We start from the raw sequence: 56204 nt of genomic DNA on the forward strand, positions 1-56204 counted from the left end.
GGCCTGGCCCCCCAGCCGGCCCTCGGTGCCCACCTCACGGGCGACGCGGGTCACCTCGTCCGCGAACGCGGACAGCTGGTCGACCATCGTGTTGACGGTCTCCTTCAGCTGGAGGATCTCACCGCGCGCGTCCACGTCGATCTTCTGCGACAGGTCGCCCTTGGCCACCGCGGTGGCGACCTGGGCGATGTCGCGGACCTGCGTGGTCAGGTTGCCCGCCATCGCGTTGACGGAGTCGGTCAGATCGGCCCACGTGCCGGAGACGCCCGGTACCTGCGCCTGCCCGCCGAGGGTGCCCTCGGTACCCACCTCACGGGCCACCCGGGTGACCTCGGAGGTGAACACGGACAGCTGGTCGACCATGCCGTTGAAGACAGTGGCGATGTCGCCCATGAGCCCGGTGGAGTCGTCGGGCAGCCGTGTGCCGAAGTCTCCGTCCCGCACCGCGGTCAGCCCCGCGAGCAGTCGTCTCAGTTCGTGGTCACCCGGGACCGCTTCGGTCGTCCCGGTCGCCTTGCCGGCCATGCGCGCCCTCGTTCCGCTCCCCTGGAGCCCCCGCGCCGAGGACTCGGAACCGCGGCCGGGAGCGTGCTGCGACCCGACCGTTGGTGTGTGCATTTCCGCAGTTCACGGATTTGCATGATGACAAAAATACGCCGCAGGCTAACCCACTCAGGCAGGCTCGGACAAAGCAATCGGCCAACCCTTCCCACACAGGAAACGCACTCGCACACCACAGGTGTGAAGGCCCCGGAGCGGGGTATGCGATCGGGTTCCGCCCGGATCGGCGGGTGCGCGCCGGCCTCTCCCACCGGAGGCGCCACGGCCCGTCGGCCGTCCGGCCACTGCGGGATCTCGCCCTCCGGCGCGCCCTTCCGCCGGGCGGACCGTCCCGGGGGCCGCCGTCACGGGCGACGCGACCCGCCGCAGTGAGCAGTGTCACCCGGCACGACAGCACCCGGCACGACGTCACCTGAGCACGATCGAACGGCTCCCGAGCGGCACCAGCTCTCCCACCACCGGCGCCCCGGGCACCTCCCCGGCGACGAGCAGCCCGCCGGAGGTCTGCGCGTCGGCCAGCAGCAGCCGGGTGTCCTCGTCGGTGTCCCCGAAGTCGGTGTGCGGCGTGACCCACTCCAGGTTGCGCCGGGTACCACCGCTGACGTACCCGTCCCGTACGGCCTCCCGGGCACCGTCCAGGTACGGGACGGCGGCGGTGTCGACCACGGCGGTGACCCCGGAGGCGCGGGCCAGCTTGTGCAGATGGCCGAGGAGACCGAAGCCGGTGACGTCGGTGGCACAGACGGCCCCGGCGGCCAGGGCGGCCTCGGAGGCCTCCCGGTTGAGCGCCGTCATCGTGGTGACGGCCTGCTCGAACCGCTCGCCGGTGGCCTTGTGCCGGTTGTTCAGCACGCCGAGGCCGAGCGGCTTGGTCAGCGACAGCGGCACCCCCGGACGGCCGGCGTCGTTGCGCAGCAGCCGCCCGGGGTCGGCGATGCCGGTGACGGCCATGCCGTACTTCGGCTCGGGGTCGTCCACGCTGTGCCCGCCGCCGACGTGACAGCCGGCCTCGGTGGCGATGTCGAGGCCGCCGCGCAGCACCTCACGGGCGAGGTCGACGGGAAGCCGGTCGCGCGGCCAGGCCAGCAGGTTGACGGCGAGCACCGGCCGGCCGCCCATCGCGTACACGTCGGACAGGGCGTTGGCCGCGGCGATGCGACCCCAGTCGTAGGCATCGTCCACGACCGGGGTGAAGAAGTCGGCCGTGCACACCAGGGCGCTCCCCCGGTGACCGACCACGGCCGCGTCGTCGCCGGTGGCGAGACCGACGAGCAACGGGGTCTCGCCGCCGGCCGGCGGTGCCGCGGTCAGTCCCGCGACCACGTCCTCCAGTTCGCCGGGCGGGATCTTGCAGGCGCAGCCGCCGCCGTGGGCGAACTGGGTGAGCCGTACGGGCGCCCGGCTGGTCGGTGTCGGTGTCATACCGGTGATCTCCTGGGACAGTAGCCTGACGAGTGGTGGAGGCGTGTGGGTGCCTGGTGGCCCTCCCGGTCCTCAAAACCGAGGTGCCCGAGGATCTCGGGCAGGCGGGTTCGATTCCCGTCCGCCTCCGTTCCCCGCCGGGACCCGGCAGCGCCGGCGCTGGTCGTCGACGCGTTCGGTCCAGCCACCGGCGTCCAGGAACTCCAGCAGCGGTACCGCCACCCGGCGGGTGGTGTCCAGTGCGCGGCGGGCCTCGCTGAGCGTGAACGGCTGGGGCAGGACGCCCAGGGCGGCGGCGGCCTCGGCGTCCGCGCCGGGCAGCAGCACGATTCCGTCGGCGATGCGCAGCAGCGCCCCGGCGGCCGCCGCGGCGGCCAGCGCCCGCCGGTCGAGCCCCAGCTCGGCCAGCCGCCCGGCCTCGGGCGCGCGGAACGGCGTACGGGCGAGGTCCCGGCGTACGGCGTCCACGGCCGCGCCGACCGGTCCGGGCAGGACGGGCCGGGGACGGTCCGCGGGGTACAGCCGGCCCTGGCGGGCCCGGATCAGGGGCTGCGCCGCGGCCAGCGCGTCGATGAGGGCCCGGTCGGGAAGGCCGAGCAGCCGGCGGGCCGCCTCGGCGGGCAGACCGGGCTCCAGCGGGTGTGCGCGGGCGTACCGGCCGGTCTCCTCGGCCAGCCGGTCCGCGAGGGCCTGCCAGTGCGCCGGGTCCGCCAGCCAGTCCCCGGCGACGGGGTCGCCGGGCGCCGGGATCCCCATCGCCCGCAGGTCGGCGCGCCGGACCAGCTTGCGGCGGCGCAGCTCGGCAGCGCCGTCGGGGCGGCCGGCCATGGTGGCCAGCTCGGCCGCGCGGGCCCGGCCGGCGCCGCGCCGGGCCAGCCGGGGCGGCCGTACGTCGAGGACGGTCACCCCGCAGGGCAGCCGGCTACCGCCCGGTTCCCGCAGCACGGCGCGGTCGCCGGCGCGCAGGGGCAACTCCCGGCCGAGCGTGAGCCGGGCGGTGTCCGGGCCGAGCGGGCGGACGGTCACCGGCACGGCCGCCGTTCCGATGTGCAGGGTGACACCACGGGGCAGGTCGGCCACCGGCTCGCCGGTGACGCGGACGTCGATCGCCTCGGCCCGCAGCCAGCGGTCCGGGGTCAGCAGCACCTGGCCGCGGCGCAGGGTGTCGTCGCCCGGACCGTGCACGTTGACGGCGACGCGGGCCACCGCGCCGACGGCCGTCCGCTCCTCGTGCAGGCTCTGGAGGCCGCGGACCCGCAGCACGGCCGACCCGTCCCCGGTGACCAGCCGGTCGCCGACGCGCAGGGTGCCGGCCGCCAGTGTGCCGGTCACCACGGTGCCGTGGCCGCGGACGGTGAACGCCCGGTCGAGCCACAGGCGGACGTCGGCGCCGGTGTCGGGGACGGGCAGCCGGCCGGCCATACCGGCCAGTTCGGCGCGCAGGTCGTCCAGCCCCGCCCCGGAGACCGCGCTGACGGCGACCGCCGGAGCCCTGCCGAGGGAGGTCGCGGCCAGGCGCTCGACCGCGTCGGCGCGCACCGGTTCCGGGTCGGCGAGGTCGCTGCGGGTCACCGCGAGGACGGCGTGCCGGACGCCGAGCGCGTCCAGGACGGCCAGGTGTTCCGCGGACTGCGGCTGCCAGCCCTGGTCGGCGGCGACCACGAACAGCACGGCGGGCACGGGCCCGGCACCGGCCAGCATGGTCGGTACGAAGCGCTCGTGCCCGGGTACGTCGACGAAGGCGAGGAGCTCCCCGTCGACGCGGGTCCACACGAAGCCCAGGTCCAGGGTGAGGCCGCGGCGGCGCTCCTCCTCGTACCGGTCGGGCTCCATCCCGGTGAGCGCCCGGACCAGCGCGGACTTGCCGTGGTCGACATGACCGGCGGTGGCGAGGACCCGCATCACGGCCGCCCTTCCACGGCGGCCCGGGCCGCCCGTACGGCCTCCGCCAGCCGGTCGTCGTCCTCCGGCGGCACCGCCCGCAGGTCCAGCAGACAGCGTCCCCCCTCCAGGCGTCCGACGACCGGGACGCGGCCGGCGCGCAGCACGGCGGCGTACGGCGCGGGCAGGGACAGTGCCGCGCTCGGCAGAGTGACGCCGGGGGCGCCTCCGCCACCGACCGTGGCGGCGCTGTCGACGGGTCCGGCGTCGACTCCGTCGGCGGACAGGCCCGCGGCGAGGCGGGCGGCACGGGCCCCTAGGAGCGCCGGGTCGGCGGTGAGGGCCAGGGCGGTCGGGGTGGGCGGGCCGGTGAGGGTGGCCTCCAGGGCGGCCAGGGTGAGTTTGTCGACGCGGAGCGCGCGGGCCAGCGGGTGCCGGGCCAGGATGCCGACGAGGTCCTCCCGGCCCAGCAGGAGCCCGCACTGGGGCCCGCCGAGCAGTTTGTCGCCGCTGGCGGTGACGAGGGCGGCACCCGCGCGCAGCTGGGTGTCGGCGTCGGGTTCCGAGGGCAGCGCGGGATGAGGGGCGAGCAGACCGGAGCCGATGTCGACGACGACCGGGACACCGAGTCCCGCGAGGTCGGCGACCTCGGCGGACCGGGTGAACCCGGTGATACGGAAGTTGGACGGGTGCACCTTGAGTACGAAGCCCGTGTCGGGGCCGACGGCGGCGGCGTAGTCGGCGGGGGCCGTGCGGTTGGTCGTACCCACCTCACGGAGCCGGGCCCCGGTCGAGACCAGCAGGTCGGGCAGGCGGAAGCCGTCGCCGATCTCCACCATCTCGCCCCGGCTGACGATGATCTCCCTGCCGGCCGCGAGGGCGGTGGCGGCCAGCAGCAGCGCGGCGGCGCCGTTGTTGACGACGTGCGCGGCACCGGCGGCCGGCACGCCCGCCCGCAGCGCTGCGATCGCGGAGCGCCCCCGGCGGGCCCGCACCCCGGTGGTCAGGTCGAGTTCGACGTCCGTGGGCCCGGCGGCCGCCGCGACCGCCTGCCGGGCCGCGGCCGACAGCGGGGCGCGCCCCAGGTTGGTGTGGAGCAGCACCCCGGTGGCGTTGATCACCGGCCGCAGGCCGCCCGCGCTCCCCGGCAGCAGGCGCAGGGCCGTCTCCGGCACCAGTTCCACCGGCACGCTTCCTTCCCGCGCCTTCTGCTGGGCCTGCCGGACAGCGGCCTTCACCAGCCCCGCACCGAGCCGCTCGACGGCCGCGGCCAGCCGGGGATCCCGCAGCAGGACATCGGTACGGGGAACACGACGCCGCACGTCTCCGGCGTCCGGGCGGGGGGCGGGAGCGCTACGCGTGGCGCCGGCGTGGGCGGGCGGGGCCGAGGGCCGGCCGGCGGGAGGCGGGGCCCCCGGTGCGGCGCGGCCGTCGGCGTGCGAGGGGCGCTTTCCGGGACCGGAAGCGCTCGGCATCTCGCTCCCGCCGGCGTGCGGAGGTGACGGCCGGTCGCCGGACGCGACGGCGCCCGGACTCGCGCCCCCGTCGACGCCGGCAGGAGGTGGCCGGTCGCCGGACATGGCGGCGCTCGGACTCACGCCCTCGTCGGCGTCCGGAAGTGGTGTCCGGTCGCCGGACATGGCGGCGCTCGGACTCACGCCTCCGCCGGCGCCCGGAGGAGCTGGCCCGTCGCCGGACGCGGCAGCGCCCGGAGGCGAGGACCGGCTCCCGGGCGTAGGGGCCTCGGCTGTGTGCGGCGGCGGGGTGCCGGGGACGGGCGAGGCCCTTGCGCCGGCCTCGTCCGGCCTTTCCGTCACCGGCCCCTGCTCCATGCCGCCCCTGTTCCTCCCGGTCCGGCCCCGTGCCCGTGCGGGCTCCGCCCATCGTCTCCCAGTGCCCACGGGCGGCCGGTCGACACGCCGGGGACTCACGTTGGCGGCGGCCGTCGCGCGGGTACTCGGCGCCGTATGAAGGACGACGACCGTAACCGACAGGACGAGAACGCGACGGCGGCCGAGCGGGCCGCGCGACGGCAGCTCGAAGCGGACCGCGAGCGCGCCTCCTCCGAGCCGTTCGACTACCCGTACCCGGAGCGCCGGGCGGGGGTCAGGGCCCGGCGCCACATCAGCGAGGCGGCGGCCGCCGCGGACACGCCGCCGGGGATCCCCGGCGGCTACGGCACGACCGGCGGCGGCCAGCCCGGCGCCACCGGTGCGGCGCACCCCCCGGCCCGCTCCCGCCAGGAACCCGGGGCGGCGACGCCGGCCGCGGAGCCGGGCAGTGACGACGAAGGGCCGGTGAACCGGTCGAAGGACTGAGGCCGGCCGGTGAGGCGCCCAGCCGTGCCGGGACACGCGCCACCGGCCCGCCCCGGAGTGCTCACGGCGCCTCGTCCGGCCGTCCCCGGTCGTCGTCGGTACCGCTCTGCGCCTTCGGTGGCGGGGCCTCCCCCGCGGTGAGGTGTTCCAGTACCTCGACCAGTTCCTGGCAGGCCCGCTCGACCGAGCGCCGGGTGTTGCGCTGCTCGATGATCACGGCGGACAGCAGCAGCGCGGTGAGGGTGATGCCACCGTTGAACGCCTGGAGCTTGACCAGGACCTCCACGCGGCTCAGCCCCGCGAACGCCCCCACCGCGTCCGTCGCGGCGACGGTGGCCACCACGGAGCTCAGCAGCGCGCACAGGACGCTGCCCGTCAGCTGGAACCGCAGGGCGGCCCAGATGATGAGCGGGTAGACGAGGAAGAGCAGACTGATCGAGCTGTAGGCCGCCAGCGGTACGACCACGCAGACGGCGATGACCAGCGCGGTCGCCTCCTTCCACCGGCCCAGCGGCAGCGGCCTGCGGACGCCGTGCCGCAACAGCAGCAGGAGCGGGGTGACGATCAGGACACCCATCGCGTCGCCCACCCACCACGCGAGCCAGACGAACCAGAAGCCTTGGCCCGGCAGACTGCCCGACAGCAGGAGGAGGCCGACGCCGATGGTCGCGCTGATCAGCATGGCGGTCAGCGCGCCGAGGAACACGAGCGCGAGCCCGTCGCGTAACCGGCTGAGGTCGGTGCGGAAGCGGGCCCTGCGCAGCAGGAGCGCCGCGCACACGGGTGCGGCGGTGTTGCCGAGGAGTACGCCGAGCACCGCGGGGCCGGGCGTGGTGAGGGACAGGACCGCTAGGAAGGCGCCGAGTGTGATGCCGGGCCAGCAGCCCAGTCCGAGGATCAGCAGGGCCGCGACGGCGACGCCGGTCGGAGGCCAGATGGGGGTGACGACGGCGCCCCCGACCGTGAGATCGCGCAGCAGGCCGAGCTGGGCCGCCGCGTAGTAGCAGGCGGCGACACCCAGGATCTGGACGGTTCGGCCGCCGGTCCGGCGCGGCTCCTCGGTACCCACCACACCAGCCATCCCACACCGGCGGCCCCGGCTCGGCGAGGCGGGAGCGGGTCCGGTCCGGCCCGATGGCCGAACACGGCAGGCTCGCCCACGCCCGTGTACCGTCCGGGCCGCGGCGCCCCCGCACGCGACGTGATGACCGGCCCGACCCTCTCGTCACGGCACGGGACGCCCGGCCGGCTCCTGTCGCGGGGCGGGGCTCGGGCTGTCCAGGCCGACGACGAGGACGGCGGCGTCGTCCTCGTGGCCGACGCTCTCGGCGCCCTTGATCACGGCCGCGGCGAGCGCGTGGGCCTCCAGACCGGCGACGGCGGCGATGCCCGTGAGTCGGATCACCTGGTCGAGGCCGTCCTCCATGTCCAGCGACGGCCCTTCCACGACACCGTCGGTGACCAGGACGAAGACCCCGCCGGTGGTGAGCCGGTGCCGGGTCACCGGGTACTCGACGCCCCGCTCGACGCCGAGCGGCGGGCCGCCTTCGTCGTCGACGGCGCCGGACTTGCCGTCTGCCGTGGCCCAGACGAAGGGGATGTGCCCGGCCCGTGCGCTCTCCAGCACTGCGGTGGCAGGGTCGAGCCGCATGAAGGTGCAGGTGGCGAACAGGTCGCCGCCCAGGGAGAGCAGCAGGTCGTTGGTGCGGGCCAGGAGTTCGCCCGGCTCGCCGGTGACGGAGGCGAGGGCCCGCAGTCCGGCCCTGACCTGCCCCATGAAGGCGGCGGCCTCGATGTTGTGTCCTTGGACGTCGCCGATCGACAGGCCGATCCGGCCGTCGGGCAGGGAGAAGGCGTCGTACCAGTCGCCGCCCACGTTGAGGCCGATGTTGGCCGGGGCGTACCGCACCGCGAGGTGGAAGCCGGGTGCGGTGGGCAGGTCCCGGGGCAACATGCCGCGCTGGAGGGCGATGGCCAGCTCGACCTGGGTGCGCTGGGCCTGCGCACGCTGACGCGCCTGGGCGGTGAGCGAACCGAGTCTGGCCAGCAGCTCGTCGCCTTCGTCCGTGGAGCGTTTGCGGGGCATCGATCACCTCCGCCGGGGCGGTGGCGCGTGGCCGGCCGCCTGGCTGTTCGACGGACCCCTAGATTTTACCTGTTCGGGGTCATCGTGCCCCGCCCACGGCCCGCACCGGCCCCGGTGCCGTTCCTGGCCCCGTCCCGCCCCGCACCCAGCCCGCCCGGCCGCGTCAGCGGACCGCGGAGTCGATACCGGTGACGACCGCCGGCCCGAGCGGCGCCTTCCCCGCGTCCAGGCCCGCGTCCCGGAGCGCGGAATCCGCGAGCCGGCGCGCCTCCTCCTCGGCGTGCGGGCCGGTGTCCGCCTCGACGGTCAGGCGCAGGGTGAAGGTGTTGTCCTCGTTGACGCTGAGCACATCGAGGTCCTCGGCGTTGCCCATCCGCGTGCCGTGCGGGTCGGCGGGCCGCAGCGCGCGGGCCAGCCGGGTACGGGCATCGGCTCCGATCCCGCTGGTGAAGGTGCCGGGCACGCTGATCACGTAGGTCGTCATGAGACGGTCCTTTCCTTCCTCGGGCGTCTCGCCTACCCCGATTCACGGCCTTCGCACCAGCCAGTCCCCCGGAAGGGGGCCGTACAGGCCGGGAAAGGCCGCCCGCACCGGCAGCGGGAACGCGGCGATCCGCGCCGTGCCGCCCGGGGGTGCGTCCCCGGCCGGTGCCACCGCGGTGCGGGCGCCGGATCCCGTCCGCCGTCACCCGGACGGTGGACGTGCCCGTGTCGGTTGCGGGCCGCGCGGGGACCGAGTGGGAGATTACGGGTGCGGCTCCGGTCCGCTCCGCCATCCCTCGTAGAAGGACACCGCCATGCGCCTGTGTCGTCCGCTCGCCGCCGTGCTCGGTGGTCTCGCCCTCGCCGTCACCGCCACCGGTCCGGCGCTCGCCGCCGACGGCATGTTCACCTGGGTCGGTCCGCACGGCAAGGCGTACTCCATCACCGACCCGCCGAGCCACCGGTGCTTCGACATGGCCCAGGAAGCGCGCGGCGCGCACAACGGGACGAAGAAGCCGCTCGTCGTCTACACGCGGAAGAAGTGCAAGGGCACGGCGCTGCGGCTCGCTCCCGGCCGGTCGGCGTCCGCCGGTGCGCGCTTCGCCAGCGTCGTCTTCGACCCGCGCTGACCGCGCCGTCCCGACCGCTCCCCCTTCCTGATCCACGCGGCCGTCCCGAACGCGCCGCGACGGTTTCCCCGGGGGCTGCTCAGATCCAGCCGTCGAGCGCCCCCATGAAGCCCTCGAAGTCGTCCCGGTACAACGTGTGACCGGCCCCTTCGACGGTGCGGACCTCGAATCCCCGCCGGATCAGCTCCGCGTCCAGGCCGGCGCGGTGCAGTTCGCCGGCGCCGGCCAGCACCACCAGTGAGGGCACGACCGGGCGGGCCGGTGTCCGGCCGACCGCGTAGATGCCGGGCAGGACGGCGGCCGTGGCGGGGTCCCAGGCGGCCAGCGTGGCCAGCTCGATGTCCACGTCCTCCTCGTCCCAGCGCGGATTGAAGTTCCTGATCATGGAACGGCCGGCGGTCTTGAACGCCCCGAAGTAGGCGGAGGCCGCGACCAGTTTCTCGCGCACTTCCCAGGCGGGGTCGCAGTAGACGGCCCGGGTGGGCGCCAGCCGTTCGACGGCGCCGGCCAGCACCATGGCCCCGAGCGAGTGGCCGATCGCCAGCTCCGCTCCCGCGGGGAGGGTGTCCACGAGATCGTCCGCCCAGTGCTCCGGGCTGTAGGCGCCCCGGCCGCTGGCGCCGTGCCCGCGCAGGTCCACGGCGATGACGCGGTATCCCTTGTCCGCCAGGACGGGCGCGACCCGGTGCCAGGTGCGGTGGTCGGACATGATCCCGTGCACCAGCACCGCGATCCGGTCGCCGGTCCCCCACTCGTGCGTGTGCAGCCTCATCGGCGGCCCCTCCCCCATCGGACCTCGTCGGACTCCGTCGGGTCTCGCCGGGACTCGCGCGGACTCCGTCCGTCCCGTCGGACCCGGTCGGATCATGTCACCGCGGGCCGTGCCGGATCCACCCCCGCAGAGACCCCGAAAAGGGTGTGGTTATCATATGAGCGCTGCCTAGCTCGAAAGATGGATCTGTGACTGTCAACGACGACTCGTTCACCAACTGGAAGATCCGCGAGGAGATCGCGGAGTCGATGATCCCGCTCATCGGGAAGCTGCACCGCGAGCGGGACGTGACCGTCCTGCTGCACAGCCGCTCCCTGGTGAACAAGTCGGTGGTCAGCATCCTCAAGACGCACCGCTTCGCCCGCCAGATCGCCGGTGCGGAGCTGTCGGTCACCGAGACCATGCCCTTTCTGGAGGCGCTGACCGCCCTCGACCTCGGGCCGTCGCAGATCGACCTCGGCATGCTGGCCACGCTGTACCAGGCCGACGAGCGCGGCCTGAGCGTCGCGGAGTTCACCGCCGAGGCCGTGGCCGGTGCCACCGGCGCCAACCGGGTCGAGCGCCGCGAACCGCGCGACGTCGTCCTGTACGGATTCGGCCGCATCGGCCGGCTCGTCGCGCGTCTGCTCATCGAGAAGTCGGGCTCCGGCAACGGGCTGCGACTGCGCGCCATCGTCGTGCGCGGCGGCGGCCGGGCCTCCGGGGACCTCGTCAAGCGCGCCTCGCTGCTGCGCCGCGACTCCATCCACGGCCAGTTCCAGGGCACCATCACGGTGGACGAGGACAACAGCACGATCGTCGCCAACGGCAACGAGATCAAGGTGATCTACGCCGACGACCCGTCGCACGTGGACTACACCGAGTACGGCATCCGCAACGCCATCCTCATCGACAACACCGGCAACTGGCGCGACCGCGAGGGCCTGTCCCAGCATCTGCGCCCCGGCATCGAGAAGGTCGTGCTGACCGCGCCGGGCAAGGGCGACGTCCCGAACATCGTGCACGGCGTCAACCACGACACCATCAAGCCCGACGAGCAGATCCTGTCCTGCGCCTCCTGCACCACCAACGCGATCGTCCCGCCGCTGAAGGCGATGGACGACGAGTACGGCGTGCTGCGGGGGCACGTGGAGACCGTCCACTCGTTCACCAACGACCAGAACCTGCTGGACAATTACCACAAGTCCGAGCGCCGTGGCCGGTCCGCGCCGCTCAACATGGTGATCACCGAGACGGGTGCCGCCTCCGCCGTCGCCAAGGCACTGCCCGACCTGAAGGCGAAGATCAGCGGCAGCTCGATCCGGGTGCCGGTGCCGGACGTCTCCATCGCGATCCTCAACCTCCAGCTGGCCCGCGAGACCAGCCGCGAGGAGGTCCACGACTACCTGCGCGAGGTGTCGCTGACCTCGCCGCTGAAGCGTCAGATCGACTTCATCACGGCGCCCGACGCGGTCTCCAGCGACTTCATCGGCTCGCGCCACGCCTCGATCGTGGACGCCGGCGCCCTGAAGGTCGACGGCGACAACGCGATCCTCTACCTCTGGTACGACAACGAGTTCGGCTACTCCTGCCAGGTCGTCCGCGTCGTCCAGCACGTGTCGGGCGTGGAGTACCCGACGTACCCGGCCACGGCGGTCTGAGCCCCCGGGCCTCCCGTACGAGCAGAGCCGCCGGCCGGGATCCCCGGCCGGCGGCGTCGTGCCGGGCGCGTGCGGTCAGGCCACGGCCGGCCTGGCGCAGGCGCCCGCGGCGCACACGGTGAGCCACTGGTCGAAGTCGGCGTCGTAGCGGACGCCGATGCCGTCGTGGTAGACGGCGTATCCGCCGGCGTAGTCGCCGACGCGGAAGCGGGCGAGCATGCGCTGGACGTCGTCGGGGTGCCTCTCGAGCATGTAGCGCACGGCGAGATAGCCCCACGGGTAGGTGCGGGTGACGTCGCTGTTGTCGTAGGTGCTGCCGAACAGGGTGCTCAGCCGGTACGTGTGCTTGCCGGCCTCGCGGGCCGCCTGGTCGTAGGGCAGACCCCGGTAGCCGTAGGAGACGTACTCGGCGAGGCCCTCGATCCACCACACGTCCGGCACCGAGATCTGCCGGCCGAAGTCGCCCAGCATGTCGTCGCGGGCGTCCAGGAAGTGCGTGTACTCGTGGTTGAGGTTCCAGATCCGGGCCGTGAAGCCGTCGTCCTGGTCCTTCTGGTACATGATCGACATCGGCTGGTTCGCCGGGTCCGACGGGTCACCGCCCAGCGTCATGCCGCCGTTGTCGGTGCTGATGCCGTACATGGGGCCCGCGTACGTCTGGTAGTCGGCGCGGCTGGCGAAGACGACGAGCTGGACCGTGGAGGCGTACTGGCCGGGTATCGCGCCGTCGGCCCGCACGATGCCGCGGAAGTAGGCGTCCTGGTGCAGCACTCCGGAGCAGGTGGCGTCGAGGTCGGCCGCGGTGAGCGCCTGGGCGTGGACGGTGACGTTCGCGTCGCAGTGGCGGGTGACGGGCAGGACGGCCCGGGCGAGCTTGTCCGGCAGACCGCACACGTCGTAGTAGCCGCAGTCGGCGCTGTCGTAGGCGTCGGCCTGGCTGGCCACCGCCACCCACAGCCCGGCCGTCGGGCCGGTGATCGCGGTCCGGTCCAGCAGGTCCTTCACCAACGGCCGCACCACGTCCCGTAGTCCGGAGTGCTCGGTGTAACGGGCCAGGTTCATCCCGGCGTTGGAGTCCAGGAAGGCGAGGGTCGTGCCGAGCCGGTCGGTGTGGGCCAGGGCGAAGTCGTGCAGGGTGCCGGTGATCCGCGGGTCGGCCTCGACCGCCCGCACGTACTCCGGGTTCCAGTTGCCGCGCCACAGGGGGGTGTAGACGTCGTTGACGGCCCTGATCATGCTGTCGACCGGGTCGTACGCGCTGTCGTAGGCGTTCAGCAGCCGCCGGTAGACGGAGAGGTAGCGGCCCTGCTGGTCGGCGCTGTCGGTGAGGATGACGGTCTCGCCGAGGATGTCGCCGTTGGCCGCGGAGACGTCACGGGAGTGGGGGCGGGCGAAGAAGGTGTCCATGCCGGCGGTGACGGTCGTGGTGAGGCGCGGGGTGTACGCGCCCACGTCCTCGGGGTGGTTGAACTGCGCGTAGTAGCCGGCGCGCAGGAAGAGGACCAGCTGGAGCAGGCTCCCCGAGTTGTCGCCGCGGTACTGCCCGGCGGTGCGCTTGAACGCGTTCGCGACGGTCAGCATCTGGGACTGGCGGAAGACGTCGTGCGCGTCCTTGCCCGTGACCGGGAAGAGGGTGTTGACGCAGTCCGCGGTCGCGGCCTTCACGTAGGCCACGAGCGAAGCGCCGGTGCGGCTGCCGAAGTCGGCCGGGGTGCAGGAGACCGCCTTCGCCGTGCTCGTCGCCGGTCGCGTGAACGCGGGTTGCAGGGGCCGGAGTCGGGCCGGGCTGAGGCGCCGGGCCTGGACCGCGGGACGCTCGGTGGGGAAGGTGGTCGCGGCGGCGGGCGGCGGCACGGGGAGGTGCGCGCGGGCCGGGGTGCCGGTGCCGGGGCGGACCGGGGGTGCCGCGAGCGCCGGGGTGGACAGCAGGCCGGCCAGGGTCACACAGACGGCGGCTGCGCCGGCCAGCCGCGTGGCCGGGCGGCCGGCTCTGCGGCCGGGCAGCGCGAATCGATAGCGCATCGGGATTCCTCCACGAAGGGATGCGCCTCGGTGGGGTGTCGAGGCGTGTCACGCACTGTCCCAGCGCGCCTTCACCCCAACAATGCCGTGTGACATAGCACATGACACTGAGCGCTCATAACATCGCGGCGCCCCTCCGGTCACGCCGGGGCGCGCACCGCGCGCACCCGCCCCGGCGTGCTCAGCGCTGTCCGGTGTCTATCCGCGCCACGGGCCGGTCACCGCGAACGTGGTGCCGGGGGTGTAGCAGTTGACGAACATCGTCCTTGCGTCCGGGGCGAAGGTGACCCCGGCGAACTCGCCCCACTCGGGCGCCTGCGCCGTCCCGATGTTCTGCCGGCCCCGGGCCATCGCGTACACCTCGCCCGTGCGGGTCACGCCGAAGACGTGCTGCGCGCCGTTGCCGTCCTCGCACACCATCAGACCGCCGCCGGGGGCGAGGCAGATGTTGTCCGGGGACTCGCCGGGCAGCTGGACGTCGGTGTCCGGGCCGAACACGACGACCAGGGTCAGCCGGCGGCGCGCCGGGTCGTAGCGCCAGATCTGGCCGTAGTGGTCGGCCGCCGAGCCGTCCGCGCTGCGGGCGAACGACGACACGAAGTACACGCGGCCACCGCCCCAGTAACAGCCCTCCAGTTTCTGCGCGTGCGTGATGCCCCCGGCGCCGTAGTCCTGGAAGCGGGTGGGGGTGGTGACGGCCAGCGGGTCGGGTACGTCCACCCACTCGATGCCGTCGAAGCGCGCGCCGGGCTCCTGGATCGTGGACAGGTCCCGGACACCGGGCACCCGCATCGCCTGGAGCCGGCCGCCCGCGCGCAGCGAGCCGACGCCGCCCAGCGGTCTGTCCGGCAGGAAGCGGTAGAAGAGGCCGAACGGCTTCTCGAAGGCGTCCTCCGTCTCGTAGACGACGCCGTGGCGCGGGTCGACGGCGATCGCCTCGTGCTGGAACCGGCCCATCGCGGTCAGCGGGACGGCGCCGGTGCGGTGCGGGTCGGTGGGGTGGACCTCGAAGATGAAGCCGTGGTCCTTGGTGTAGCCGTTGGTGCCCGCCCTGTCCTCCGTCTCCTCGCAGGTCAGCCAGGTGCCCCAGGGGGTGTGGCCCCCCGCGCAGTTGACGGCCGTGCCCGCGATGGCGACCCGTTCGGACAGCACGTTCTGGTCCCCGTCGAGCGTGAGGGCCGTACAGCCGCCCTTGCCCGCCGGGTCGTAGGTGAGGCCGCTGACGACCGGGACCGGGAACTCGGCGGTGACGCGGTTCTCGTGGTTGCGCACGAGGTGCGTGCGGCCCCCTCGGCCGGCGAAGGCGGCCATGCCGTCGTGGTGGGAGGGGACGGGGCCCTCCCCGGAGCGGAGCCGGTCGCCCTCGCGGGAGAGCACCGTGTAGCGGAATCCTTTCGGCAGGTCGAGCAGGCCGTGCGGGTCGGGGACGAGGGGGCCGTAGCCGGTGTGGCCCAGGTCGTGCGCGGCGGCGGTGCCCGCGAAGAGCTCGGACAGGGCCCCGGTGAAGGCGATGCCCGCTCCCAGAGCGCTCGCTCGGGCCAGGACCTGACGGCGTGTTGCAGACATACGGCAGCAACCTTCCTGCTGGCGGACAGGAACTGTGACCCCGCCGTGTCTACCACCTGGTGCGGGCCGCCGGAACCACGCGCGGAGCACGTGTCGCCCCCCTGCGGCGCGCGGTTCCGGCCGCCCCGTGCCGCCTCCGCCGTCGCCTACCGTGGCGTAGGACACATGGTTCCCGTGCGCCCAGGGTCCTTCGTCCGGATCGGGCCGGATCAGGGAGCGGGGTCCGGTGCCGTGCATCACGAGGCGAACGAGAGGCCCCCGGGTCCTGTCGTCGAACCCCGGTGCGCGCATGGCGTCGCGGGGCGGACGGGAGTTCGACGACAGGGCCTAGGCTCCGACGCTCCAGGTGCGGGAGGCCCAGGTGCGCAGGTGCGGGGCCTGGGCGACGAGGTCGCGGTACGCGGCCAGGGCGGACCCGACCAGCGTCTCCGCCACGGCGTCGCTGACGGCGTCCGGCCGCCACGCGAGGACGTAGCGGCACCACAGCGGGGAGCCGGCCAGCGGTTTCACCAGGATGTGAGGGACGGGCCGCAGCGTCGGCTGGACGAGGGAGACGCCGAGCCCGTCAGCGATCATGCTCTGCAGCTGGGCCTGGTCACCGAGGAACTCGTGGACGGTGAGCGGCGTGAAGCCGGCCGCCGTGCAGGCGTCGTAGAACACGCCGGGCCAGCCCGCGCCGTCGTCCGGTGTGACGAACCAGGCGTCGTCGGCCAGATCGGCGAGCTGTATCTGCGCGCACTGCCGGAGCCGGTGCCGGGCGGGCAGGGCGACGAACGTCGGTTCGGTGACGATACCGCGGTGCCGCACGCCGGCCGAGTGCCGCAGTTCCATGCCGGGGTAGTCGGCGGCGATGGCGGCGTCCACCGCGCCCTCCTCCAGCAGCTCCACGATCCTCGAGGAGGCGTAGACGCTGGTGACGGCGAGGGACAGTTCCGGCAGCCGGGTGCGGACCCGGGAGACCGTGCCGGACAGCATGGGTGAGTTGGTCGCGGCCACCCGCAGGGTCCGGTGCGCACGGCCGGCGGCCTGGCGGTGTCCGATCGCTGCGGCCCGGGTGAGCACGTCCCGGGCCTGCTCGACGACCTCGGCGCCGTACCGTGTCGGCCGGACCCCACTCGGCCCGCGCTCGAACAGTGGTTCGCCCAGATGGCGTTCGATGCGCCGCAGCTGGGTGCTCACGGCGGGCTGCGAGTACCCCAGCTGTGCGGCGGCACGGCCCACGCTGCCCGCGTCCGCGATCGCGCACAGCACCCGCAGGTGCCGCAGCTCCAGCTCCATCGGTCCACTCCCCGTTCGTTCCCGCGGCCGGTCGCACGCCCCGGCCCGCGCCCCGTGCGCGCGGGCGGCGGACCGAAGCGTTCCATGGCGCCCTCCGCGACACAAGCCGCAGGTCCGCCAGGGTGCGCGGGGCAGGCCGGCCGGAGCCGCCCGCTGCGCGGGCGGGCGGGGCGCGGGACACCGGCGCCGATGCCGGGCAGCGCCTCGGCGTCGCACCCACGTAGCCCCGGGCTCAGACCAGGTGGGCGAAGACGACCAGGTTCTCGGTGTAGTCCCGCACCGAACGGTCGTAGGCCCCGGCACAGGTGATGAGCCGGACCTCGGGGCGTGCGGTGTCCGCGTACACGCGTGAGCTGGGGAAGTCGTCCTTCGGGAAGGACTCGGCGTCGTCCACGACGAAGTCGGCCGTACGCCCGTCGGCCCGCTCCACGGAGAACCGGTCGCCGCGCGTCAACTGGTCGAGGCCGGCGAAGACCGCCGCGGAGACCACCGTGTCGACGTGCCCGGCGATGACCGCGGTGCCCTTCTCGCCGGGCGAGGCGCCCTTGGCGTACCAGCCGACGAGATTGGTGTCGGCGGCGGGCGGCGGCTCGAGCTGGCCCGAGGCGCCGATGGACAGGGAGGTGAAGGGGGCGTCGACGGAGATCTTCGGGATGAGCAGACGGGTCGGCTCGGACCGGGGCAACGCCTCGCCGACCCGGTGCGGGTCGGCCGGTGCGGCGGCCGTCACGCTCGGGGGACGGGGCTGTGGCCCCGGGGTGGCGTCCGGCCGCTGGTGACCGCCGAACATGCTGACGGCGAGGACGGCCACCGCCACGCCCCACAGCGTCAGCCGGCCGCCGTGGCCGGAACTCCGCTCGTCCGGCGCGGAGGTCGGGGAGGACGTATCTGCTGCCATCGGACACCACCTCACTCGGGCACGGCAGTACGGGGACTCGCGGCAGGGAAGGCACGCGCCTCGGGACGGCGCCCGGGGCCGGGCGCGGGCCGCCGGCACGAAGGTGCGCCGGCGGCGTCCGCAGACCCTGGGACGTGCCGTCCCTCAGGACGCCGGCTGGACGGCCTTCTTGCGGCGCAGCGCGTACGCGCCGGCGGCGCCTACGGCCAGGACGGCGATGCCGCCCGCGGTGGCCCCGGGAGCGGCGAGCGCGCCGCCACCGGTGTGCATGCCACCGCGCGGCTTCTCGTGGTCGTCGCCCCATCCGCCCTTGTCGTGACCGCCGTCGTTGCCCTTGTCACCGCCGCCCTTGTCCCCCTTGTCTCCCTTGTCTCCCTTGTCCCGGTAGGTTTCGGGGTCGAAGCGGCTGCCGTCGTGCTCCGAACCCCAGTCGTCGCCGCGCACCATGGCGAGTGCTCCGCCACCCGTGTGCATTCCGCCGCGCGGCTCGTCGTGTTCCCGGCCGCCGTCGTCCTTGTCGCCGTAATCCTTGTCGTGACCCCTTCCGGAGCCCTTGTCGTGGTCGCTGTCGGAGTCCTTGTCGTGATCCCTTCCGGAGCCCTTGTCGTGGTCACGGTCGGAGTCGCTGTCGTGCTCCTTGCTGTACGAGGAGTCGTCGTGATCGCCGGCGGGAACGGCGAACGCGGCACCGGGAGTGGCGAAGGAGAGGGCGGCGGTGGCAGCCGCGGTGGCCAGGAGCATGCGGGCAGAGCGCATAGTGATGTCCTTCCGCCATGGCCGGTCAGCGGACACCTCATCAGCTGGGTGGACCCGGCCCTGACATGAACCAACGTCAGCGAGGCCGTCGCCTCCCACCATCCGGGCCGTCCAGCCGGGTCACCACGCCACCCGTCTGCCCCAGTGCGGCTCCCCCACGGCCCCCCGTACGGGTCAGTCGGGAAGGCGGGCGTCCCATGCCGTGGAGCACTCCGGGGTGCGGGGGATCCGGGGACGGCTGCCTGCCGCGTCGGCCGCCGCCCTGGTGGCCGGGGCCGATGTCGCCCTCCGGCCCGGGCCGGAGCGGAGGAGTGACGGAGCATCCGGTCGCCACGCGTGGCGGGCGCCGTCACCGCCGGGATCCCCATCGGCCCGGACCGCGCGGTGCGTTTCGCGGAGCACGGCGCCGGGCGGACCGGGCGGCTGACGAGCTGACGAGCTGACGGCACGGTCACCGATGTCCCGGACACCGGGCCGGCCGAGATCACCCCGGGGCCTGCCGGGGCACTGCGGTTCACCGCGACCACCGCCGGACGCGTCGGCCGGCGCAGACTCCCGCTGCCCGGGGGCGCCGCCTCCCCCTCCGGCATCACCGCTGGGCCCGGCTGCCTGTGTACGCCGACCGCGCGGCCGGATCGGCGGGATCAGGCGCGACCGGCACGGCGCAACGCCCTCGGCCGGGTCGCGCGCCGGTCCGGTGACGCCCCACCCCTTGTTATGACAGTCGTCATAACGCAGGCTGGTGCCGACAGCACGGCAGGCCGACGCGGTGGGAGGAAGCAGTGGCGGACGGAATGGCGCGGGCACTGTGGGAACGGTACGAACCGGTGCACGACCTCGTGTACTTCGCACCGGAGGCGCACCGGGCGGCGGACGGGCTCGGCATGCGCGGTTACTGGATGGGCTACTTCGCCCTGCGCGCCGCCCCCCTGGGCGCGGCGGCGCCGTCGGTGGTGACGAGCTGTTTCTACGTCTTCCATCCCGCCCGGGTGGCCCGGGCGCTTCCGGACGCCTGGCGGTTCGCGGCTCCGGCGGACGTGCTGGCGGCCCGGGAAGAGGCGATGGACGCGGCGATGACCCGCCTGTTCGGGGCGGACACCGTCGGCTCGGCCGACTTCGCCGAGGCCGCGGACCTGGCGTGGGAGGCCGCGTCGGCGGCGGACACCACGGGCCGGGTGCTGGCCGCCGCGAACCAGGCGCTGGAGCGCCCGGAGCGGCCCGCCGCCCGCCTGTGGCAGGCCCTGACGACCCTGCGCGAGCACCGGGGCGACTCGCATGTCGCGGTGCTGGTGAGCCTGGGGCTCGGACCGGTCGAGGCCATGGTGCTCAAGGCCGCGGCCGGCGAGTCCGACGGATCGTTCCTGCGCATGACGCGCAAGTGGGAGGAGGCGGACTGGGACGCGGCCGTGGCTCGGCTGCGCGGGGCCGGCCGGCTGGCGGCGGACGGCTCGCTCACGCCGGCGGGGGCCGCGGTGCGCGCGGAGGCGGAGGCGCTCACCGACGCGGCGGCCGAGGGGCCGTGGTCCGCGCTGGGGACCGAGCGCACCGGGCGTCTGGCCGGACTGCTGGAGCCGCTGGCCGGAACCGTCCTCGGTTCGGGGCTGCTGCCGCCCGGCAATCCGGTGGGGCTGCCCCGGGCGTCGTACCCCGTCGCCGGCTGAATGTCCGCACGGGCGGGTCCGGCGTCGCACGGGGGCGGGACGCGGGTCACCGCGCGGGACCCCGCCGCACCTGAGTGCACCCCGGTGCGGGCCGGCACCGCCGAGCGCGGTCGGTCCGCGAGGCGCGGGGAACGGGTCCCGTCAGGTTGTGGCGTACGGCGGCACCTCCCGGAGGCGCCACCCGTCGCCCTCCGCGTCTTCCGCCGACGCCCGCCGGGCGGGAGCCGGGGCGGCGGCGACCGCACGGGTGTGCTCCGTGCCTGTCGCGCCCGAGGCCGAAGTGGCCCGCGCGCGGCCCTGGTTGGGGCGGTACGCTGGTGCCGTGGTCAACCGGGACGAGGATCCGGGACAGGTGGCGGCCCGGCTCACCGGGCGCCCGGCCGGCCGGGTACGCACGACGCCGGAGTCACCCGTCGAGGTACTGCTGGACGGCGGGACACCGGTGATGGTCAAACGCGGCGACGGTCCGGGGGCCGTGCGTGCCGAGGTGGCGGGGCTGCGCTGGCTGGCCGAGGCGGACGCGGTCCGGGTCCCGGCGGTGCTCGGACACGACGAGCACTGGATGGTGACCGAGCGGGTACCGACCGGCAGCCCCGGCCCCGCGGCGGCGTTCCGTTTCGGCCAGGCCCTCGCCGCTCTGCACGCGGCCGGTGCGTCCCACTTCGGGGCACCTCCGCCCGGCGGCCCCGAGGACGCGTACATCGGGGCCGCACCCCTGCGCAACGCCCAGGGCACCGACTGGCCCCGCTGGTACGCCGAACACCGGGTGCTGCCGTATGTGCGCGGCGCGGTCGACCGTGGCACGCTCCGCCCCGGTGAGGCGGCCCTGTTCGAGCGGGTCTGCGAGCGGCTGCCGGAACTGGCGGGCCCCCCGGAGCCGCCGGCCCGGCTGCACGGCGACCTGTGGAACGGCAACGTGCTGTGGGGCGCGGACGGCGAGGTCCGGCTCATCGACCCGGCCGCGCACGGCGGACACCGGGAGACCGACCTGGCGATGCTCCAGCTGTTCGGCTGCCCCCAGCTGGACCGGATCCTCGCCGGCTACGAGCAGGCGGCGCCGCCGGCGGACGGCTGGCGGCAGCGGGTGGGCCTGCACCAGCTCTTCCCGCTCCTGGTGCACGTCGTGCTGTTCGGACGGGCGTACGCGGACCAGGCCCTGGAGGTGGCACGGGACGCGCTCACGCGCTGACCCGGCACCCGCCCGGTCGTCCGGCCGCTCCCCCGTGTCCGGGACGGTGACGCGGCCGGCCTCCCCTGCCCGTACGCCGGGTACCCGTACGCCGGGGGCCACGGGCGGGGCGAGCCGCGGGCGGGCACGGCCGTCCGGTCGCGTCGACGGAACAGCGAGGTGTCTTCCTCTTGCTCAGGCACGGTCCCGGGCCCCGTCCGGCACGTGATGACGGAGAGTAAGGAAACCAATCACCCGTTCGACTCGTATAAGGACGTGAAAGCCTAAACAGGGAGAGACCATGCAACCGTTCACGCTCAACTACGCGCGGCCCGCAGTGCAGTTGGACGTCACCGCTCCGTACGCGTACGACTCCGGACTGCAAGTGAACGTCCTCCCGGACGGGCGCATCGCCGCCACCGATCACGCCACGTTGAGAGCACTGGGCACCACGACCTCGACCGCCGGTTCCAAGACGCACTTCGACGACTGAACCGCGGGCGTCGAGACGATGACCGTGCTCATCCTGACCTGCGAAGAGGACGTGACGGCGGACATGGTGGTCCTCCGGCTGGGCGAGGCGGGCGTGCCCGTCGTCCGGCTCGACCCCGCCGATCTGACCAACGGAGTAGCGCTGTCGGCCGAGTTCGTCCACGGTGCCTGCCGTGGACACCTGTCCGTCGGTGGACGACTGGTCGGCATCAACGGCCTGCGCTCCGTGTGGGTGCGCAGGCCGGGGAGCCCCGCGGCCCGCGCCGCCCAGCCGTCGGCCTGGCTGACGGAGGAGTCGTCGCAGGCGCTGTACGGCATGCTGCGCTCCAGTGACGCCCGTTGGATGAACCACCCGGACGCGGCCCGCCGGGCCCGCCACAAGCCCTGGCAGCTGCGCCTCGCGCAGAGCAGCGGCCTGCCGGTGCCGGCCACGCTGATCACGACGTTCCCGCAGGCGGCGCGGGCGTTCGCGGAGCGCTTCCCGGATCTGGTGGTCAAACCGGTCTCCGGCGCGCATCCGCAGGAGCCGCCGCGGGCGGTGCCGACCAGCCGGGTGGCACCGGACGCCGACTTCACCGCGGTCGCCTTCGGACCGACGCTGCTGCAACGGCGGATCGCCAAACGGGCCGACATCAGGCTCACCGCCGTCGGCGGCACGTTGCTGGCCGCCCGCAAGCCCACCGACCCGGACGCCGGTCCCGACGACGTGGACGTCCGCTTCGCCCCGTCGGTCTCCCCCTGGGTGCCCACGGACGTGCCGCCGCGCGTCGCCGAGGGCGTGCTGCGCTACCTGCGGGACGCGGAACTGGCATACGGCGCCTTCGACTTCGCGGAGGACGCCGACGGGATCTGGTGGTTCCTGGAGTGCAACCAGTCCGGCCAGTTCGGGTTCGTGGAGATGGACACCGGGCAGCCGATCGCCGCCACCATCGCCGCATGGCTCGCGGAGGAGACAAGTCCGGGCCCCAGGTGTCCGGAGGGCGACCGGAGTGCGGCATCTTGAGGGTGCGGGAAACGGCTCGGAGAAAGGAACGCGACATGCGCATCGGACTGCTGGGGACGGGCCCGTGGGCACAGGCGGCCTACGCCCCCGCCCTGGCCGGGCACACCGGTCCGGAGTTCGCCGGGGTGTGGGGGCGCCGGCCGGAGGCGGCCACGGAACTGGCGGAGCAGTACGGCGTCCCCGCGTACGCCGACGTGGACGCGCTGCTGGCCGACGTGGACGCGGTGGCGGTGGCCCTGCCGCCGTCCGTACAGGCCCGATTCGCGGTGCGGGCGGCAGCGGCGGGCCGGCATCTGCTGCTCGACAAGCCGCTGGCGGTGTCGGTCGCCGAGGGACGGGCCGTGGCGGAGGCGGTGGAGCGGGCCGGGGTGGCGTCGGTGGTGTTCTTCACCGCGCGCTTCCAGCAGGAGCCGGAGGCCTGGATCGAGGAACAGGCCGCGGTGGCGGGCTGGTTCACGGCACGGGCACAGTGGCTCGGGGCGGTGTTCACGACCGACAGCCCGTTCGCGGCCTCGCCGTGGCGGCGGGAGAAGGGCGCGCTGTGGGACGTCGGCCCGCACGCCCTGTCGGTACTGCTGCCGGTCCTCGGCGACGTACGGCAGGTCCTGGCGGCGGCACACGGTCCACAGGACACCGTCCACCTGGTCCTCGACCACGCCGCCGGCGCGTCGAGCACGCTCACCCTGAGCCTGTCGGCCCCGCCCGCGGCGGCCGGGGCCGATGTGGAACTGCGGGGCGAGGCGGGGGTCACCGTCCTGCCGGGGAGTTCCGAAGGTGCGGTTCCCGCACTGGCCCGGGCCGCCGACGCCCTGGTGCGGGCGGCCCGCACCGGCCGTCCGCACCCCTGCGACGCCGGTTTCGGCCTCCGCGTCACCGAGATCCTGGCGGCGGCGGAGGCCCGCCTGTCGGAGGGCACCGACTAGCACCTCCGCAGGGTCCTCGGCTCCTTGTCACGCACTCGCACGAGTGGAGGGGATCCGCCGGCCGGAGTGTGCGACACCGCTTTCGCCGGCGGGCGGCGGCTCGGCCACCGGGCTGTCTGCCGGTCACCCGGCGCCGGTGGCGTTGTCGGCCCAGTAGTTGACGCGTTCCCGTACGACGGGATAGCCGGCCGTGGTGAAGTGCGCGGCCATCGGGAGGTTGCCCTGGTCGGTGGCGGCGGCGATGAACTCGGCGCCCTGTGCGGCGAGGAAGTGGGTGCACTCGGCGAGCAGGTCGTAGGCGTAGCCGTGGCCGCGGTGTTCCGGCACCACTCCGATGAAGCCGACGCACGGTCCGGCGGGGTTGCGTGCGGGGATGTGGATGCCGACCGGATCGCCGTCGGGGGTGCGGGCGATCTGCCACCAGGTGCGCGGGGACGGGAGCCCGCGCAGGAGTTCCAGGTCCTCCTGGGCCGCGTGGTCCACGCCGCCCTCCTCGATGGCCCTGCGGGCGTGCGCGTCGAGGGTGGCGGAGTTGATGCGGCGCAGGAGGCCGTGGAAGACGGCGTCGTCGGATTCGGGCGTGAAGCGGAGCCGGCCGGGCCGCTCGGGCAGGCCCAGGTCCCGGGTCCAGCGGTAGATGAAGCGCTCCACCAGCGGTGCGTATCCGGCTTGGCGCGCGACGGTGGTACGCGTGCCGGCCGCGGCCCGCAGGCGCGGGTCGTCGCGCCAGCCGGCGGGCAGGTCGAGTTCCAGTTCGGGGGTCCGCCAGGGCGCCGTCCGCAGCAGTTCGGCGCCCGCCGCCTCCTCGCCCTCGGCGACGTCCAACCAGTTGATCACCAGCGGTTGCGGGTCCTCGGGCCGGCCCCACCAGGCGGCGCGGGCCACGGTGCGGCCGTCACGCAGCGCGACGCGCTGCCAGTCGGGGCGGTAGCGGGTGTTCCGGTGCTTCTCGGCCAGGGCCAGCGGGTCGGGCATGGTACGGAACAGGGCCGCACTGCTCGCGTCGAGCGTGCGGATGACCAGGTCGGTCAAGATTCCTCCGGGATGCGTTACGGGTGTGGCGCTCCCGGTCGGATCAGACGTGACACGCCGGCGGCACGGGGAGGAGGGAGCGCTGGATGGTGGTGATGTGCATCGTGCCCGCCTCCTTCTTCCGTCCGCTTCGGGCGTGGTGCGCCACAGGTTAGGCGGACCGCGGGGCGGGCGTCCACCGGTTTTCGGCGCGGTCCGGTGCGCCCGGCGGCGGCCGCGCCGGCGGTGGGCGGCGTAGCTTGGGGGTGTGGGATCGCTGCGCGGCCGGTCGTCGGACGGGGACCGGGAGAATCGCGGCTGGCTGCGGGGCGCGCCACCGCCGTGGTGGGTACGGGTGCTGCCCGTGCTCCTGCTCGCGACGGTCACCGTCGCCACGCTGCTGACGCCCCACGCGCGTGATCTCGGATTCCTGCTGGGCGCCATCCCGCCGCTGGCGGTCCTGTCGTACGGCCCGGTGATGACCGGCCTGCTGGGCGTGGGTGTGATCGTGGTGCTGAACGTGCCGGCCACGCATCTGGACCGGCCCGGCCGCACCGACCTGCTCACCATCGTGTTCGTGGCCGCCCTGAGCGTGTTCGTGTCCTTCGTGCGCAGCCGCCGGGACGCCCAGCTGGACACGGAACGGGCCATCGGCGAGGCGGTGCAGCGGGCCGTGCTGCCACCGCTGCCGGAGCGGGTCGGGCGGGTCGGCTGCACGGCCTTCTACCGGGCCGCGCAGAACGGCACGCTGGTGGGCGGGGACTTCTTCGACGTGCGGGAGGGGCCGTGCGGTGTGCGCGCGGTGATGGGGGACGTGCAGGGGCACGGGCTGTCGGCGGTCGCGACGGTGGTCTCGCTGCTGGGGGCGTTCCGGGAAGCGGCCCTGGACCAGCCGGACCTGGAGTCGGTGGCGGCCCGCATGGACCGCCGGCTGGCGGTGGACTCGGCGGACGTACGGCACGCGGAGCTGTTCGCGACGGCGCTGCTGCTGGAGTTCGCCGGGGGTACGGCCGCGGTGCGGCTGGTGGCGTGCGGTCATCCGGCGCCCGTCCTGCTGTGCGAGGGGCAGGCCCGGGATGTGGCCGTCGCGCCCGGTCCGCCGCTGGGGATCGGGCTGGTGGGCGTCGGTCCGCCGAAGGAGGCCACCGTGGCACTCGGTCCGGGCGACCGGCTGTTCCTGGCCTCGGACGGTGTGTGGGAGGCGCGGGACGCCGCCGGTACCTTCTATCCCCTGCCCGAGCGGCTGGCCGCGCTGGCCGGCACTCCGTCGGCCGGGCTGCCGGGAGCGGTGTGGGCGGATCTGGCCCGGCGGCGCTACGAGGTCCGCGACGACGCCACCATGCTGGTGCTGGCACCCGAGCCGCCGTCGGTGTCCTGACTCGCGCTTCCCCTGTCCTCCTGGTCACCGCCGGGCGGCCCGTGGCCCCGGTCGTCAGCCCACCTCCCACAGGAAACGGTGCGTGTGGATGCCGAAATACGGGAAGGACCGGATCTCGCGTACGCCCTCGAGCGGGCGTACCACGTCGTTGACGAGGTCCAGCAGTGCCTTCGGGCCGGGGGCGACCACCTCGGCGAAGAGGTCGAAGCCGCCCGAGGTGAGGACGGAGTAGACGACCTCGGGGCGTTCGGCCAGGGCGTCGGCGACGGCGCGGGGGTCGCCGTCGACGCCGATGCCGAGCAGGGCCATGGCCTGTCCGCCCATGGCCATCGGGTCGGTGACGCCGACCACCTGGACGGCCCTGGAGTCCAGCAGGCGTTGCAGGCGCTGCCGCGCCGCCGAGGCGGACAGGCCGACCCTGGGGCCCAGGTCGGCGTAGGCGATGCGGCCGTCGGTCTGCAGTTCCCGCAGGATGGCGCGGTCGATGTCGTCCATGTCCCTCATGTGTCCCGGCTCTCTTCCGGCCTCCGTCAGCCGGCCAGTTCGGCGAGCGCTGCGGCGAAGACCTCGGTGTGGGTGTCGACATCCCGCTCGGTGGTGTCGGGGCACATCAGGGCCATGTTGTGGAACGGGGTGAGCAGGATGCCCCGGTTGGCGAGGTAGAGGTGCAGGAAGTCCTCCAGCCCGGGGTCGGCGGCCGCCGCGGAATCGGTGCCGGTGCGCGGGGCCGGGGAGGTGAAGCGGTACTCGGTGCGGGCTCCAAGGCGGCTGACCGACCACGGCAGTGCGTGTGCCTGGACGGCGGCCCGGACACCCGCCGAAGCGCTCGGCGAGGGTGGCCATCCGGGCGAACGCCTCGTCCGTGAGCACGTGTTCCAGGGTGGCCCTGGTCGCCGCGACCGACAGGGCGTTGCCGGCGAGGGTGCCGCCGACGCCGCCCATGTCGACGAGGTCCAGGTCGGCGCGGGCCAGCAGCCGGTCGGCGAGCTCGGCGGACAGTCCGTAGGCGCCGGCCGGGATGCCGCCGCCGATCGCCTTTCCGATGGTGAGCAGGTCGGGCTCGAGGTCCCAGGCGGCCGTGCAGCCGCCGGGTCCGGCGGAGAAGGTGTGTGTCTCGTCGTTGATGAGCAGGATGTCGTACCGCCGGGTCAGTTCGCGGACGCCGGCGAGGTAGCCGGGTTCGGGCAGCACGATGCCGATGTTGGTGAGGGCGGGCTCCATGAGGACGGCGGCGACGTCGCCGTGGGCCAGCTCCCGTTCCAGCCCGGCGAGGTCGTTGAACTCGGCGACCCTGCTGGTCAGCGTCACGTCGCAGGGCGCACCGACGTTGCCGGGGCGGGCGGTGCCGGTGCCGTCCGGGCCGGTGACGATCAGTGACTCGTCCACGCTGCCGTGGTAGCAATAGCTGTTGACCAGGATCTTCGGCCGGCCGGTGACGGCCCGGGCGAGCCGGATCGCCCAGCGGTTGGCGTCGGTCGCGGTGAGGGAGAAACTCCAGCGCGCCAGGCCGAACCGGCGGGTCAGTTCGGCGCCGGTCCACTCGGCGTCCTCGGTGGGCAGCATGGCGGTGGCTCCGCCCAGGTCGGCGTACCGCCGCTGGACCGCCTCGGTGACCGGGGCGGGTGAGTGGCCGGCCATCGCACCGGTGTCACCGAGACAGAAGTCGACGTACTCGTGTCCGTCTCGACAGACGGACCGGCAAACGGACCTCGAACGTCCTGGCCGGAACGCCACGGCGCGCCACCCCTTCCGCGCCGTAGAAACATCTACAACCATGCATACGCCGGGTGGGCGCACGGACACGTGGGGTGCCCGGTCACGGTTGCTCCCTGCGTTCAGGCAGGCGGGCGAGGAGACCCGGAGCAGCGCATGACGAACACGATGTGGACGCGGGGCGTGGAGTGGCTGGCCGCGGCGGCGGCCGACCCGCGCGGCTGCAAACGGGAGTGGGATCACGGCGAGGGCATCGCCCTGCTGGAGGCGGGCCGCTTCTGGGACGTGCTGAGCGTCCCCGACCGGCTGGGGCTGCTCACCCTGGACCTGCTGTGGCGGCCCGCGCTGCCGGTGCCGGGACCGACCCTGGTGGACACCGCGGCCGGGCGGGTCGGCTTCTTGCTTCCGCCGGACCCGTCCGGGGGCTGGGTGGGCGCCGGACTGCGGTACGCGAGCAGGGGGGCCTGGGTCGCCGTACCGCCGCCGTACCGGCCCGCCCGCTACCTGGAGTGGCTGGTACCGCCCGACGGCTCCGGCGCCCTCCACGCGCCCGGCGTCCTGGAGGAGGCGCTGCGGCTGGCCAACGGCACTCTGGCCGTGCTGCCGCCGCTGCGCGGGCGGTAGCGGATCACCGCCCTCCGGGCTCGTGCCGGGAGGCGAGGGTGGGGCCGGAGGGGGCCGTCCACAGCGCCTCGGGCCGGGCGGGAACGGTCCGCTGCTGCCCCCGGGTCCGGTGAGGCCATCGCCCGAACCGGCCTCCCGCCCCTCGGAGGAGCATCCCGCCCGCCGGGTCCGGTCCGGCCGCCGCGCCCGTACGGAGCGGGGCCCGGCCGGCGCGCGCGGCGGGTCGGGCGCTCCTATGCTGAGGAGATCCGGGCTCGGACGTCTCGCTCAGGTCGTCTCTCACGCGTCTCTCACGTGGTTGGAGTCAGCCCATGTCGCCTTCGTCCGCACGCCTGCGCAGGGGGGCCACCGCCGCCGCGCTCGCGGGGGCGCTGTTCGTGCCCCTCGCCGCGGGGACGGCACCGGCCGCCGTACCGGCCGCGCCCTCCTCCGACCCACCCGGTCCGTCGGCCTCGGGCTCGGACGTCCGCGCCCTCACCCCCGACGTGGCACGCCAGGTCGACGCGGCCGTACGGCGGGTGATGCGCGAGACCGGCACCCCCGGCGTGAGCGTCGGCATCTGGACGCCGGGGCAGCCCGCTTACGTCCGCTCGTTCGGCGTCGCCGACAAGTCGACCGGTCGCCGGATGGCCCCGGACATGTACACGCGCATCGGCAGCGAGACGAAGACGTTCACGGTGACCGCCCTGCTCCAACTCGTGGACCAGGGCAAGGTCGGCCTGGACGACCCCATCGGCAGGTACATCGACGGCGTACCCAACGGCGACAGGATGACGCTGCGTCAGCTGGCCGGCATGCGCAGCGGGCTGTTCAACTACTCGGAGGACGACGCCTTCTTCAAGGCGCTCACGTCCGACCCCCGGCGACCTTTCACGCCCCGGCAGTTGCTCGCCTACTCCTTCAAACACCCGGTGCTCTTCCAGCCGGGCGAGAAGTTCTACTACAGCAACACCAACCTGATCCTGCTCGGCCTGGTCGTGGAGCAGAGGAGCGGTCAGCACCTCGGGGACTACATCCAGCGGCACGTCCTCGATCCGGCCGGCATGAGGCACACGCTGTTCCCTGACGGCAACGAGTTCCCCGCGCCGCATCCGCAGGGCTACACCGACCAGACGGCGGACGGGAAGACCGCTGACGCCGCCGACTGGGACCCGTCCTGGGGCTGGGCGGCCGGAGCGATGATCTCGACCCTGGACGATCTGCGCATCTGGGCGCGCACGGTGGCCACCGGCCGACTGCCCGACGGGAAGCGGATGGTCAGCGCCACCACGCAGAAGCAGCGCCTCATCACCCCGGCGACGCCGATCCCGGGCGCCGGATACGGGCTGGGCATCTTCGACGTGCAGGGCTGGATCGGCCACAACGGCTCCCTGCCCGGCTACGAGTCGCTGACCATCTACCTGCCGTCGACGCGCACGACCCTGGTCATCGTCCTCAACACCGACATCGACCACGCCGGCAACGAACCCAGCACACTGTTCGGCCGGGCGGTCACCCGGATCGTCTCCCCCCGGCACGTGTTCGACCTGCCGGCCGAGCCGGCGGCCAGGTGAGGCGCGCAACCGCCGAGTGACCGAACGGCGAGGCAGCACACCGGACATGGCTCCGCCGGCGGCCTGGGGGGGGGATCGGCCGCCGGCGGAGACGCCACGCCCGGGGCGGGGGGACGGCCCCGGGCGGCTCCTCCCTCCTCTGCCCCGGTTCCCGGGAAGTACGCACATCGATTGCGGACGATCGCAGCGGCGGGACGAGGAGGGGCGGCCGGGGGCCGTACCCGGGTCGCTCCCGCAGGTCCGGGCTCGCCGGCGCCGCGCGCACCGGCGGTCACTCACGGCCGGGGCCGCCTGGACGGCACGCACAGGGTGCCGGGGCCCGGGGGGCCGCGCGTCAGTGGGCGGCGGGGTGGGGCCGGGGCGCCAGTGGGCCGCAGGCGTCCATCTCGCCCCCGGCGAGCGAGGGCACGGCGTTCGTGAGGGAGAGGCCCGGAGCGCGCGCACCTCGCCGAGGTGGCGCCGGGCGACCGGTGTCAGGTGCAGCCGGGCGACGCGCTTGTCGGCGCTGTCCTGCGGGCGTTCCAGCAGGCCCGGTCCGGACGAGCCGGGAGGCCAGCGCGCTGACGCCGTCGAGCTTCATCCGCAGGGGCGCCGGCGGCCTCCCGCACGGTGGCACCCTGGGCGCTCCGCGAGGCAGCGCAGCAGGTTCAGCGGGCCCTCGGGCGGCCTGGGATGGGCGTGGTCGCGGGCGACCAGCCGGTCCAGGGCCCGGTGCAGCGCGGGCAGGGCCTCGGCGCGCGCCGGGGCGACGCCGTCGACGACCCGCCGGGGGCGCTGGATCCGGGCATGGCCGCCACGACAGGTACGACCTCGTCCCTGTGCCGAACAGGTCGGGCGGAACCGGGTGGTGCCGGCGGGGCACCGCCCCCTGCGCGCAGGGCGTCCGCCGACGGAATAAGCTCGTCGAATGGCGAAGTACTTCGACGTGCACCCCGACAATCCGCAGGCCCGCAGCATCGGCCAGGTCGCCGACGCGATCCGCTCGGGGGCGCTCATCGCATATCCGACCGACTCCTGTTACGCACTCGGCTGCCGGCTCGGCAGCCGGGACGGCATGGACCGCATCCGCTCCATCCGCCGGCTGGACGACCGGCACCACTTCACGCTGATGTGCCGGGACTTCGCGCAGCTCGGCCAGTTCGTCCAGGTGGACAACGACGTGTTCCGGGCCGTGAAGGCGTCGACACCCGGCAGCTACACGTTCATCCTGCCTGCCACCCGCGAGGTGCCGCGCAAGCTGATGCACCCGAAGAAGAAGACCGTGGGTGTGCGCATTCCCGACCACGTCGTCACCCAGGCGCTGCTGGCGGAGCTGGACGAGCCGCTGCTGTCCAGCACGCTGCTGCTGCCGGACGAGGAGGAGCCGCTGACCCAGGGCTGGGAGATCAAGGACCGGCTGGACCACGTGGTGGACGCGGTGGTCGACTCCGGCGACTGCGGCACCGAGCCGACGACGGTGGTCGACTTCTCCGGCGGGGAGGCACAGATCGTCCGCCGGGGCGCCGGGGACACGAGCCGCTTCGAGTGAGCGCGCGGGAGACCGGGCCGCGGGGGCCTGCGCACGTGTCCCGTCCCCCGCGTGCCCCTCTCGGCGTGACCGGCGGCTCGTGGGAGGTGATCCCGGGACGCACCCGGGAGTCCGGCACCGCGTCGGTGTGAGCGGACTTCGCACAGCGACGCGGCGGGCTCGGGCCGGGCGGGAGCTCTCGCACGGGAGGCGTATCCGGCTCTCAGGGGACCGCGTCCGGCGGTGGGCCGGGGAGCACCGCACGTGGGCGGATGTGACGGCGGAGTCCGGTGCCCCCGGCGCCGCTCCCGCGACACGGCTTTCCGATCTTGCGTGGCAGCATGGGCTCCGTCGTGGCGCCGGGCAGGGACCGCCCGCGTCCGTCCCCGAGGGAAGGCCTTCTCACCATGACCGATGTCCGGGCGACCAGCGTCGACATCACCACCGAGGACGGGGTCGCCGACGCCTGCCTCGTCCAGCCGGCCGACGGGCGTCCCCGCCCGGCCGTGCTGCTCTACCAGGACGCCTACGGGCTGCGCCCGCATCTGCGGTCCATGGCCGAGCGGCTCGCCGGTGCCGGTTACACGGTGCTGGTGCCGAACGTGTTCTACCGGCTCGGCCGGGCTCCGGTGCTGGACCTGCCCGCGTTCATCGACCCGGGCGCCGACCCCACGCTCTGGGAGCGGCTCGGACCGATGCTGGCCGGGCTGACACCCGACCTGGTCAAACGGGACGCGGGCGCCTATCTGCGGTGGCTGGCCGACAGTCCGGCGGCGGCCGACGGCCCGGTCGCGCTGACCGGTTACTGCATGGGCGCCCGGCTCGCCCTGTGGACCGCGGGCGCCCACCCGGACCGGGTCGCTGCGGTGGCCGGTTTCCACGGGGGCCGGCTCGCCACCGACGACCCGGCCAGCCCGCACCTGGAGGCGCCGGGCATCACCGCGGAGCTCTACTTCGGGCACGCCGACGAGGACCCGTCGCTGCCTCCGGAGCAGGTGGCGCGGTTCGAGGAGGCCCTGACGGCCGCCGGCGTCCGGAACACCTGCGAGGTGTACGCCGGCGCACACCACGGTTTCACCCAGGCCGACACTCCGGCCTACGACCGGGCGGCCGACGAACGGCACTGGACGGCCCTGTTCGGCCTGCTGGAGCGCGCGTTCTGACCCCGGTCCCCGGCGCCCGCGGACCAGCGGGCGCCGGGCCGATCCGGTCCGAACATTGACATCACGTGTCCGGAACATTGACATGTACGTGTCCTGGCATGACCCTGAGAGCGCTCTCAGAACAGGTACGGACCAGAGCCGTACGCCCCGACCCCACACGGAGGTGGAGAGTGCCTCACAAGCTCACACGCCCCGCCCTGCCCCTGGCCGCCGCCGCGGCGCTGATCGGCGGAGCCCTCACGTTCGGCGCACCGGCCCGCGCCGACGCCGCCGTCCCGGACACCATCCCGCTGAAGATCACCAACAACTCGGGCCGTTCCGACCAGGTCTACGTCTACGACCTCGGCACCCAGCTGTCCTCCGGACGGCAGGGCTGGGCCGACGCGAACGGCACGTTCCACGCCTGGCCGGCGGGCGGCAACCCGCCGACCCCCGCACCGGACGCGGCCATACCCGGCCCGGCCGCCGGACAGTCCACGACGATCCGGATCCCGAAGTTCTCCGGCCGGATCTACTTCTCGTACGGCCAGAAGCTCGACTTCCGGCTCACCACCGGCGGGCTGGTGCAGCCGGCCGTGCAGAACCCCTCCGACCCCAACCGGAACATCCTCTTCAACTGGTCGGAGTACACGCTCAACGACTCCGGTCTGTGGCTCAACAGCACTCAGGTGGACATGTTCTCGGCGCCGTACGCGGTCGGGGTCCAGCGGGCCGACGGCGGTGTGAGCACCACCGGCCACCTGAAGTCCGGTGGCTGGACCGGCTTCTTCAACGCGCTGCGCGGACAGCCGGGCGGCTGGGCCAACCTGGTCCAGACGCGCTCCGACGGCACCGTGCTGCGCGCGCTGTCCCCGCTGTACGGCGTGGAGACCGGCGCTCTGCCGGCGAACGTGATGGACGACTACGTCAACCGGGTCTGGCAGAAGTACACGACGTCGACCCTGACGGTGACGCCGTTCGCGAACGAGCCCAACACGAAGTACTACGGCCGGGTCTCGGGCAACGTCATGAACTTCACCAACTCCTCCGGCGCGGTGGTCACCAGCTTCCAGAAGCCGGACGCCTCCAGCATCTTCGGCTGTCACAAGCTGCTGGACGCGCCCAACGACGCCGTGCGCGGCCCCATCTCCCGCACGCTGTGCGCCGGTTTCAACAGGTCGACCCTGCTGGTGAACCCCAACCAGCCGGACACGACGACGGCGAACTTCTACCAGGACACGGTGACCAACCACTACGCGCGCAAGATCCACGCGCAGATGGCCGACGGCAAGGCCTACGCGTTCGCCTTCGACGACGTCGGCAACCAGGAGTCACTGGTGCACGACGGCGGCCCGCGGCAGGCGTATCTGACCCTGGACCCGCTGAGCTGACACGACGACGGTCCCGCACCCGGGGTACGGGGTGCGGGACCGCGGTCGGATGCGGGGATCAGCCGGTCGTCAGGGCCGTGTCGTCCACGACGAAGCTGGTCTGGAGTGAGGAGTCCTCCACGCCGTTGAACTTCAGCGTGACGGTCGAGCCCGCCAGCGAGGACAGGTCGAAGGACTTCTGGCTGTAGCCGGAGGCCGCGTTGACGTTCGAGTAGGTCGCGAGGGTCTTCGAACCGGCGGTCACCGTCAGTTTGTCGTACGCGGTGCTGCCGGTCTCCGCGGTGTCGATGTGCAGGTAGAAGGTCAGGGTCGCCTTGCAGCCCGCGGGGATCGTCACCGACTGGGACAGCGAGTCGGTGTGCGTGGAGCCGTAGCCGTCCAGCCAGGCCTTGTAGGAGCCGCCGTGGGCCGCCTCACCGCTGTCGGTGGTGATGACGCCGCTGGTCGCGGTCCAGCCGGTGCCACCGGACTCGAAACCGGGGTTGCTCAGCAGCTGGGCCGAGCCGCAGCCGCCGCCGGTCGAGCTGACCGTCCAGCCGAAGGTGGCGGTGCCGGTCGCGCCGGTGGAGTCGGTCACCGTGACGGTGGTGCTGTACGTCCCCGCCGTGGTGGGCGTGCCCGAGATCAGACCGGTCGAGCTGTTGACCGACAGGCCGGCCGGCAGGCCGGAGGCGCTGTAGGACAGCGCGCCGCTGTTGGTGCTGCTCGCCTTGATCTGGAGGCTGACGGCCGTGCCGACGGTGGTCGACTGGCTGCCCGGGTTGGTGACCGTCACCCCGCTGCTCGGCGGGTTGATGTGGCTGCCGACGTTGATGCCGGCGAAGGCGTTGCCCACTCCGGCGTACTGCGTGGAGTTGGTGCCGTACAGCGCGGCCGCGGCGTTCAGGGCGGCGGTGCGGGCGCCGGCGTAGTTGGTGCTGGACGTCATGTACGTCGTCAGCGCCTTGTACCAGATCTTCAGCGCGGCGTCGCGGCCGATGCCGGTGACGGCGACGCCGTCGGAGGTCGGGCTGTTGTAGGTCACGCCGTTGATGACCTTGGTGCCGCTGCCCTCGGACAGCAGGTAGAACATGTGGTTCGCGGGGCCCGAGGAGTAGTGCACGTCCAGGTTGCCGACGCCGGAGTACCAGCTGTCGGCCGAGCCGCCGTCCTTGCTCGGCTTGTCCATGTAGCGCAGCGGCGAGCCGTCGCCGTTGATGTCGATCTTCTCACCGATGAGGTAGTCACCGACGTCGGACGTGTTGTTCGCGTAGAACTCCACACCGGTGCCGAAGATGTCCGAGGTGGCCTCGTTCAGGCCGCCGGACTCACCGCTGTACTCCAGCCCGGCGGTGTTCGAGGTGACGCCGTGGCTCATCTCGTGGCCGGCCACGTCCAGCGAGGTGAGCGGGTCGTTGTTGCCGGAGCCGTCACCGTAGGTCATGCAGAAGCAGCCGTCGTCCCAGAAGGCGTTCACGTACGCGTTGCCGTAGTGGACGCGGGAGTAGGCGCCGACACCGTCGTTGCGGATGCCGCTGCGGCCGAAGGTGTTCTTGTAGAAGTCCCACGTCTCCTGCGCACCGTAGTGCGCGTCGGCGCCCGCGGTGGCGGCGTTGGAGTTGGTGCCGTCGCCCCAGGTGTCGCTGGTCTGCGAGAACAGGGTGCCGGTGCCGGAGGTGCCGTGGTTGAGGTTGTACGTCTTGTGACCACCGCGGGTGCCGTCGGTCAGCGTGTAGCTCGAACCGGACTGGGCCGTCGTCAGCGTCACCTGGCCGCTGTACCGCGTCTTGCCGACGCCGGTGTCGATCGCCTGGTAGCGGTACAGCTCCTTGCCGGTGGTGGCGTCGGTGACGACGTGCAGCCGGCTGGGCGTGCCGTCGTCCTGGAGGCCGCCGACCACCGTCTCCCAGGCGAGCTTCGGGGTGCCGGTGCCCGCCCAGATCACCTTGCGGGCGCTGTCGGTGGTGGGCTTCGCGGCGTCCAGGGCCTTCGCGGCCTTCAGCGCCTTGGTCTCGGCGGCGGCCTTGGTGTAGGTCGCGGTGGTGGAGCGCACCCGTATCGTGCGCTTGCTGTTGAAGGTGGTGCTCACGGTTCCCGCGGCCTGCGAGGCGGGCGGGGTGTGCACCACGAGGTCGCCGCCGAGGACGGGCAGTCCGGCGTACGTGCGCTCGTACCGCGTGTGCAGGGTGCCGTCGTTGTCCTTGACGACGTCCCTGACGACCAGCTTCTCCTGGGCGCCGAGCCCCAGGGTGCGGGCGGTCGTGTCGGTCTTCTGCCGGGCGCTCTTGATCAGCGCCTGGTGCTGGGACGGGCTGAGGCCCGCTGCCAGGCCGCCGCCGCGCAGCGGGCTGGGGTGGGGAGCGGCCGGTGCGGCGGTGGCCGGTACGGCCTGGAGACCGACGGCGAGGAAGGCCGCGGTGGAGACCAGGGCGGCTCCGACCGTGGCCCGCTTGTGGGGAAGGGCTCTGTGGGGTCTCACTCGTACTCCTCCTGCTGCGGCCGCCGGTTCGCGGCCGGTGACAGACCGGGCGGACGGGTCCGCCGCCCGGCGAGCTGAGCTGTGCGGGAGCGTGATCCGTGTGCGCGTGGGGTGGATCAGCGTTCGGAGGGAGAATGGCAGCCCTGACCGGGGCATGTCACCCAACGGCGGGTCAATCGAGGGTTTTCCCCCGGTCCGCCCGACACCGCCTCGCGGCCGGGGCCGAGACCCCCGCAACGGCCGGCGCCCCCACCCCGGCGAGGGGGAGGGGGCGCCGGCCGGTGCGTGCGCGGGTCACGGCTTGCGGGCCAGTCCCCCGTGCTCGGCGACGACCTCCGGTGAGGGCGTGCCGGGCTCCGGACGCCACCACGTGACCGGGACGACGCCGGGCTCGATCAGTTCCAGGCCGTCGAAGTACGCGGTGATCTCGTCCACGGTGCGCAGGTTGTACGGGACGGCACCGCTGTCGTTGTAGGCGTCCTGCGCCTCCTCGAAGACCGGGTCGATGCCGCGCGAACCGTCGTTGACGGCGAGGTAACTGCCCGACGGCAGGGCGTCCATGAGCCGGGTCACGATGGAGCGGGCCCGGTCGTGGTCGGCGACGTGTCCCAGGATGTTGCTGAGGATGAGCGCGGTGGGCCGGCCCAGGTCCAGCGTCCGGGCGGCCTCCTCGAGGATGCGGTCCGGGTCCGTCACGTCCGCGTCGATGTAGGCGGTCGCACCCTCGCGGGACGAGTACAGCAGCGCACGCGCGTGGGCGAGGACCATCGGGTCGTTGTCGACGTAGACGATCCGCGCCTCGGGGGCGAGTCCCTGCGCGACCTCGTGGGTGTTCTGGGCGGTCGGCAGACCGGTGCCGACGTCCAGGAACTGCCGGATGCCCGCCTCGGACACCAGATACGTGATGGAGCGGCGCAGGAAGGCACGGCTGCCACGGGCGATGGTGACGATGCCCGGGAAGACGGCGGTGTAGGCGTCACCGGCCTCCTCGTCGACAGGATAGTTGTCCTTGCCGCCGAGCCAGTAGTTCCAGATGCGGGCGGAGTGCGGCACCGACGTGTCGATCTTCTGGCGCATCGCTTCTTCGGGCGTCGTCACAGGGTCGGTCATGGGTCGTGTCCGTCTTTCAGCCGAGGCGTGGATCATTCAGGGCACAACTTACGTGCTCCTGCTGGTTCCTGGCCCGCCGCTCCGGGTTTCCGGGGCCCCTGGTTGTTACCGTGCACCGCGTGTCTGACTCCTCACGCGATACCGCACAGGGCGCCGGCTGGGGCGCCGCCGAACGCGGCACGTACCAGCAGCTGATGCCGGGCCGTACCGAGAGACTGTCGTGGCTGAACCCCCGGATCCTGTGGGCCGCCCGCAACGGCGTGCTGGCGTCCTGGTTCGGTGATCCCACGGGCCGTACCCGCAGCCACTGGGTGGCCCGGCGGGCGGCGGCCGGCGCGCCCGCCGACAAGGTGATCCGGCGGGACGTACCGGACCGGTTCTCCTTCATGGTGATCGGGGACACCGGAGAGGGCGGCGACTCCCAGTACGCGGTGGTACCTGGCTTCCTGAAGGTGGGGCGGGACACGGAGTTCGCCGTCCTCGCCAGCGACGTCGTCTACCCCGTCGGCAGCACCGACGACTACGGCCGCAAGTTCTTCCGGCCGTACCAGGACTACCCCGCGCCGATCTACGCGATACCGGGGAACCACGACTGGTACGAGGACCTCGGTGCCTTCATGCGCGTCTTCTGCGCCGACCCTCCGCCGCTCCCCCCGGAGCCCCGGCCCCGCCCCCTCACCCGCGCCTGGCTGCGTTCCCTGCTCTGGCACCGGGCACGCCCCGCCGACGAGCAACAGCTCGCCGACGCGCGTCGGTTGCGGTCGGCTCCGGAGCAACAGGCCGTACAGCCGGGGCCGTACTGGGCTCTCGACGCGGGACAGGTGCGGATCGTCGGCATCGACACCGGGCTGCTGGGCACCATCGACGCCGAACAGGGCGCCTGGCTGCGGGAGGTGTCCCTGGGGCCCCGGCCGAAGATCCTCGTGACCGGGTCGCCGTTGTACGTCGACGGCGAGCACCACCCGTGCCCCATCGAGGGCGGCGGCACGGTGGACGACATCGTCCGGGCCCCGGAGCACCACTACGTGGCCGCGATCGGCGGCGACATCCACAACTACCAGCGCTACCCGGTCGAGGTGGACGGCCGCACCGTCCAGTACGTGGTCGCGGGCGGCGGCGGGGCGTTCATGCACGCCACGCACACCATCCCGCGGGTGTCGGTCGGCGGCGTCACCGAGCGCGACTTCCGCTGCTATCCGCTGCGCGGCGACTCGCTGGCCTTCTACAGCCGCCTGTACGGCCGCCGGCTGCGGCTGCCCCGCTTCTTCGGTCTGACGGCGGCCGAGGCGACGGCCGTGATCACCGAGCGGCTGGGCATCGAGCCGGGCCGTGCGCCGGAACCCGGCGCACGGATCACCCGCCGCACCCGGCTGGTCGCGAGCCTGCTCGGCGCCGGCCGCCGGCCCGGGAAAACCGCCCGGTTCCGGCTCCCGGTGCGGAAGATCCACACCCAGCTGTTCTCGCCGTCCTCCACCACCTACAGCCCGCCGTTCTTCAAGTGCTTCCTGCGGCTGGACGTCGGTCCCGACGCGGTCCGGCTGCGCTGTTACGCCGCGACCGGCAACCGCGCCCAGGAGCTCGACCCGCCCGTCGAGGACGAGGTCGTGATCCCGCTCCCGGGCCCGCCGAACTGATCACACGGTTGTCACACTCGCCTGCCAGAATCGGGTCAGCACCGACGTACGACCGTTGGAGGAGCCCGTGCCGTCCGTCCCCCGCCCCCTGCGCAGGCTGGGCTTCCTCACCATCGGCCTGTTCGACGCGGCGGACCCCGGCCGCGGCCACGAGTCCACGCTGGAGATCATCGAGCTCGGCGAGCGGCTCGGCTTCGACAGCGCCTGGGTCCGCCACCGCCATCTCCAGTACGGCATCTCCTCCCCGGTCGCCGTCCTCGCCGCCGCCTCGCAGCGCACCCGCCGCATCGAGCTCGGCACGGCGGTGACACCGCTCGGCTGGGAGAACCCGCTGCGGCTCGCCGAGGATCTGGCGACCGTCGACGTGCTGTCCGGCGGCCGGCTCAACGCGGGTGTCAGCGTGGGTCCGCCCCAGCACTTCGACCAGGTCAGGGACGCCCTCTACCCGGACACCGCCGACGCGGAGGACTTCGGCCACGAGCGCGTACGCCGGCTGCTGGACCTGGTGCGCGGCGAGCCCGCCACCGGCTTCCACGGGGAGGAGGGCTTCGAGGTGTTCTCCTCCGTGGTCCAGCCGCACTCCCCCGGCCTCGGGCGGCGGCTGTGGTACGGCGCCGGCAGCCTCGGTTCGGCCCGCTGGGCGGGCGAGCACGGCATGAACCTCCTGACCAGCAGCGTCGTCAAGGCCGAGGAGGGCGGGCCGCTGGACTTCACCGGGATACAGCTGTCCCACATCCGGGAGTTCCGGGCCCGCCACCCCGACGGGGACGCGGCCCGCGTCTCCCAGGGGCTGGTGGTGATCCCGACCGACTCCGCGAGCCCCGCGCAGCGTGCCCGGTACGCCGAGTACGCGGCCCGGCGGCTGCCCCGTACGGCCTCCCCGCAGGGCCCGGCGCGGCTGCTGTTCGCGCCGGACCTGGTCGGCACCTCGGCGGAACTGGCCGAGCGGCTGCACGCCCACGCCGCGTTCCGCGAGGTCGACGAGGTGGCCTTCGCGCTGCCGTTCACCTTCGAGCCCGAGGACTACGCGCAGATCCTGACGGACATGGCGACGAAGCTGGGTCCGGCGCTGGGACGGCCGCCCACCCGCTGACTCACCACTGCCCCACCGCCGGACCGGTCACCGGCTCCGACGGCCTGCCGTCCACGCCCACCGGCACGTCTCCGGCGAGCATCACCCGGTGCATGATCCGGGGAGCGCCGAGATGGGCGCTGTCACTCGGGGCGAGGTGGATCGTGGCCCGGTTGTCCCAGAAGGCGACGCTGCCGGGCTCCCAGCGGAAGCGGACCGTGTACTCGGGGCGCACCGCCTGCTCCAGCAGCATCTCCAGCAGCGCGGCGCTCTCCGGGCGGGAGACGCCGGCGATCTGCTCCACGTAGTAGCCGTTGACGAACAGCACCCGTTCCCCCGTCTCCGGGTGCACCCGCACCAGCGGGTGCACGGAGGCGACCTGGTGGTCCAGGAGGTGACGGACGTACGCGTCGTCGCCGGGCCGTGGCTGGTAGCCGACGCCGAGCCGGTGCTCGGCGCGCAGCCCGTCCACGAAGGCGCGGACCGGCGCGGACAGCCCGGCGTAGGCGGCGGCCAGGCCGGCCCAGGTGGTGTCGCCGCCGTAGGGCGGGACGGTCTCGGCGCGCAGGACGGTCGCCGCCGGCGGGTCGATCCGGGCGCCGTGGTCGCAGTGCCAGCCGCGCAGCAGGGTGTGCCGGCGGCGCCGCAGCCACTCCTCGTGCTCCATGCCGAACCGTCCGCCCAGTTCCAGCCGGTCCGCCGTGGTCTCCACCTCGGGGAAGCCGGCCGGTGAGGCACCGCCCCGCCGGCCGGGGACGACGGGTTCGCCGAAGCGGCGGGCGAAGGCGACATGGCCGGCGTGGTCCAGGTGCTGGTCCCGGAAGAACACCACCTTCCAGCGCAGCAGGGCCTGCCGGATCAGGGCCACCACGGCGTCGTCGAGCGGCCCGGTGAGGTCGACCCCGGCGATCTCGGCACCGATGTGCCCGGCGACGGGCCGGACCTCCACACCGGGAACCGTGACGTCCGCACCGGCGGCCGTCACCCCGGCGCGGGGCCCGGTCACCGCGTCGTGGCGGGGCGGCTGTCCCTGCCCGTCCGCGCCCCGCTCCGGCTGCCCCGCTGTGACCCCGTGCGTCGTCATGCGCGCTCCGATGCTCGTCCGTACCGGCTCCGCTCAGATCGTGACACCGCGGCGCCCGGACCGCGAGCACCCCTCGCCAGGAGGCTCCCCGTGCGTACCGCCTCCGTGCCGCGCTCTCCGTCGCGGTGGCCGCCGGCACCCCGCCGGCCGGCGGCGCCGCTCACGCCACGCCCGCCGGGCCGGGTGTCACCGCCCGGCTGATCGGCCGGCCCCGATCGGTGACACGGACCGCGTCGTGCGGGAGATCCACGGTGCCGCCGGGGCGGACGACCGGCCGGCACTACCCTGCGGACGGGCCGCTGTACGGCCGGGTCCGGCAGGCACGCTGACCCGTTGCCACGCCGACTGCGCCGAGGACGGCATGTACCGCACGGGCGGCACGTGTGTACGGACCGCGGGGGACGGACGAGGTGCACCTCGTGGCCTAGCGGGGCGACGAACCGCCGGTCCTGGACGTGGTGCACGTCCTGCCCGAACGGCTCGCCGTACGCCGAGTCGGTGCCGGACCGCGGCAGTTCCTTCGAGTGACCGGAGCCGGTTCAGCCCGTGCGGGCGCGCAGGGCGGCCAGCGCCCGGTCGGCGTGGGTGTTCATGCGCAGTTCGCTGCGGACGACGTCGAGGACGGTACGGTCCGCGTCGATGACGAAGGTGACGCGCCTGGTCGGGGCCAGGGAGAAGCCACGCCGGACGCCGAACCGCTCACGGACCGTGCCGTCGGCGTCGGAGAGCAGCGGCATGCCGAGGCGGTGCCGGCCGGTGAACTCCTGCTGCCTGTCCACCCCGTCCCCGCTGATGCCGACGGGGCGGGCGCCGACGGCTGCGAACTCGGCGGCGAGGTCGCGGAAGTGACAGGCCTCGGCGGTGCAGCCGGGGGTGAGGGCGGCGGGATAGAAGAAGAGGACGACCGGTCCCTCTGCCAGCAGCTCACTGAGCCGGCGGACGGTTCCGGTCTGGTCGGGCAGGGCGAAATCCTCGGCCCTGTCCCCGACCGCCGGAGGACGCCGGGTCACCGCTGCCCCTTCCCCGGCCGTCCGGTCACGTCCGCCGCGCCGCGGGCCACGTTGCGGGCCCACAGCACCAGCGGCGCCTGGAGCGGGAGCCGGGCGAGGGCGGCGCTCCGCTGCGGCGTGGGCCGGTCGCGCGAGTCGACGGCCAGCTGGACGTTGGCCGGGAACACGCCGACGAAGAAGGCGGCTGCCGCTCTGGCCGCCACGGCGCGCGTCCGGGGCGCCGCGATGCCGGCCGCCAGAGCCAGTTCCGCGACGCCGCTGCCGTACGTCCAGGCCCTGGGCGAGCCCGGCAACCGGCGGGGAATCGTCGCGTCGAACCGCCGGGGGGCGGCGAAGTGGGCGACCCCGGACACCGCCAGGAGGCCGGCGAGCAGCAGGGGTGAGCGTTCGGACCGGGACACGGTTCCTCCTCTGGTGGCCTGCCGCCGGATATTACTGGACGGTAGGGACCGTGGGGGGACCCGGGCGCCCCAGCGCGACGCGTTCCGTCGCGGAACGCCTTGACGAACACGGACCAACCCGGTGCGCCGGGGAGCCGGGCAGGCTCCCCGTCGGCCCGGTCCTGTCCGCGCCGGGTGCGCGGGCGACCCGGCCCTGTGGGCGCCCGGGGCGGACCCCGTCCCGCGCCGCCCGGGTTGGCGGCGGCCCTCCGTGCGGGATCGTGGCTGCGCTCTCAGGCCGCGGCCAGTTCGGCCCAGCGGGTGATCCCGGCGGGGTGGACCCGTATGCCGTGGCGGGTCGCCAGGGCGTGGACGATCGCCTCACCCCTGCCGTGCTCGTCCGGATCGGTCCCGGGGAGGGAGCAGCCCGCCGGCAGCGCGGGCCCCGCGTCGGTGACCTCGACCCGCAGGGTGCGGCCGGCGTCGCCCCAGAGCCAGGACAGGCGCAGCTCGGCCGGGGGCCGGGCGTGGATGACCGCGTTGGTGACGAGTTCGGACACCACGAGCAGCGAGTCCTCGACGATGTCCGGGCAGACGCTCCACTCGTCGAGGACCGTCGCCACCCGCCGGCGTACGGCCGAGACGGCGCCGGCGACGGGAGGCAGCGGACACACGTGTTCGCATGCCGCCCGAAGCAGCGTGTTGAGCTGTGCCGCCATGTTCTCTCCCGATGGTGTGCTGCCGGTCTTGCGAGGTGCTGTCGGCGCGTTCCGTGCTTAAGGCACGCTATGGAGACAAATCGGGCCCGTCAATGAACGGCGGTCGGCATTACCGAACAGCCCCTTGCCCGGCCGTCCCGCCGCCCGCGCGGCGAAGCGTCGGTGGCGGTAATAGGCTCGCCTCATGGCCGGCCCAGTCCAGTCGATCGAACGGGCGGCGGCGATCCTGCGCCTGCTCGCCGGGGGGCCCCGCCGACTCGGTCTCGGCGAGGTGGCGGCCTCGCTCGGTCTGGCGAAGGGCACCGCGCACGGCATTCTGCGCACACTCCAGCACGTGGACTTCGTGGAGCAGGACGCGGCGACCGGGAAGTACCAGCTGGGAGCCGCCCTGCTGCACCTGGGCACCAGTTACCTGGACGTCAACGAGCTGCGCTCGCGGTCCCTCAACTGGGCCGACGCCCTGGCCGCCCGCAGCGGCGAGGCGGTGCGTCTGGGGACGCCCCTGGAAGGCAGGGTCCTCGTCGTCCACCACGTGTTCCGGCCGGACGACACCTTCCAGACCCTGGACGTGGGCTCGCTGCTCCCCCTGCACGCCTCCTCGCTCGGCAAGGTGCTGCTGGCCTACGGGACCGCCGCCGTCGAGCCGTGCCGGGAACCGGGCACGGGCCTGGAGTCCTACACCCGGCACACCCTGGTCGACCCCGAGGAGCTGGCCCGGGCGCTGGCCGCGGTCAGGGAGGCCGGGTGGGCCGCCGAGGTCCAGGAGATGAGCATGGGCGAGGCCGGGCTCGCCGCGCCGATCCGGGGGCACGGCGGGCTCGTCGTCGGCGCCGTCGGGCTGTCCGGACCGGTCGAGCGGATCTGCGACGGCCAGGGCCACCCCCGTCCGGGCCTGGTCACCCTGATCCGCGAAGCCGCGCGGGCGATCTCCAGGGATCTGGGAGCCGCCCGCTGGTAGCGCTGGACAGCCGCCCCTCGATCCGTCGGAAGGCAGAACCGATCATGGCTGAACGGTACGTGATGTCCGTCGATCAGGGCACGAACTCGACCCGGTGCATCCTGTTCGACCACCGTGGGCGGCTGGTCTCGGTCGCGCAGCGCGAGCACCAGCAGCACTTCCCCCGGCCGGGCTGGGTGGAGCACGACGCCGTCGAGATATGGCAGAACCTGCGCCGCGTCGTGCCCGAGGCCCTGTCCGACGCCGGTGTCGAGGCGGACCAGGTCGCCGCCCTCGGTCTGGCCAACCAGCGCGAGACGACAGTGCTCTGGGACCGGCGGACCGGTGCCCCGGTGAGCCGGGCGATCGTCTGGCAGGACACCCGCACGGGACCGCTCGTCGAGGACCTCAGGAAGCACCCCGGAGAGGCGTTCTTCCTGGACCGTTGTGGCGTGCCGCCCTCGACGTACTTCTCGGCGCTGCGGATCCGGTGGCTGCTCGACCACGTCAAGGGCGTCGAGCGGCGCGCCAGGGACGGCGAGGTGCTGTTCGGGACGATGGAGAGCTGGCTGATCTGGAACCTCACCGGAGGCATCGGCAGCGGTCTGCACCTCACGGACGCCACCAACGCCAGCCGCACGATGCTGATGAACATCCGCACCCTCGGCTGGGACGGGGAGCTGCTGGACTTCTTCGGGGTGCCCCGCCCGATGCTGCCCGAGATCAGGTCGTCGGCGGAGACGTACGGCGAGGTCCGCTCGGTGCTGCCGGGCGTCCGCATCACGGCCGCCCTCGGCGACCAGCAGGCAGCCCTGTTCGGCCAGACCTGCTTCTCGCCGGGCGAGGCCAAGTGCACCTACGGAACGGGGGGCTTTCTGCTGCTCAACACCGGCGCCGACCTCGTGCGCTCCCGGCACGGCCTGCTCACCACCGTCGCCTACCGGATCGGGGCCCAGCCGCCGGCGTACGCCCTGGAGGGGTCGATAGCCGTCACCGGCGCACTCGTGCAGTGGTTCCGGGACCGCCTGGGCCTGATCAGCAGCGCCCCGGAGATCGAGACCCTCGCGCGGACGGTCGAGGACAACGGCGGCTGCTACATCGTCCCGGCCTTCTCGGGGCTCTTCGCACCCCGCTGGCGCAGCGACGCGCGCGGGGTCGTCGTCGGGCTCACCTCGTACATCACCAAGGGGCACCTGGCGCGCGCCGTCCTGGAGGCCACCGGATGGCAGACACGGGAGGTCGTCGACGCGATGAACGCCGACTCCGCTCTCCCCCTGCGGCAGCTGAAGGTGGACGGCGGCATGACCGCGGACAACCTGCTGATGCAGTTCGTCGCCGACGTGCTCGACGTGCCCGTGGTTCGGCCCATGGTCGCCGAGACGGTGTCCCTCGGCGCCGCCTACGCGGCCGGGCTCGCCGCCGGCTACTGGCCCGACCTGGAGGTGCTGCGCCGCAACTGGCACCGCGCCGCCCAATGGCTTCCCGACATGGACCCCGGGCGCCGCGAGTCGGAGTACGAGGACTGGCAGCGGGCCGTCGAACGGTCCCTGGACTGGGTCAGACCGCCGCGCTCCCCCTGACATGGGGTGCCACTGACCACCGGCCGGCGGTCGGCGGCCGGGGCCGACCGGTGCCGGCCACAGGCCGACGATCGCGTCGGCGAGCCCCGTGGCGGCCTCGCGCCCAGCGGCGCGCGGGGTCGGACCGCAGCCCGTCCGCGGCGCCCACCGAACCGGCGCCCACCGAACCGTCGGATCAGCGGGTCGTCCGGCCGTCCGGCTGATCCGGCCGACCGAGCCGGCCGGGGGGTACCGGCCCCGGGCGGGTCCCGCGGCGGGGCCCGTTCAGGGGAACCGGGGGCGAAAGGCGCGTGAGGGCGCCGGGGCCGGTCGAGACCTTCAGCCGTGACCGCCGTGACCCTGCCGCTCGTCCCGCCGATGCTCGCTACCCCCGGCGTGCTGCCGTCCGCCGCCCAGGACGAGCGCTGGGCGTACGAGACCAAGCAGGACGGCCAGCGGGTCATGGTCTACCTGCCCGGCGACGGCAGTGTGCTGCTGCGTGCCCGCTCCGGCGAGGACATCACCGCGGCCTACCCCGAACTCCGGCCGCTCGGCGCGGCCCTGGGCGGCACGCCCGCCGTGCTGGACGGCGAGGTGCTGGCCCTGGACGAGCGGGGGCGGGCCGACTTCCAGCTGCTCCAGAGCCGGATGGGCCTCGCGCACGCCCCCGCGCGGGCGGCGCGCCGGGCCGCTCAGGTGCCGGCGCACCTGGTGTTGTTCGACGTGCCGTACCTGGCGGAGCCGCTGGTGCGGCTGCCGTACGTCCGGCGGCGGGCCCGGCTGGAGGGGCTGGGCCTGGCCGGGCCGTACTGGTCGACGCCGGGTGCCGTGACCGGGCACGGCGCCGAGGCGCTGCGGGCCACCCGGGAGCACGGTCTGGAGGGCCTGGTGTGCAAGCGGCTCGACTCGGTGTACGAACCCGGGGTCCGCTCCCGCGCCTGGATCAAGATCCGGAACATGCGCGCCGAGGACGTGATCGTCGGCGGCTGGCTGCCGGGCAGGGGACGGCTGGCCGGGCTGCCCGGAGCGGTACTGGCAGGCCAGCGCGCGGGCGGCCGGCTGCGGTACGTCGGCGGGATCGGCACCGGCTGGAGCGAGGCGGAACGCAGGGAACTCGCGGTGCTGCTGCGGGACGTGGCGAGCGAGCGGTGTCCCTTCGACCCGGTGCCGCGCATCCCCGACGCCCGCTGGGTGCTGCCCCGGCTGGTGGGCGAGGTCAGCTACAGCACACGGACCCGGAACGGAATGCTGCGCCAGCCGTCCTGGCGGCGGCTGCGCCCTGACCTCACCCCGCGGGAGTCGGCGGCGGACCTGCCGGACAGCTTCGGCCGGTGACGGGTGGCCGACGAGATGTCACCTCTGCGACACGTGTGACCCCTTGGCAGCACGGCGTGCGGCCGGGATGCTGAACTCCCCTGTGCCCGAACGCCGTTGGAGGAAGCCCGTGCCCGTGTCCCCGATCGCCTCGCGCGTCCGGCGCGGCAGATGGTTCGCCGTCCTGGCCGGCGCCGCCGCCCTGGTCGTCGCCTCCCCCGCCGCCGCCTACGCCGCGCCGCCCTTGGCGCTGCCGCAGAACGCCGAGCCCGCCGAACTGACGTACCAGCCCGCCTTCGACTACGACACCGACGGCTGCTACCCGACGCCCGCGATAGGCCCCGACGGCTCGGTCAACCCGGGCCTGAAGCCGACCGGCGCCCTCAACGGCAGCTGCCACGACGCCTCCGACCTCGGCAACACCAACAGCTATTCCCGGTCCACGTGCAACAACGGCTGGTGCGCCTACCTCTACGGCCTGTACTTCGAGAAGGACCAGGCGCTGCCCGGCAGCAGCATCGGCGGGCACCGCAACGACTGGGAGCACGTCGCGGTGTGGGTGCGGGACGGGCAGGTCCAGTACGTGTCGACGTCCAACCACGGCTCGTTCACCGTGCACCCGGCCTCCGAGGTCCGCTTCGAGGGCACGCACCCGAAGGTCGTCTACCACAAGGACGGGATCGGCACCCACTGCTTCCGGCTCGCCAACACGAACGACGAACCCCCGGAGAACCACCGGCACACCTGGCAGTACCCGCCCCTGGTCGGCTGGAACGGCTATCCGGCGGGCCTGCGCGACAAGTTGAGCGCCTACGACTTCGGCAGCGCCCACTTCGGCCTGAAGGACGCGTCCTTCGCCTCCCACCTCGCGTCGGCGAAGCCGTCCGGGATCCCCTTCGACCCCGGCGCCTGAACCGCTCCCCCTGCGGCGGCCGGCCGGGCCGGACCGTCCGACAGCGCCGGCGAGGCGCGCGGTCCGGCCCTCGACCGCCGTCACAGCGGTCTATCGTGTCCCCATGCCTGTGCCGGAACTCATCCGTATCGTCTCCCGCGACTCACCCATGGCCCTGGCCCAAGTGGAGCGGGTCCGCACCGAGTTGGCCGCCCTGCACCCGGGCGTGCGGACCGAGGTGGTACCGGTGCGCACGACCGGTGACAAGTGGCTGGGCGATCTGTCCAAGGTCGAGGGCAAGGGCGCGTTCACCAAGGAGGTGGACGCCGCCCTGCTGGCCGGGGAGGCCGATCTCGCGGTGCACTGCGTCAAGGACGTGCCCGCCGACCGGCCGCTGCCCGCCGGGACGGTGTTCGCCGCGTTCCTGGAGCGGGACGACATCCGGGACGCGCTGGTGCACCCCGGCGGGCTGACCCTGGACGAGCTGCCGGCCGGTACCCGGATCGGTACCTCCTCGGTGCGCCGGGTCGCCCAGCTGGCCGCCACCCACCCGCGACTGGAGTGCGTGCCGTTCCGCGGCAACGCCAACCGCCGGCTGGAGAAGCTGGCCGCCGGCGAGGCGGACGCGCTGCTGCTGGCGGTGTCCGGCCTGGAGCGCATCGGCCGGACCGACGTGATCAGCGAGGTGCTGTCGCCGGAGACGATGATGCCGCCGATCGGCGCGGGCATCCTCGCCCTCCAGTGCCGGCAGGACGACACCGGGCTGATCGACGCGGTCAGCGGGCTCGGCGACCCGGCCACCCACCGGGAGGCGACGGCCGAGCGGATGTTCCTGCATGTGCTCCAGGGCCACTGCAACAGCCCGATCGCGGGTTACGCGCGCGTGGACCACGCCGGCGAACTCTCGCTGCGGGCCTGCGTGTTCACCCCGGACGGCAAGACCCGGCTGAACGCCCACGAGTGGGCCGGCCGGCTCGATCCGGCCACGCTCGGCACCTCGGTCGCGGTGGCGCTGCTCCGGCAGGGCGCGCGGGAGATCATCGACGGTATCCCGCACTGAGCCCGGCCGGGACGCACCGCCCGTCTCAGGCGGTGCCCGGCTCCGCCTGGTCCTTCAGGAAGGCGCTGACCTGGTGGGCGAGGCCGCACGGGCCGGTACCGGCGGGTGTGGCCGCCGTGGTCCCCGTGACGACGCCGATCCCGCCCGCCCACAGCCGGCGGTCGCTCCACTCGTCCTCCACCCGCAACTGCACCTGCACGTCCACGTGGGTGAGGGCGGCCTCGGGCGCGGCGGCGTAGAGCACGGCGGTGGCCCGGCGCAGCGGGTAGACGTCGAAGCCCTCGATGAACTGCGAGTTGCGCCAGTCGATGAAGGCCCCCTCGCCGTCCGGGCCGACCCGGACGTCGATCTGACCGTCCTCCAGATGGATGCCGTAGTGCCGTGTGCCGCGGTTCTCGACGGTCACCCGGACACTGAAGTACGTCAGTCCGGCGGCGGCGTCGTCCCGTCCGCGCGGCGGCTCGGCAGGCTCCAGGCGGTGGACGCGGACCCGCAGACCGGCATGCTCCTCGTACTCCTGCCAGTCCCCGACCACGTTCGGCTCGTACACGGTGCCCCTCTCGACCCTCGAGAGCTGCTGTCTATCTGTGTGCTCAGCGCACTGTCAAATGAGCAGAATGCGCTGTGGCCAGGGGATTCACCGCCGTTGATCGGTGATCAAGCGCTGCCCAGGCAGAATCCGTTCGCGGCGCCTCACCGCCGGTACGCGCGCGTGCCGCACATCACGTCCGCGGCGAGATCGGCGGGCCGCCCCGGCCGGGCACCGCGAAGCCGGCGGCAGCGGTCCCGGTGAGCCCGCGACGCCGGTCAAGGATATCCTGTTGAATTAGCCGATATGTATGCATTTGTTTTGAGATGCGCAAGGACGGGAAAGCGGACACCAGTGCTTCGGACAGGAGGCACGTCCGTGGGAGCCGGCACGGCCGGGGCCCCGGTGTCCTCTCCATGGTCCGGGCGCACCTCCCACGGTGTCTGTCCATCCAGCACCTGCCGAAAGAGGTGCGCGCCATGCGTGTCACTGGCAGCACGAAGTCCCACCCCCATGACGACGCCCCGGACACGGGCAGGATCTTCGAGCGGCTGGCGGGACTGCCCGACGGTTTCGAGCGGCAGGCGCTCCGGGACGAGCTGGTCCGCCTGTGGCTGCCCATGGCGGAGCGGATCGCCGTGCGGTTCCGCGGCCGGGGGGAGGCCCTGGAGGACCTCTACCAGGTGGCCGCGCTGGGCCTGGTCAAGGCCGTCGACCACTACGACCCCTCGCGTGGCCGCGCCTTCGAGGCGTACGCCGTCCCCACCATCACCGGGGAGATCAAGCGCCACTTCCGTGACCACATGTGGACCCTGCACGTGCCGCGCCGGGTGCAGGACCTGCGCAACCGGGTCCGCTCGGCGATCAAGGAGCTGGCGCAGACCACGTCGGGCCGAGCCCCCACCGTCGCCGACATCGCCGCGCACACCCGGCTGACCGAGGACGAGGTGCGTACGGGCATGGAGGCCCTGGAGTGCTTCTCCGCGCTGTCCCTGGACGCGGAGGTGGCCGGCACCGACGGGTACGCCCTCGGCGACTCCCTGGGAGCAACCGACCCGGGGTACGACCTCGTCGTGGACCGCGCCGCGGTCAAGCCGTGCCTCGCCGCCCTGCCCGAGCGCGAGCGCACCATCCTGTACCTGCGGTTCTTCGGCGGCATGACGCAGAGCCGGATCGCCCAGCAGCTCGGCATCTCGCAGATGCACGTCTCGCGGCTGCTCAGCGGCTGCTTCGACCGGCTGCGCGAGGAACTCCTCGCGGAGACCCGCACCCGCTGACCGTGCGGCGCCGCGCCGCGCCGGCCAGGGTCTTTCGTTCGGATCAGGCCGACCCGCGAGCCCGGCATGATCCGAACGAGAGGGCCTACGTCCCCTCCGCCTCCGGGATCTGCGTGGGACCGTACCGGTCCAGGGCGTCCTCCAGCTCCGCGCGGACGTGCGGGGGGAGGTCGCCGCGACGGCCCCAGACGAGGATCATCTCCGCGATGTTGCGCAGCTTGATGTTGGTGTGCTGGGAGACGTCCTTCAGCACCTGCCAGCCCTGGTCGGGCGTGACCCGGCCGAGGGCGACCACCATCCCGATCGCCTGGTCGACGACGGCATGGGAGACCATCGCCTCCTTCAGCTGGTCGACCTCCGCCTGAAGCGCGGCGACGCGGTCCGGCTCGCTCTCCTCCATGCCTCCATCCTGCGCAGAGGCCTGGACCCCTGCCACCCGGGGTACTCGGCGTGCACTCCGCCCCTTTCCGGTCGGACACTGGTGCCAGACCGGTGGCCGCCCGGCCCCGAGAGCAGGACGCGACTGCCATGAACCACGACACCCCCGCCGGCGTACCGCGTAGGAAAGACATCGTCTCCACGCACTCCGTTTTCGGTGCGCCGTGCTGGGTGAGCCTGACCAGCCGCGATCTCCAGGCCACCCAGGACTTCTACACGGCCGTGCTGGGCTGGCGCTGGCGCGGCGCCAAGCTCGGCGAGCACTTCCGTATCGCCCTGGCGAACGGCGTGCCGGTGGCCGGGATCGCCGCCGTGGCCACCATGTGGCAGATGGCGGTCGCCTGGACGCCGTACTTCGCGGTGCCGGACGCGGACGTGGCCGTGTCCCGGGCCCGGGAGCGCGGCGGTACAGCGGCGGTCGGGCCGCTGTCCTTCCCGCCCGGCCGGGCGGCGCTGCTCGCCGACCGGGACGGGGCGACCTTCGGCATCTGGCAGGGCGAACTGGTCTCCAACTGGGAGGCGTGGCGGCAGGCCGCGCCGGCCTTCGTCCGGCTGCACACCCGGGACGCCTTCGACGCCGCGATCTTCTACGGCGAGATCCTGGACTGGGCGTCCGGGCTGCCGGGCTGCTGCGAGGTCGAGTACGTGGGCGGTGAGGTGGTGCTGCGCAGCCGCGGTGACGTGGTGGCGCGCATCGACTCGGGCGCGGTGGGGGCCGCCCCGGACCCCTCGGTGCGGCCCCACTGGCAGATCCACTTCGCGGTGACCGACGTGGCGGGCTGCGCCCGCGCGGCGGAGAAGCACGGTGGCAGTGTGCTGCGCGAGGACGAGACGGAGGCGATCCTGCGCGACGCGGACGGCGCGCAGTTCACGGTGACGTCGCGGCGCGGCCACTGACGGTCCCGTGGCGTCAGCCGCCGGCCCGCGACGGGCGGGACAGCAGGACCAGGCCGCGGGACTCCACGCGGAGCCTCGTGCCGGCCTTGTGTTCGCGTTCGTCGGGGACGCCCTCGGGGTCGGCGGTGTCGACCAGGGTGGTCCAGCGCTCGCCGTAGGAGGCGTCGGGCAGCCGGAAATCGACCGGCTCCCAGTAGCCGTTGACGAGCAGCAGGAAGGAGTCGTCGGTCATGCGGCGCCCGTAGGCGTCGCGTTCGGCGATGGCGTCGCCGTTGAGGAACACGCCGACCGAGTGCGCGTCGTCGCGCTGCCAGTCCCGGCCGGTCATCTCGCGGGCGTCGGGGCGCAGCCACATCAGGTCGGGCAGCGGCTGCTCGGCGTTGGTCACGGTGTCGCCGCGGAAGAAGCGGCGGCGGCGCAGTACCGGGTGCCCGGCGCGCAGGGCGATCAGGTGCCGGGTGAAGTCGGCGAGGCCGCGCTGCTCGTCGGTGAGGTCCCAGTCCACCCAGGAGATGTCGTTGTCCTGGCAGTAGGCGTTGTTGTTGCCGCGCTGGGTGCGGCCGAGTTCGTCGCCGTGGCAGAGCATCGGGATGCCCTGCGAGAGCAGCAGGGTGGCCAGCAGGTTGCGCTGCTGGCGGGCGCGGAGTTCCAGGACGGCGGGGTCGTCGGTGTCGCCCTCCACCCCGCAGTTCCAGGACCGGTTGTGGCTCTCGCCGTCCCGGTTGTCCTCGCCGTTGTCCTCGTTGTGCTTGTCGTTGTACGACACGAGGTCGCGCAGGGTGAATCCGTCGTGCGCGGTGACGAAGTTGACGCTCGCGCGGGGCCGGCGCCGGCTGTGCTGGTAGAGGTCGGAGGAGCCGGTGAGCCGGGAGGCGAACTCGCCGAGCGCGCCCGGCTCGGCCCGCCAGAAGTCTCGTACGGCGTCGCGGTACTTGCCGTTCCACTCCGACCACAGCGGCGGGAAGTTGCCGACCTGGTAGCCGCCCTCGCCGACGTCCCAGGGTTCGGCGATGAGCTTGACGCGGCTGATCACCGGGTCCTGCTGGATCAGGTCGAAGAACGCCGAGAGCCGGTCCACCTCGTGGAACTGCCGGGCCAGGGTGGCCGCGAGGTCGAAGCGGAAGCCGTCGACGTGCATCTCGGTGACCCAGTACCGCAGCGAGTCCATGATCAGCTGGAGCACGTAGGGGTGCCGCATCAGCAGGCTGTTGCCGGTGCCGGTGGTGTCGTAGTAGTGCGCCCAGTCGCCGTCGACCAGGCGGTAGTAGGAGGCGTTGTCGATGCCCCGGAAGGACAGCGTGGGCCCCATCTCGTTGCCCTCGGCGGTGTGGTTGTAGACCACGTCGAGGATGATTTCGAGGCCGGCCGCGTGCAGCGCCTTCACCATGGCCTTGAACTCGTCGACCTGCCGGCCGCGGCTGCCGAAGGCGGCGTAGGCGTTGTGCGGGGCGAAGAAGCCGATGGTGTTGTAGCCCCAGTAGTTGGCCAGGCCGCGGTCCTGGAGGATGCCGTCCTGCACGAACTGGTGCACCGGCATCAGCTCCACCGCGGTGACGCCGAGCGAGGTCAGGTGCCCGGTCACGGCGGGGTGCGCGAGACCGGCGTAGGTGCCGCGCAGCCGGTCGGGGACGTCCGGGTGGCTGCGGGTGAGGCCGCGGACGTGGGCCTCGTAGATGACCGAGTCCGCGTACGGCGTCCTGGGCGGGCGGTCGTCGCCCCAGTCGAAGAAGGGGTCCGTGACCACGCCCAGCATGGAGTGGCCGGCGCTGTCGGCCGGGTCGGGGCCGTCCGGGGCGCGCTCGTACAGGGAGGGGTGGTTGTCGATCTGGCCGTCGACGGCACGGGCGTACGGGTCGAGCAGCAGCTTCGCCGGGTTGCACCGGTTGCCGAACGCCGGCTGCCAGGGGCCGTGCACCCGGTAGCCGTAGCGCCGGCCGGGGGCGACGCCGGGCAGGTAGGCGTGCCAGACGAAGCCGTCGACCTCCTGCAGCGGGACGGTGGTCGCGCTGCCGGCCTCGTCGACGAGGATCAGCTCGACATGCTCGGCGACCTCGCTGAAGAGGGCGAAGTTGGTGCCCTGTCCGTCGAACGAGGCGCCCAGCGGGTAGGGGTGCCCGCTCCAGACGGGCACCCCTTCGCGGACCTTGCGGGCGGTCACCGGCTGCCCGCCAGAACGTGTGCGCCGGCGGGCGCGGCGAGCACGGCCACGCGCTGGGCGCGCGGCACCTTCAGGCCGGTGCGCAGGGTGGGGGCGGGGGCGATGGGCACCAGCGGGACGCGCTGGCCGGCGCGGGCCCGCTGCGAGAACCAGATGATCTTGGTTCCGGTGTCCGAGGCGCAGCAGCCCCAGCCGTCGCTCATGGCGGCGATGTCGGCCAGGCAGGCCCGCAGGTCCTGGTCGGGGCGCAGATCGGGGTCGTCGCCCCCGAAGGCCGTGATGAGGTGCTGACCGTTCCACCACATCTCGATGGAGGTGTGCTTGTCCGTGGCGTGCGCGTCGATCGCCCGCAGCAGCAGCTCCGCGCCGCGGCAGACGGGGTCGACGAGGTTGTCGAGGTCCCAGTGGCGGAGGTGGGCGGCCAGGATGCGGCTGACCTGTCCCACCCGTTCCGGGCTGACTTCCACGTCGAGGTGGTAGTAGCAGGGCACTGCGGTCTTCATCGTCGCTTGCTCCTCACCGGCGAAGCTCTCGCTCCCTCAACCCCGTCCGGGAGGGATCCCGGACACGAAGCGTGAGCGTTCATCGCTCCTGAGTCACCTTCTACCGTGCGGCCGCTACGCCATTCGTGCAACAGGAACACCCGACACCCGTAACCGTTGAAGCCCCAACAAGACGCTGGGTCGTGGTGCGTGCACCATGAGTGAAAGCCTCGATCGCCGTAACGGTGCCGCGCCTCCCCGTGTGCGGACACCACCCGACCGTCGGGAACGCGCCCAGTCGAGAGCGTGGAAGGTGAACAGGGCCATGCTGCTACCGGCCAAGGCCGAAGTGGCCCGGCAGTTGCGGCGGTACCGGGCGTGGGAGCGCGTGATGCTCGCCTCGCCGTACGACCGCACGGTCCGGGCCACCTTCGAGGACTCGGGATACACGCTGTGCGTTCTGATGGGCAAACGCTGTGCCCGCGAGGCGGCGGACGCCGCCGAACGCTATCTGCGCACCAGCCTGGTCACCTACCTGCGCGAGCAGGGCGGCCGGCCGCAGCCGCGCCGGGCGGGCAGAAGAGCGCCGCCACCGGAGCGGCGTTCCACGGCGCCAAGCCCCTGACCTGGCACCGTACAAGGCGTTCCTCTCGGGTCCGGCACGCGCCGGCCCGACTTCGGAGCGCGAGGCCGGGCCGGGTGCCCGGCTTCGCGCACGGCGGAGGTGAGATACATGCGCAGGACCCCGGCCATCGGCCGTGTACCGGTACGTGACGTCCGGCCGGCCGTGGACTGCGGCAGGCGCCCGGCGAAGGCGGTGGCCGGCGAGACCTTCCAGGTGACGGCCACCGTGTTCCGCGAGGGGCACGACGCCGTGGGCGCGAACGTGGTCCTGCGCGATCCGAAGGGCCGCAGGGGCCCGTGGACGCCGATGCGGGAGCTGTCCCCGGGCAGCGACCGCTGGGGCGCGGACGTCACCCCGGACGCGACGGGACGCTGGACCTTCCGCGTGGAGGCCTGGAGCCATCCGCTGGCGACCTGGCGGCAGATCGCGTCCGTCAAGGTGCCGGCCGGCATCGACACCGGCCTGGTGCTGGAGCAGGGCGCCGAGCTGTACGAGCGGGCGGCGGGCGGAGTGCCCAAGGGCCCCGGACGGGACCTGGTGCTGGCCGCCGCGCGCGCCCTCGGCGACGACTCCCGCTCCGTCCACCACCGTCTGAAGGCGGCGTTGTCGCCCGAGGTGGAGGCGCTGGTGAGCCGGTATCCGCTGCGGGAGCTGGTCACCGCCTCGGACGCGATGCCGTTGCTGGTGGAGC

49 protein-coding genes, 1 tRNA gene and 2 pseudogenes are annotated in these 56204 nt (G+C 73.5%); 26 read left to right on the plus strand and 26 right to left on the minus strand.

Features of this window, described 5'->3' with window-relative positions:
• Positions 1 to 525 (minus strand): HAMP domain-containing protein (locus tag ACF1BE_RS14490; protein WP_392199343.1); only part of this gene is annotated, 525 nt, incomplete at its 3' end.
• A 444-nt stretch (positions 526 to 969) separates the two neighbouring features.
• Complete coding sequence (gene selD / locus ACF1BE_RS14495) at positions 970 to 1983, minus strand: selenide, water dikinase SelD (RefSeq protein WP_392199344.1); 1014 nt, start codon at positions 1981 to 1983, stop codon at positions 970 to 972.
• Positions 1984 to 2020: 37 nt separating this feature from the next.
• Between selD and ACF1BE_RS14500 the strand changes: the two genes are divergently transcribed.
• Positions 2021 to 2113: transfer RNA gene (locus ACF1BE_RS14500), tRNA-Sec, on the plus strand.
• Positions 2114 to 2148: 35 nt separating this feature from the next.
• On the opposite strand, the pseudogene ACF1BE_RS14505 reads toward ACF1BE_RS14500, so the two are convergent.
• Together ACF1BE_RS14505 and selA are read right to left on the minus strand one after the other, a co-directional pair.
• Positions 2149 to 3885, minus strand: a pseudogene (locus ACF1BE_RS14505) (SelB C-terminal domain-containing protein); the annotation flags it as partial.
• Positions 3885 to 5339, minus strand: coding sequence for an L-seryl-tRNA(Sec) selenium transferase (gene selA, locus ACF1BE_RS14510; RefSeq protein ID WP_392199345.1), 1455 nt, complete (start codon positions 5337 to 5339; stop codon positions 3885 to 3887). The gene selA and the pseudogene ACF1BE_RS14505, both read right to left, overlap by 1 nt.
• A gap of 492 nt (positions 5340 to 5831) precedes the next feature.
• Between selA and ACF1BE_RS14515 the strand changes: the two genes are divergently transcribed.
• On the plus strand, positions 5832 to 6182 hold the full coding sequence (locus tag ACF1BE_RS14515; protein WP_392199346.1) for a hypothetical protein: 351 nt from the start codon (positions 5832 to 5834) through the stop codon (positions 6180 to 6182).
• Between the two features lie 61 nt (positions 6183 to 6243).
• Here the strand turns inward: ACF1BE_RS14515 and ACF1BE_RS14520 are convergent, their stop codons facing one another.
• From ACF1BE_RS14520 to ACF1BE_RS14530, 3 genes are all read right to left on the minus strand, one after another.
• Complete coding sequence (locus tag ACF1BE_RS14520) at positions 6244 to 7263, minus strand: MASE1 domain-containing protein (protein ID WP_392199347.1); 1020 nt, start codon at positions 7261 to 7263, stop codon at positions 6244 to 6246.
• 144 nt (positions 7264 to 7407) lie between these two features.
• Complete coding sequence (locus ACF1BE_RS14525; protein WP_392199348.1) at positions 7408 to 8268, minus strand: PP2C family protein-serine/threonine phosphatase; 861 nt, start codon at positions 8266 to 8268, stop codon at positions 7408 to 7410.
• Positions 8269 to 8431: 163 nt separating this feature from the next.
• Positions 8432 to 8752 carry a hypothetical protein gene (locus ACF1BE_RS14530; RefSeq protein ID WP_392199349.1) on the minus strand — a complete coding sequence of 107 codons (321 nt, stop codon included), beginning with the start codon at positions 8750 to 8752 and terminating at the stop codon, positions 8432 to 8434.
• A gap of 313 nt (positions 8753 to 9065) precedes the next feature.
• On the opposite strand from ACF1BE_RS14530, the gene ACF1BE_RS14535 reads away from it, so the two are divergent.
• Positions 9066 to 9380 carry a hypothetical protein gene (locus tag ACF1BE_RS14535; RefSeq protein ID WP_392199350.1) on the plus strand — a complete coding sequence of 105 codons (315 nt, stop codon included), beginning with the start codon at positions 9066 to 9068 and terminating at the stop codon, positions 9378 to 9380.
• A gap of 79 nt (positions 9381 to 9459) precedes the next feature.
• On the opposite strand, the gene ACF1BE_RS14540 is transcribed toward ACF1BE_RS14535, so the two are convergent.
• A complete protein-coding gene (locus ACF1BE_RS14540) occupies positions 9460 to 10152 on the minus strand; it encodes an alpha/beta fold hydrolase (RefSeq protein WP_392199351.1) in 693 nt (230 codons plus the stop codon).
• 188 nt (positions 10153 to 10340) lie between these two features.
• Between ACF1BE_RS14540 and ACF1BE_RS14545 the strand changes: the two genes are divergently transcribed.
• The gene (locus tag ACF1BE_RS14545; protein ID WP_392199352.1) at positions 10341 to 11792 is read left to right on the plus strand and encodes a glyceraldehyde-3-phosphate dehydrogenase; all 1452 of its coding nucleotides are present in this window, start codon (positions 10341 to 10343) and stop codon (positions 11790 to 11792) included.
• Positions 11793 to 11867: 75 nt separating this feature from the next.
• Here the strand turns inward: ACF1BE_RS14545 and ACF1BE_RS14550 are convergent, their stop codons facing one another.
• From ACF1BE_RS14550 to ACF1BE_RS14570, 5 genes are all read right to left on the minus strand, one after another.
• Positions 11868 to 13814, minus strand: a complete 1947-nt coding sequence (locus tag ACF1BE_RS14550; RefSeq protein WP_392199353.1) for a collagenase — start codon at positions 13812 to 13814, stop codon at positions 11868 to 11870.
• Between the two features lie 198 nt (positions 13815 to 14012).
• Positions 14013 to 15380 carry an alkaline phosphatase PhoX gene (locus ACF1BE_RS14555; RefSeq protein WP_392199354.1) on the minus strand — a complete coding sequence of 456 codons (1368 nt, stop codon included), beginning with the start codon at positions 15378 to 15380 and terminating at the stop codon, positions 14013 to 14015.
• 327 nt (positions 15381 to 15707) lie between these two features.
• On the minus strand, positions 15708 to 16658 hold the full coding sequence (locus tag ACF1BE_RS14560) for a LysR family transcriptional regulator (RefSeq protein ID WP_392199355.1): 951 nt from the start codon (positions 16656 to 16658) through the stop codon (positions 15708 to 15710).
• A 232-nt stretch (positions 16659 to 16890) separates the two neighbouring features.
• The gene (locus ACF1BE_RS14565) at positions 16891 to 17556 is read right to left on the minus strand and encodes a class F sortase (RefSeq protein ID WP_392199356.1); all 666 of its coding nucleotides are present in this window, start codon (positions 17554 to 17556) and stop codon (positions 16891 to 16893) included.
• A 144-nt stretch (positions 17557 to 17700) separates the two neighbouring features.
• Positions 17701 to 18312, minus strand: coding sequence for a hypothetical protein (locus ACF1BE_RS14570; RefSeq protein ID WP_392199357.1), 612 nt, complete (start codon positions 18310 to 18312; stop codon positions 17701 to 17703).
• Between the two features lie 782 nt (positions 18313 to 19094).
• Between ACF1BE_RS14570 and ACF1BE_RS14575 the strand changes: the two genes are divergently transcribed.
• The 5 genes from ACF1BE_RS14575 (at position 19095) to ACF1BE_RS14595 (ending at position 23559) form a co-directional block, all read left to right on the plus strand.
• A complete protein-coding gene (locus ACF1BE_RS14575; RefSeq protein ID WP_392199358.1) occupies positions 19095 to 19973 on the plus strand; it encodes a hypothetical protein in 879 nt (292 codons plus the stop codon).
• A 352-nt stretch (positions 19974 to 20325) separates the two neighbouring features.
• Complete coding sequence (locus ACF1BE_RS14580) at positions 20326 to 21162, plus strand: fructosamine kinase family protein (RefSeq protein WP_392199396.1); 837 nt, start codon at positions 20326 to 20328, stop codon at positions 21160 to 21162.
• 280 nt (positions 21163 to 21442) lie between these two features.
• The gene (gene tgmA / locus ACF1BE_RS14585) at positions 21443 to 21634 is read left to right on the plus strand and encodes a putative ATP-grasp-modified RiPP (RefSeq protein WP_392199359.1); all 192 of its coding nucleotides are present in this window, start codon (positions 21443 to 21445) and stop codon (positions 21632 to 21634) included.
• An 18-nt stretch (positions 21635 to 21652) separates the two neighbouring features.
• Positions 21653 to 22636, plus strand: a complete 984-nt coding sequence (tgmB, locus tag ACF1BE_RS14590) for an ATP-grasp ribosomal peptide maturase (RefSeq protein WP_392199360.1) — start codon at positions 21653 to 21655, stop codon at positions 22634 to 22636.
• 35 nt (positions 22637 to 22671) lie between these two features.
• The gene (locus tag ACF1BE_RS14595) at positions 22672 to 23559 is read left to right on the plus strand and encodes a Gfo/Idh/MocA family protein (RefSeq protein ID WP_392199361.1); all 888 of its coding nucleotides are present in this window, start codon (positions 22672 to 22674) and stop codon (positions 23557 to 23559) included.
• Between the two features lie 123 nt (positions 23560 to 23682).
• On the opposite strand, the gene ACF1BE_RS14600 is transcribed toward ACF1BE_RS14595, so the two are convergent.
• A complete protein-coding gene (locus tag ACF1BE_RS14600; protein WP_392199362.1) occupies positions 23683 to 24591 on the minus strand; it encodes a GNAT family N-acetyltransferase in 909 nt (302 codons plus the stop codon).
• Between the two features lie 247 nt (positions 24592 to 24838).
• Here ACF1BE_RS14600 and ACF1BE_RS14605 point away from each other — a divergent pair, with 247 nt between their 5' ends.
• Positions 24839 to 25948 carry a PP2C family protein-serine/threonine phosphatase gene (locus ACF1BE_RS14605; RefSeq protein WP_392199363.1) on the plus strand — a complete coding sequence of 370 codons (1110 nt, stop codon included), beginning with the start codon at positions 24839 to 24841 and terminating at the stop codon, positions 25946 to 25948.
• Between the two features lie 54 nt (positions 25949 to 26002).
• Here ACF1BE_RS14605 and ACF1BE_RS14610 read toward each other — a convergent pair whose 3' ends face one another.
• Positions 26003 to 26443, minus strand: coding sequence for an Lrp/AsnC family transcriptional regulator (locus ACF1BE_RS14610; RefSeq protein WP_392199397.1), 441 nt, complete (start codon positions 26441 to 26443; stop codon positions 26003 to 26005).
• 399 nt (positions 26444 to 26842) lie between these two features.
• Positions 26843 to 27724 (minus strand): annotated as a pseudogene (locus ACF1BE_RS14615) (aminotransferase class III-fold pyridoxal phosphate-dependent enzyme); the annotation flags it as partial.
• A gap of 93 nt (positions 27725 to 27817) precedes the next feature.
• Between ACF1BE_RS14615 and ACF1BE_RS14620 the strand changes: the two are divergent.
• From ACF1BE_RS14620 to ACF1BE_RS14640, 5 genes are all read left to right on the plus strand, one after another.
• Positions 27818 to 28285 (plus strand): hypothetical protein, encoded by a 468-nt coding sequence (locus ACF1BE_RS14620; protein ID WP_392199364.1) that lies wholly within the window; start codon positions 27818 to 27820, stop codon positions 28283 to 28285.
• A gap of 311 nt (positions 28286 to 28596) precedes the next feature.
• Positions 28597 to 29838 (plus strand): serine hydrolase domain-containing protein, encoded by a 1242-nt coding sequence (locus ACF1BE_RS14625; RefSeq protein ID WP_392199365.1) that lies wholly within the window; start codon positions 28597 to 28599, stop codon positions 29836 to 29838.
• Positions 29839 to 30745: 907 nt separating this feature from the next.
• Positions 30746 to 31366 carry an L-threonylcarbamoyladenylate synthase gene (locus ACF1BE_RS14630; RefSeq protein ID WP_392199366.1) on the plus strand — a complete coding sequence of 207 codons (621 nt, stop codon included), beginning with the start codon at positions 30746 to 30748 and terminating at the stop codon, positions 31364 to 31366.
• Between the two features lie 386 nt (positions 31367 to 31752).
• Complete coding sequence (locus ACF1BE_RS14635) at positions 31753 to 32508, plus strand: dienelactone hydrolase family protein (RefSeq protein WP_392199367.1); 756 nt, start codon at positions 31753 to 31755, stop codon at positions 32506 to 32508.
• Between the two features lie 170 nt (positions 32509 to 32678).
• Positions 32679 to 33878 (plus strand): glycoside hydrolase family 64 protein, encoded by a 1200-nt coding sequence (locus ACF1BE_RS14640; protein WP_392199368.1) that lies wholly within the window; start codon positions 32679 to 32681, stop codon positions 33876 to 33878.
• A 58-nt stretch (positions 33879 to 33936) separates the two neighbouring features.
• On the opposite strand, the gene ACF1BE_RS14645 is transcribed toward ACF1BE_RS14640, so the two are convergent.
• Complete coding sequence (locus ACF1BE_RS14645; RefSeq protein WP_392199369.1) at positions 33937 to 36336, minus strand: M4 family metallopeptidase; 2400 nt, start codon at positions 36334 to 36336, stop codon at positions 33937 to 33939.
• A 294-nt stretch (positions 36337 to 36630) separates the two neighbouring features.
• Positions 36631 to 37446 (minus strand): SAM-dependent methyltransferase, encoded by an 816-nt coding sequence (locus ACF1BE_RS14650; protein WP_392199370.1) that lies wholly within the window; start codon positions 37444 to 37446, stop codon positions 36631 to 36633.
• A gap of 119 nt (positions 37447 to 37565) precedes the next feature.
• Between ACF1BE_RS14650 and ACF1BE_RS14655 the strand changes: the two genes are divergently transcribed.
• Both ACF1BE_RS14655 and ACF1BE_RS14660 read left to right on the plus strand, forming a co-directional pair.
• Entirely contained in the window at positions 37566 to 39080 is a 1515-nt protein-coding gene (locus tag ACF1BE_RS14655) for a metallophosphoesterase family protein (RefSeq protein WP_392199371.1), read from the plus strand.
• 67 nt (positions 39081 to 39147) lie between these two features.
• Entirely contained in the window at positions 39148 to 40173 is a 1026-nt protein-coding gene (locus ACF1BE_RS14660) for an LLM class flavin-dependent oxidoreductase (RefSeq protein ID WP_392199372.1), read from the plus strand.
• Between the two features lies 1 nt (position 40174).
• On the opposite strand, the gene ACF1BE_RS14665 is transcribed toward ACF1BE_RS14660, so the two are convergent.
• From ACF1BE_RS14665 to ACF1BE_RS14680, 4 genes are all read right to left on the minus strand, one after another.
• Entirely contained in the window at positions 40175 to 41236 is a 1062-nt protein-coding gene (locus ACF1BE_RS14665) for a TauD/TfdA dioxygenase family protein (RefSeq protein ID WP_392199373.1), read from the minus strand.
• A gap of 539 nt (positions 41237 to 41775) precedes the next feature.
• Positions 41776 to 42246 (minus strand): peroxiredoxin, encoded by a 471-nt coding sequence (locus tag ACF1BE_RS14670; RefSeq protein WP_392199374.1) that lies wholly within the window; start codon positions 42244 to 42246, stop codon positions 41776 to 41778.
• On the minus strand, positions 42243 to 42647 hold the full coding sequence (locus ACF1BE_RS14675; protein ID WP_392199375.1) for a hypothetical protein: 405 nt from the start codon (positions 42645 to 42647) through the stop codon (positions 42243 to 42245). The genes ACF1BE_RS14670 and ACF1BE_RS14675 overlap by 4 nt, the downstream gene beginning before the upstream one ends.
• Before the next feature lie 272 nt (positions 42648 to 42919).
• On the minus strand, positions 42920 to 43345 hold the full coding sequence (locus tag ACF1BE_RS14680) for an ATP-binding protein (protein WP_392199376.1): 426 nt from the start codon (positions 43343 to 43345) through the stop codon (positions 42920 to 42922).
• A 184-nt stretch (positions 43346 to 43529) separates the two neighbouring features.
• On the opposite strand from ACF1BE_RS14680, the gene ACF1BE_RS14685 reads away from it, so the two are divergent.
• The 5 genes from ACF1BE_RS14685 to hemC all read left to right on the plus strand — a co-directional run bounded on the left by ACF1BE_RS14685 (position 43530) and on the right by hemC (position 49107).
• The gene (locus tag ACF1BE_RS14685; RefSeq protein ID WP_392199377.1) at positions 43530 to 44303 is read left to right on the plus strand and encodes an IclR family transcriptional regulator; all 774 of its coding nucleotides are present in this window, start codon (positions 43530 to 43532) and stop codon (positions 44301 to 44303) included.
• A 44-nt stretch (positions 44304 to 44347) separates the two neighbouring features.
• Positions 44348 to 45862, plus strand: coding sequence for a glycerol kinase GlpK (gene glpK / locus ACF1BE_RS14690; protein ID WP_392199378.1), 1515 nt, complete (start codon positions 44348 to 44350; stop codon positions 45860 to 45862).
• Between the two features lie 333 nt (positions 45863 to 46195).
• Positions 46196 to 47176: an ATP-dependent DNA ligase gene (locus tag ACF1BE_RS14695; RefSeq protein ID WP_392199398.1), complete on the plus strand. Its 981-nt coding sequence runs from the start codon at positions 46196 to 46198 to the stop codon at positions 47174 to 47176.
• Between the two features lie 115 nt (positions 47177 to 47291).
• Positions 47292 to 48068 (plus strand): NPP1 family protein, encoded by a 777-nt coding sequence (locus ACF1BE_RS14700; RefSeq protein ID WP_392199379.1) that lies wholly within the window; start codon positions 47292 to 47294, stop codon positions 48066 to 48068.
• Positions 48069 to 48171: 103 nt separating this feature from the next.
• Positions 48172 to 49107, plus strand: a complete 936-nt coding sequence (hemC, locus tag ACF1BE_RS14705) for a hydroxymethylbilane synthase (protein WP_392199380.1) — start codon at positions 48172 to 48174, stop codon at positions 49105 to 49107.
• 25 nt (positions 49108 to 49132) lie between these two features.
• On the opposite strand, the gene ACF1BE_RS14710 is transcribed toward hemC, so the two are convergent.
• The gene (locus ACF1BE_RS14710; RefSeq protein ID WP_392199381.1) at positions 49133 to 49657 is read right to left on the minus strand and encodes a hypothetical protein; all 525 of its coding nucleotides are present in this window, start codon (positions 49655 to 49657) and stop codon (positions 49133 to 49135) included.
• A gap of 458 nt (positions 49658 to 50115) precedes the next feature.
• On the opposite strand from ACF1BE_RS14710, the gene ACF1BE_RS14715 reads away from it, so the two are divergent.
• Complete coding sequence (locus ACF1BE_RS14715; protein ID WP_392199382.1) at positions 50116 to 50913, plus strand: RNA polymerase sigma factor SigF; 798 nt, start codon at positions 50116 to 50118, stop codon at positions 50911 to 50913.
• 85 nt (positions 50914 to 50998) lie between these two features.
• Here ACF1BE_RS14715 and ACF1BE_RS14720 read toward each other — a convergent pair whose 3' ends face one another.
• The gene (locus ACF1BE_RS14720) at positions 50999 to 51313 is read right to left on the minus strand and encodes an ANTAR domain-containing protein (RefSeq protein ID WP_392199383.1); all 315 of its coding nucleotides are present in this window, start codon (positions 51311 to 51313) and stop codon (positions 50999 to 51001) included.
• 128 nt (positions 51314 to 51441) lie between these two features.
• Between ACF1BE_RS14720 and ACF1BE_RS14725 the strand changes: the two genes are divergently transcribed.
• Entirely contained in the window at positions 51442 to 52248 is an 807-nt protein-coding gene (locus ACF1BE_RS14725; protein ID WP_392199384.1) for a VOC family protein, read from the plus strand.
• Positions 52249 to 52261: 13 nt separating this feature from the next.
• Here ACF1BE_RS14725 and glgX read toward each other — a convergent pair whose 3' ends face one another.
• Together glgX and ACF1BE_RS14735 are read right to left on the minus strand one after the other, a co-directional pair.
• Positions 52262 to 54406: a glycogen debranching protein GlgX gene (gene glgX, locus ACF1BE_RS14730; protein WP_392199385.1), complete on the minus strand. Its 2145-nt coding sequence runs from the start codon at positions 54404 to 54406 to the stop codon at positions 52262 to 52264.
• Positions 54403 to 54909, minus strand: a complete 507-nt coding sequence (locus ACF1BE_RS14735) for a pep a2 (protein WP_392199386.1) — start codon at positions 54907 to 54909, stop codon at positions 54403 to 54405. The genes glgX and ACF1BE_RS14735 overlap by 4 nt, the downstream gene beginning before the upstream one ends.
• Before the next feature lie 304 nt (positions 54910 to 55213).
• On the opposite strand from ACF1BE_RS14735, the gene ACF1BE_RS14740 reads away from it, so the two are divergent.
• A complete protein-coding gene (locus ACF1BE_RS14740; RefSeq protein WP_392199387.1) occupies positions 55214 to 55513 on the plus strand; it encodes a DUF5133 domain-containing protein in 300 nt (99 codons plus the stop codon).
• 108 nt (positions 55514 to 55621) lie between these two features.
• A partial coding sequence (locus tag ACF1BE_RS14745) for a maltotransferase domain-containing protein (RefSeq protein WP_392199388.1) occupies positions 55622 to 56204 on the plus strand: 583 nt, incomplete at its 3' end.

Source organism: Streptomyces sp. NPDC014991, assembly GCF_043080665.1.
Classification (GTDB): domain Bacteria; phylum Actinomycetota; class Actinomycetes; order Streptomycetales; family Streptomycetaceae; genus Streptomyces.

Excerpts from the sequence above, each read along its gene's own strand:
- selD (WP_392199344.1), bottom strand. The coding sequence starts at position 1,983 with ATGACACCGACACCGACCAGCCGGGCGCCCGTACGGCTCACCCAGTTC.
- selA (WP_392199345.1), bottom strand. The coding sequence starts at position 5,339 with ATGCCGAGCGCTTCCGGTCCCGGAAAGCGCCCCTCGCACGCCGACGGC.
- ACF1BE_RS14515 (WP_392199346.1), top strand. The coding sequence starts at position 5,832 with ATGAAGGACGACGACCGTAACCGACAGGACGAGAACGCGACGGCGGCC.
- ACF1BE_RS14520 (WP_392199347.1), bottom strand. The coding sequence starts at position 7,263 with ATGGCTGGTGTGGTGGGTACCGAGGAGCCGCGCCGGACCGGCGGCCGA.
- ACF1BE_RS14525 (WP_392199348.1), bottom strand. The coding sequence starts at position 8,268 with ATGCCCCGCAAACGCTCCACGGACGAAGGCGACGAGCTGCTGGCCAGA.
- ACF1BE_RS14530 (WP_392199349.1), bottom strand. The coding sequence starts at position 8,752 with ATGACGACCTACGTGATCAGCGTGCCCGGCACCTTCACCAGCGGGATC.
- ACF1BE_RS14535 (WP_392199350.1), top strand. The coding sequence starts at position 9,066 with ATGCGCCTGTGTCGTCCGCTCGCCGCCGTGCTCGGTGGTCTCGCCCTC.
- ACF1BE_RS14540 (WP_392199351.1), bottom strand. The coding sequence starts at position 10,152 with ATGAGGCTGCACACGCACGAGTGGGGGACCGGCGACCGGATCGCGGTG.
- ACF1BE_RS14550 (WP_392199353.1), bottom strand. The coding sequence starts at position 13,814 with ATGCGCTATCGATTCGCGCTGCCCGGCCGCAGAGCCGGCCGCCCGGCC.
- ACF1BE_RS14555 (WP_392199354.1), bottom strand. The coding sequence starts at position 15,380 with ATGTCTGCAACACGCCGTCAGGTCCTGGCCCGAGCGAGCGCTCTGGGA.
- ACF1BE_RS14560 (WP_392199355.1), bottom strand. The coding sequence starts at position 16,658 with ATGGAGCTGGAGCTGCGGCACCTGCGGGTGCTGTGCGCGATCGCGGAC.
- ACF1BE_RS14565 (WP_392199356.1), bottom strand. The coding sequence starts at position 17,556 with ATGGCAGCAGATACGTCCTCCCCGACCTCCGCGCCGGACGAGCGGAGT.
- ACF1BE_RS14570 (WP_392199357.1), bottom strand. The coding sequence starts at position 18,312 with ATGCGCTCTGCCCGCATGCTCCTGGCCACCGCGGCTGCCACCGCCGCC.
- tgmA (WP_392199359.1), top strand. The coding sequence starts at position 21,443 with ATGCAACCGTTCACGCTCAACTACGCGCGGCCCGCAGTGCAGTTGGAC.
- tgmB (WP_392199360.1), top strand. The coding sequence starts at position 21,653 with ATGACCGTGCTCATCCTGACCTGCGAAGAGGACGTGACGGCGGACATG.
- ACF1BE_RS14595 (WP_392199361.1), top strand. The coding sequence starts at position 22,672 with ATGCGCATCGGACTGCTGGGGACGGGCCCGTGGGCACAGGCGGCCTAC.
- ACF1BE_RS14610 (WP_392199397.1), bottom strand. The coding sequence starts at position 26,443 with ATGGACGACATCGACCGCGCCATCCTGCGGGAACTGCAGACCGACGGC.
- ACF1BE_RS14620 (WP_392199364.1), top strand. The coding sequence starts at position 27,818 with ATGACGAACACGATGTGGACGCGGGGCGTGGAGTGGCTGGCCGCGGCG.
- ACF1BE_RS14625 (WP_392199365.1), top strand. The coding sequence starts at position 28,597 with ATGTCGCCTTCGTCCGCACGCCTGCGCAGGGGGGCCACCGCCGCCGCG.
- ACF1BE_RS14630 (WP_392199366.1), top strand. The coding sequence starts at position 30,746 with ATGGCGAAGTACTTCGACGTGCACCCCGACAATCCGCAGGCCCGCAGC.
- ACF1BE_RS14635 (WP_392199367.1), top strand. The coding sequence starts at position 31,753 with ATGACCGATGTCCGGGCGACCAGCGTCGACATCACCACCGAGGACGGG.
- ACF1BE_RS14650 (WP_392199370.1), bottom strand. The coding sequence starts at position 37,446 with ATGACCGACCCTGTGACGACGCCCGAAGAAGCGATGCGCCAGAAGATC.
- ACF1BE_RS14665 (WP_392199373.1), bottom strand. The coding sequence starts at position 41,236 with ATGACGACGCACGGGGTCACAGCGGGGCAGCCGGAGCGGGGCGCGGAC.
- ACF1BE_RS14680 (WP_392199376.1), bottom strand. The coding sequence starts at position 43,345 with ATGGCGGCACAGCTCAACACGCTGCTTCGGGCGGCATGCGAACACGTG.
- ACF1BE_RS14685 (WP_392199377.1), top strand. The coding sequence starts at position 43,530 with ATGGCCGGCCCAGTCCAGTCGATCGAACGGGCGGCGGCGATCCTGCGC.
- glpK (WP_392199378.1), top strand. The coding sequence starts at position 44,348 with ATGGCTGAACGGTACGTGATGTCCGTCGATCAGGGCACGAACTCGACC.
- hemC (WP_392199380.1), top strand. The coding sequence starts at position 48,172 with ATGCCTGTGCCGGAACTCATCCGTATCGTCTCCCGCGACTCACCCATG.
- ACF1BE_RS14715 (WP_392199382.1), top strand. The coding sequence starts at position 50,116 with ATGCGTGTCACTGGCAGCACGAAGTCCCACCCCCATGACGACGCCCCG.
- ACF1BE_RS14720 (WP_392199383.1), bottom strand. The coding sequence starts at position 51,313 with ATGGAGGAGAGCGAGCCGGACCGCGTCGCCGCGCTTCAGGCGGAGGTC.
- ACF1BE_RS14725 (WP_392199384.1), top strand. The coding sequence starts at position 51,442 with ATGAACCACGACACCCCCGCCGGCGTACCGCGTAGGAAAGACATCGTC.
- ACF1BE_RS14735 (WP_392199386.1), bottom strand. The coding sequence starts at position 54,909 with ATGAAGACCGCAGTGCCCTGCTACTACCACCTCGACGTGGAAGTCAGC.
- ACF1BE_RS14740 (WP_392199387.1), top strand. The coding sequence starts at position 55,214 with ATGCTGCTACCGGCCAAGGCCGAAGTGGCCCGGCAGTTGCGGCGGTAC.